The sequence below is a fragment of the Kitasatospora sp. NPDC048286 genome, from assembly GCF_043201735.1.
In the GTDB taxonomy this organism is placed as follows: domain Bacteria; phylum Actinomycetota; class Actinomycetes; order Streptomycetales; family Streptomycetaceae; genus Kitasatospora.
In genome coordinates, this window is record NZ_JBICZE010000006.1 from 177,117 (window position 1) to 234,787 (window position 57,671).

Below are 57,671 nucleotides of genomic sequence, written 5' to 3' on the forward strand. Positions count from 1 at the left end.
CCGCCCCCCACCCCCCGGGCGGGGGGGGGGGGGGGGGGGGGGGGGGGGGGGCGGGGGGGGGGGGGGGGGGGGGGGGGGGGGGGGGGGGGGGCGCCGCCCCCCCCCCCCCCCCACGGCCCCGGAGTCGGTCAACCCTTCGCCACCGTAACGGAGTTGAAGGTGACGTCGGCCATCGGGTGGCCGTCCGGCGAGCCCTCCAGGGTGCCCGCGGCGGCGATCTTCTGCACCGCGTCCAGACCGCCGGTGATCTTGCCGAAGGGGGTGTAGTTCGGCGGCAGCTTGGTGTCCTTGTAGACCAGGAAGAACTGGCTGCCGTTGGTGCCCGGGCCCGAGTTGGCCATCGCCACGGTGCCGGCCGGGTACGTCGCGCCGGCCAGGTTCTCGTCCGCGAACTTGTAGCCGGGACCGCCGGTGCCGCCCGGGACGGTCGCGCTGGCGGTCGGGTCGCCGCACTGGAGCACGAAGATGCCGTCGGTGGTGAGGCGGTGGCACTTGGTGTGGTCGAAGAACTTCTCGCCGGCGAGGAAGGCGAAGGAGTTCACGGTGTGCGGGGCCTTGGCCGCGTCCAGCGCGATCGTCACCTTGCCGCAGTTGCTGTCCAGCGTCATGGCGTACGAGCCGCTCGGGTCGATCGTCATCGGCGGCTCGGCCTGCCACTGCTTGCCGCTGGGCGCGCCCGGCGCCGGGGCGGCGCAGCCCTCGACCGGCTTGCGGGTCGGGGTGGTCGGCTCCGCGGTCGGCGCGGCCTGGGCGCTGTTCGCGGCCGAGGCCTTCTTGTCGCCCTTGTCGTCCGAACTGAACGCGCCGGTGGCGATCAGGGTGCCACCGCCGGCCAGCACCACGACCGCGAGCGAGGCGCCCAGGATCGTGTTGCGCCGCTTGCGCGCGGACTCGGCCGCGACGCGGCGCTCCAACTGGCGCTCGTACTTCTCTCGGGCGAGCTGCCGCCGCCGCTGTTCGCTGCTGACCACCGGCCGTGTCTCCTACGGATGTGCGGGAAAAGTGGATGGATTCCGGAGCGGATCATCGCATCCCTCGGCGGCCAAGTGTAGGGACCCGGCCCGTAAGAACGCGGTGAACCTGTCAGGCCGCGTGCCCCGCGACCGCCATCTGGTTCGCAACCGGACCCGGACCGCCGGTAGGCTGCGCTTACACCACTTGACTTGCATCCCGTAGCCGTCGCCGACCACATCACGAAGGACGAGCGTGTTCATCGCCGGATTCCCCGCTGGAGCCTGGGGCACCAACTGCTACCTGGTCGCTCCGGCGGCGGGCGAGGAGTGCGTCATCGTCGATCCCGGCCACCAGGCGGCCCGGGGCGTCGAGGAGATGGTCCGCGAGCACCGGCTGAAGCCCGTCGCCGTGCTGCTCACCCACGGCCACATCGACCACGTGGCCTCGGTGGTCCCGGTCTGCGGCGCCCGCGGCGTCCCGGCCTGGATCCACCCCGAGGACCGCTACATGATGTCCGACCCGGAGAAGGCGCTCGGCCGCTCCCTGGGCACCCAGCTGATGGGCGAGCTCACCGTCGGCGAGCCCGACGACGTGCGCGAGCTCACCGACGGCAGCGTGCTGGAGCTGGCCGGCCTGAAGCTCACGGTGGACCACGCCCCGGGCCATACCGGGGGGTCGGTGACCTTCCGGACGCCCGGTGCCGAGGACCTCCCCCCGGTGCTGTTCTCGGGCGACCTGCTGTTCGCCGGCTCCATAGGGCGTACCGACCTCCCGGGCGGGGACAGCGAGGCGATCATGAACTCGCTGGCCCGGGTGTGCCTGCCCCTCGACGATTCCACCGTGGTCCTCTCCGGCCACGGCGGTCAGACCACCATCGGCCGCGAGCGCGCCACCAACCCCTACCTCCGACAGGCAGCAGGGGCGGCGGGCGCCCCGGCTTTCCCGCGACGAGGAATGTGACGGAAGAGAAGTTGAGCACCTTCACCGCCCCCAAGGGCACCTACGACCTGCTGCCCCCCAGCTCCGCGACCTTCCTGGCGATCCGCGACCGGCTCTCCGGGCCCTCCCGCCGGGCCGGTTACGGCTACGTCGAGACCCCGGTCTTCGAGGACGTGAAGCTGTTCTCCCGCGGTGTCGGCGAGTCCACCGACATCGTCTCCAAGGAGATGTACACCCTCACCACCAAGGGCGGCGACGAGCTCGCGCTGCGCCCCGAGGGCACCGCCCCGGTGCTGCGCGCCGCCCTCCAGGCCAACCTGCACAAGCAGGGCAACCTGCCGGTCAAGCTCTGGTACTCCGCCTCGTACTACCGCTACGAGCGCGCCCAGAAGGGCCGCTACCGCCAGTTCTCCCAGGTCGGCGCCGAGGCGATCGGCGCGGAGGACCCGGCGCTCGACGCCGAGCTGGTCATCCTGGCCGACGACGCCTTCAGCTCGCTCGGCGTGCGGAACTACTCGCTGCTGCTCAACAGCCTCGGCGACAAGCAGTGCCGCCCGGTCTACCGCGCCGCGCTGATCGAGTTCCTCTCCGGCCTGGACCTGGACGAGGAGACCCGTCGCCGCGCCGAGATCAACCCGCTGCGCGTCCTCGACGACAAGCGCGAGTCCGTGCAGGCCCAGCTGGTCGACGCGCCGATGCTGCGCGACTACCTGTGCGAGGAGTGCAAGGCGTACCACGAGAAGGTGCGCGAGCTGCTCACCGCGGCGGGCGTGGCCTACGTGGACGACCCCAAGCTGGTGCGCGGCCTGGACTACTACACCCGCACCACCTTCGAGTTCGTGCACAACGGCCTCGGCGCCCAGTCCGCGATCGGCGGCGGCGGCCGCTACGACGGCCTGTCCGAGATGATCGGCGGCCCGGCGCTGCCGTCCGTCGGCTGGGCGCTCGGTGTGGACCGCACCTTCCTCGCGATGGAGGCCGAGGGCATCACCCTCGACCTGCCGTCCGCCACCGCCGTGTTCGCCGTCGCGCTCGGCGAGGAGGCCAAGGACGTCCTGTTCGCCAAGGTGACCGAGCTGCGCCGGGCCGGCGTGGCCACCGACCTCGCCTTCGGCGTCAAGAGCATCAAGAACGCCATGAAGTCCGCCGACCGGTCCGGCGCCCGCTTCGCCCTGATCGCCGGGGACCGGGACCTCGCCGAGGGCGTCGTCCAGCTCAAGGACCTGAGCACCGGCGAGCAGACCCCCGTCGCCCTCGACGCACTCGTCACCACCCTGAAGGAGAAGCAGCTGTGATCCGCACGCACGACGCGGGCACGCTCCGCCCGGAGCACGCAGGCACCACCGTCACCCTGGCCGGCTGGGTCGCCCGCCGCCGCGACCACGGCGGCGTCGCCTTCATCGATCTGCGCGACGCCTCCGGCACCGTGCAGATCGTGGTCCGCGACCTCGACTCGGTGCACGGCCTGCGCGCCGAGTACTGCGTCAAGGTCGTCGGCGACGTCCGGGTCCGCCCCGAGGGCAACGAGAACCCCGACATCCCGACCGGCGCCGTCGAGGTCGTCGTCAGCGAGATCGAGGTGCTCTCCGAGGCCGCCCCGCTGCCCTTCCCGGTCGCCGAGTACGAGCCGGGCACGGTCAACGAGGAGGTCCGGCTGCGCTACCGCTACCTGGACCTGCGCCGTGAGGGCCCGGCCAAGGGCCTGCGCCTGCGCTCCAAGGTCAACAACATCATCCGCCGGGTGATGGAGGAGAACGACTACCTCGACATCGAGACGCCGTACCTCACCCGCTCCACCCCCGAGGGCGCCCGCGACTTCCTCGTCCCGGTCCGCCTCCAGCCCGGCCACTGGTACGCCCTGCCGCAGTCGCCCCAGCTGTTCAAGCAGCTGCTGATGGTGGCCGGCATGGAGCGCTACTACCAGATCGCCCGCTGCTTCCGCGACGAGGACTTCCGCGCCGACCGGCAGCCGGAGTTCACCCAGCTGGACATCGAGGCCTCCTTCGTCGACCAGGAGGACATCCTGGCCCTCGGCGAGAAGATCATCGGTGCCATCTGGCGCGAGGTGCACGGCTACGAGGTCCCGAACCCGCTGCCGCGGATGACCTACGCGGACGCCATGGGCCGCTACGGCTCGGACAAGCCGGACGTCCGCTTCGGCCAGGAGCTCACCGACCTGACCGAGTACTTCAAGGGCACCGACTTCCGCGTCTTCCAGGCCCCGTACGTCGGCGCCGTGGTCATGCCCGGCGGTGCCTCGCAGCCGCGCAAGCAGCTGGACGCCTGGCAGGACTGGGCCAAGGCGCGCGGCGCCAAGGGCCTGGCGTACGTCCTCATCGACGCCGAGACCGGCGAGCTGCGCGGCCCGGTCGCCAAGAACCTCTCCGAGGAGCACCTGGCCGGCCTCGCCGCCGCCGCGGGCGCCAAGAACGGCGACGCGGTCTTCTTCGCGGCCGGCAAGGAGCGCGCCTCGCAGGAGCTGCTCGGCGCCGCCCGTCTGGAGATCGGCCGCCGCTGCGAGCTGATCGACGAGTCCAAGTGGGCCTTCCTCTGGGTCGTCGACTTCCCGATGTTCGAGCCGATCGAGGACGACAAGGGTCAGTTCCAGGGCTGGCACGCGGTGCACCACCCGTTCACCGCCCCGACCGCGGAGTCGCTGGCCACCTTCGACACCGACCCGGGCTCGGCGCTGTCCAACGCCTACGACCTGGTCCTCAACGGCTCGGAGCTGGGCGGCGGTTCGATCCGTATCCACCAGCGCGACGTGCAGAAGCGGGCGTTCGACGCGATCGGCCTCTCCGAGGAGGAGGCGGCCTCGCAGTTCGGCTTCCTGCTGGACGCCTTCAACTACGGCCCGCCGCCGCACGGTGGTGTCGCCTTCGGCCTGGACCGCATCGTCACGCTGCTGGGCGGGTACGACACCATCCGGGACGTCATCGCCTTCCCGAAGACGTCCACCGGCGGCGACCCGCTGACCGGCGCCCCGACCCCGATCACCCCGGCGCAGCGCCGCGAGGCCGGCGTGGACGCCCAGCCGAAGGTCCGCGAGGACGCCAAGGGCGAGGCTCAGCCCAAGTCCTGACACCGCGTCATCCGCTAACCTGCAACGGCCCCGGACGGTCCACCCACCGTCCGGGGCCGGTCCACAACGGTGTGTGACACAGGGAGGGTTGACTCAATGCAGGTCACAACGAGAGTCGAATGTCCGGACGATGCCCCGGCGACCAGGCGCGTCCACATGGCCGCGTTCCCCGGCCCGGACGAGGCGGACCTGGTGGACGCGCTGCGCCGCGATCCCGCCTGGCTGCCCGGCCTGTCCGTGGTGGCGGTCGACCGGACCGGGCTGGTGATCGGGCACGCGCTGCTGAGCCGGCTGCGGGTCGGCGACGGCACGGGGCTGGCGCTCGCGCCGGTCGCGGTGGCGCCCGAGTGGCAGCGCCGGGGGGTCGGCGAGCTGGTCGTCCGGGCCGCGCTGGCGGCGGCCGAGGACGCGGGCGAGAAGCTCGTGGTCGTCCTCGGCGATCCGGAGTACTACAAGCGGTTCGGCTTCGCGCCGGCCGGGCGGCACGAGGTCACCGGCCCGTTCGAGGTGCCGGAGACGTACTTCCAGGCGCTGCCGCTGACGGGGTACGACGGCGGCCCGCGCGGGCTCTGCAGCTACCCCGAGCCCTTCCTCGCCCTCTAGGGGCCCGTCTCCCTCGGGGGCCTCTCCCAGGGCCGGTCCACGAGACCGCCCCGGTCGCCACGCCCCGCCGACCTGCGGATCCGGCCAGCGGCGCCTACGGTGAGTGCTCATCAGCATTCGACCGAACGGAGGACCCGAGGGTGGGCGAGCAGCAGCGCGGCGGCAAGCCGGAGAAGCTGGCCAAGAGGCCGTACGAGAGGGAACTGCTGCGGCTCCAGCAGGAGCTGGTGAAGCTCCAGGAGTGGGTGCGGGTCGAGGGCGCCCGGCTGGTGGTGGTCTTCGAGGGGCGTGACGCGGCGGGCAAGGGCGGAGCGATCCAGCGGGTGACGGAGTACCTGAACCCGCGCATCGCCCGGGTCGCGGCGCTGCCCACGCCGACCGAGCGGCAGAAGACCCAGTGGTACTTCCAGCGCTACGTCGAGCACCTGCCGGCCGCCGGGGAGATCGTGCTGTTCGACCGCAGCTGGTACAACCGCGCGGGTGTCGAGCGCGTGATGGGCTTCTGCGACGACGACGAGTACTGGCAGTTCCTGCACCAGTGCCCGACCTTCGAACGGATGCTGATCGAGTCGGGCATCCTGCTGCGCAAGTACTGGTTCTCGGTGAGCGACACCGAGCAGGAGCGGCGGTTCCGGGACCGACTGGAGGACCCGATGAAGCGCTGGAAGCTCTCCCCGATGGACGTCGAGTCGATCACCCGCTGGGAGGACTACTCGCGGGCCAAGGACGAGATGTTCCTCCACACCGACATCCCGGACTCGCCCTGGCACGTGGTGGAGAGCGACGACAAGCGCCGGGCCAGGATCAACATGATCGCCCACCTGCTGTCCACCGTGCCGTACCAGGAGACGAAGGTCCCGCAGATCAAGCTGCCGCCCCGCCCCGCGTCGCGCGGCTACCAGCGCCCCCCGCGTGACCTGCAGAAGTACGTCCCGGACCACGCCGCCGCGCTGGAGTAGCGGCCCGGGCTGTCCGGGGCCTCGCATAGGCTTCCGGTGTGGACGAACCGGACCTCTTCACCGCCGCAGCCGAGGAACGCCAGACCAGGGAGCCCGGCCGGGCGCCCCTGGCCGTACGGATGCGTCCGCGCACCCTGGACGAGGTGGCCGGGCAGCGGCAGCTGCTGAAGCCCGGCTCGCCGCTGCGCCGGCTGGTCGCGGGCTCGCGCGGCCCGGCGGCGACCAGCTCGGTGATCCTCTGGGGGCCGCCCGGCACCGGCAAGACCACCCTGGCGCACGTGATCAGCCAGGCGGTCGAGGGCCGCTTCGTGGAACTGTCCGCGATCACCGCCGGGGTCAAGGAGGTCCGGGCGGTGATCGACGGCGCCCGGCGGGCGGTCGGGATGTCCGGCCGGGAGACCGTGCTCTTCCTGGACGAGATCCACCGCTTCTCCAAGGCCCAGCAGGACTCTCTGCTGCCGGCCGTGGAGAACCGGTGGGTCACCCTGATCGCGGCGACGACGGAGAACCCGTACTTCTCGGTGATCTCCCCGCTGCTGTCCCGCTCGCTGCTGCTCACCCTGGAGTCGCTGACCGACGAGGACATCCGGGCGCTGCTGCGCCGCGCGGTGGCCGACGAGCGCGGCCTGGAGGGCGCGCTGGAACTGTCCGCGGAGGCCGAGGACCACCTGGTGCGCCTGGCCGGCGGGGACGCCCGCAAGGCGCTCACCACCCTGGAGGCGGCGGCCGGGGCGGCGCTGGAGGAGGGTGAGCCGAGCATCACGCTGGCCCTCACCGAGACGGCGGTCAACCACGCGGCGGTGCGTTACGACAAGGACGGCGACCAGCACTACGACGTGGCCAGCGCGCTGATCAAGTCGATCCGCGGCAGCGACGTGGACGCCACCCTGCACTACCTGGCCCGGATGATCGAGGCGGGGGAGGACCCGCGGTTCATCGCCCGCCGGCTGATGATCTCGGCCAGCGAGGACGTCGGCCTGGCGGACCCGACGGCCCTGCAGACGGCGGTGGCGGCGGCCCAGGCGGTGGCCCTGATCGGCTTCCCGGAGGCCCGGATCATCCTCTCCCAGGCGGCCATCGCGCTGGCCCTCGCGCCCAAGTCCAACGCCGCCTACCTGGCGATCGACGCGGCGCTGGCGGACGTCCGGCAGGGCCTGGCCGGCGCCGTCCCGTCCCACCTGCGGGACGCCCACTACGGCGGCGCGGGCAAGCTCGGCCACGGCAAGGGCTACCGGTACCCGCACGACCTGCCGGAGGGCATCGCCGCCCAGCAGTACGCGCCGGACGCGGTGCACGGCAAGGAGTACTACCAGCCGACCAGGCGCGGCGGCGAGGCCCGGTACGCGGACGTGGTGGAGTGGACGCGCGGGCGGCTGCGGGGGGAGCGCAGGGTGGAGAAGAGGGACGGGAAGAAGCCCGAGGAGCAGCCCGGGGAAAAGGGCGAGTGATCCACCGGTATACTTCGTCGGAGTGCCATGTCCCGGGACGGCGGCGGGGGAGACCCCACCGACCGGCCGCACCAGCGGGGCATCGGCGGTAGGCCTCCTCCGGGAGGCCCGCACCAGGAGCGTCGCGCACCGTCACCGGTGTCGCGGGCGGCCCGGGTTCCCGGGTCGGTCCGTGTGACCAGCACTTCCGTGCCCGGCTCCGGAGAGCGGCTGATCCCATCGCGCAGGCGGTGGGGTTTTCTCCGGGTCGCGACATGCGACCTCCGTCAACACCTGGTGAAGCCGTATTCGTAAGCAAGGAAGGTTTGGTTCATGGCGAACCAGAAGCGTCCCAAGGTCAAGATCGCGCGCGCGCTCGGTGTGCCGCTGACCCCGAAGTCCGTCAAGTACTTCGAGGCCCGCCCGTACCCGCCCGGCCAGCACGGCCGTGGCCGCAAGCAGAACTCGGACTACAAGGTCCGTCTGCTCGAGAAGCAGCGTCTGCGCGCTCAGTACGACCTGAGCGAGAAGCAGATGGCGCGCGCGTTCGACCGCGCGAAGAAGGCCGAGGGCAAGACCGGTGAGGCGCTCGTCGCCGACCTGGAGACCCGTCTGGACTCCCTGGTCCTGCGTTCGGGCATCGCCCGCACCATCTACCAGGCCCGCCAGATGGTCGTCCACGGCCACATCGAGGTCAACGGTGGCAAGGTCAACAAGCCGTCGTTCCAGATGAAGCCCGGCTTCGTGGTGACCGTCCGCGAGCGCAGCAAGGAGAAGGTCCCCTTCCAGGTCGCCCGTGAGGGTGGCTACGCGGGTGAGGGCCAGACCCCGAAGTACCTCGAGGTCAACCTGAAGGCCCTGGCCTTCCGCCTGGACCGTGCGCCGCAGCGCAAGGAGGTCCCGGTGATCTGTGACGAGCAGCTGGTCGTCGAGTACTACTCGCGCTGACCCGGCTTCGCTCTTCGCGAACACCAGCGAGCCCCCGTCGCCTTCCGAGGCGACGGGGGCTCGTCCCTTTTCCCGCCAGTGTCAGATGCTCTCGCCGGTCATCGCGGCGGCCAGCCGCAGGTGCGGGCGGGCCTCCTCGGCGCGGCCCTGGCGCTCCAGGGTGCGGCCGAGCATCAGCCGGGCGTAGTCCTCGGCCGGGTCGGCCTCCAGGATCCGCAGCAGCTCGGCCTCGGCGCGGCGCAGCTGGGCCGAGTGGAAGTAGCTGCGGGCCAGCAGCAGCCGGACGGAGAGGTTGGTCGGCTCCTCGGCCAGTACGCCTTCGAGCGTGCGGGCCGCGTCGGTGTACGCCTTGGAGTCGAAGTAGAACTTCGCCATGCGGTACTCGTCGGCGGCGTTGTTGACGGCCATGGTGTTCCTTCCGGGCGGTTACTTGCCTCCTCAAGCAATCGGCAAGTTTCAACTATTCCGCGCCGGTGAGGGCGCCGACGCGGGCGCCGCCGAGCGGGGGCCCGGGGCCGGCCCGGGGGCCGCCGCCGAGCCCCCGCCGCCGAGCGCCCGGACGACCGCCGCGTCCAGGTCCAGCAGGGTGCCGGCCTCGTAGCAGTCCTCGTACTCCTGGGCGGTCAGCCCGGCCAGGGCCCGCTCCGCGCACTCCTGGTGCGGGCCGAAGAAGTTCCGCGAGCCCAGGAACGGGTTGCCGACCGTGCGCCAGAGCCGGTGCGCGGCTCCCTGCAGCACCCGGGCCTCGCGCAGGTCACCCGGCTCGCCCGGTCTGCCCGGCTCCGTCTCCAGCAGCGCCAGCAGGTCGACGCCCAGCGCGAGGCCGAGCAGGTCGTGGAAGAGGTGGTGCAGCCGTACGCACTCCCGGGCCAGCGTCCGGGCGGGCTGGACGGCGCCGTCCAGCCAGTGCGAGTACGCCATCGCGTAGTGCACGTACCCGTAGGCCCACTGCTCGCCGTGCTCCTCGCACAGCTCGCGGGCCTGGCGGAACCAGAGCTCGCCGCTGTCCAGGTCGCCCTGGAACAGGTAGGCCAGGCCCAGTTCCAGCATGGCCATCACCACGTTGCTGTTGAGCTCGCCGATGGTCCGGTAGTGCCAGAGCGCCTCCTCGAACAGCTCGGCGGCCCGGTCGGGGTCGTCGCCGACCAGCGCGACACAGCCCTGGCGGTGGACGGCGTAGGCCAGGGCCCGGTCGTCGCCGGTGTTCAGCGCCTGGCGGCGGCAGTCCTCCAGTGCCGGGCGGGCGAAGCCGAGGTCGCCCTGGAGGACTGCCAGGTGACCGGTGACCCAGAGCGCCTTCGCCCGGGCCTCGGTGGGCTCGCGGTCCAGGGCGAGCGCGCGGTCCAGCCAGTGCCGGCCCTCGCCGAGGTGGCCGCAGCCGACCCAGTAGAACCAGAGCGTGGCGGCCAGCAGCAGGGCGATCTGCTCCTCGCCGGGCTCGCCGAGGCAGTACTCCAGCGCCGCGCGGAGGTTGCCGTGGGCGAGCCCGGTGCGCTCGGCGGTCTCCGCCTGCCGGGGGCCGAACCACTCGACCTCGCCCCAGGTGGCGACGCCCAGGTACCAGTCGCGGTGGCGGCGCAGCAGCCGCTGCTCCTCGCCGGCGGCGCGCAGCCACTGGCCGCCGTACTCGCGCAGGGAGTCCAGCAGCCGGAAGCGCACGCCGAAGGCGCTGTCCTCGCTCAGGACGACGGACTTCGCCACCAGCTCGTCGAGGAGGTCGAGCACCTCCTCGGCCTCGATGCCCTCGCCGGCGCAGACGTACTCGGCGGCCTCCAGGTCGAAGCCGCCGGCGAAGACCGACAGGCGGGCCCAGAGTAAACGTTCCTGCACGGTGCACAGCTCATGACTCCAGCCGATCGTCGTGCGCAGCGTCCGGTGCCGGGGCAGGGCCGTCCGGGAGCCGCCGGTGAGCAGCCGGAAACGGTCGTCCAGCCGGGCGGTGACCTGCTCCACGGACAGCGCGCGCAGCCGCCCGGCGGCCAGCTCCACGGCCAGCGGCAGGCCGTCCAGCCGGCGGCAGAGCAGCGCGACCGCCTCCGCGTTGGCCTCCGTCACCTCGAAGGACGGCAGCACCGCCCGGGCCCGGTCGGCGAACAGCCGGACCGCGTCTGGCAGCGCGCCCGGCCGCACCGGGCCGGGCGGTGCGAGGTCGACCGGCAGCGGCGCGAGGGCGAGCAGGTGCTCGCCCGAGGCCCGCAGGGCGGTGCGGCTGGTGGTCAGCAGCCGCAGGCCGGGCAGCGCCCGCAGCAGCGCGTCGGCCAGGTCCGCGCAGGCCTCCACCAGGTGCTCGCAGCCGTCCAGCACCAGCAGCAGGCGCCGGCCGGCCAGCCGCTCGGTCAGGACGTCCAGCGGCGGACGGGCGGTGCCGTCGGCGAACCGCAGCGCCTCCAGGACGGCGTCGCCGAGCAGCAGCCCGTCCTGCACCGGGGCCACGTCCACCAGCCAGGTGCCGTCCGGGAACGCGCCGGCCGCCCGGGCCGCCGCGCGCAGCGCCAGCCGGCTCTTGCCCACGCCGCCGGGACCGGTGACGGTCACCAGCCGGGCCGAGGCCAGCAGGCCGGTCAGTTCGGCCAGTTCGGCCTGCCGCCCGACGAAGGCCGTCACCTCGGCCGGCAGCCGGCCGGGCTCAGGACCGTGCGGTCCCGCCCCGGGCTCCCAGGGCTGTGCTCTCCGGTCCCCGGCCAAAGGCTGCTCCCCGTGCTCCAGGCCGGACCGCCGTGGTCCGGACGTGCGTCGGGCCGTACGGGCGACGGCCTGCCAGGCAGAACGAGGTGACCGGCCGGTAGGTTACGCGCGCGGATCGCACATCCGACCGGATCGCCGGGGAAAGAACCCGGTCCGGGAATCAGGCGTGGGCGCGATAGGGTTCCGTCTGAAGAACTGCAAGGCGAGGGAGCGCGCAAGGTGTCCGTGGGAGAGCTGGCCGGATTGCTCGTCGCCGTGTTCTGGGCGGTCCTGGTCACCCTGCTCGCCGTCGTGCTGGTCCGCCTCTCCCGGGTGCTCAAGGAGGCCGCCGTCCTGGTCTCCGCGGTGACCGAGCAGGCCGTCCCGCTGCTGACCGACGCGGGCGCCGCCGTGCGCAGCGCCAACCAGCAGCTGGAGCGGGTGGACGAGATCACCGCCAACGTGCAGGACGCCGCCGCCAACGCCAACGCGCTCTCCTCCACCGTGGCCGCCACCCTGGGCGGACCGCTGGTCAAGGTCGCGGCGTTCAGCTACGGCGTGCGCAAGGCCGTCGCGCGGCAGCAGGGCGGTCTGCCGCCGGTGCCGTCGCAGGCCGGCGAGCGCGAGGAGCTGGCCCGGCTGGTCCGGGCCGAGGTGCGCGCCGCGACCGCGCCCAGGACCGGCCTGCTCTCCCGGGTCCGGCGTGCGGTGAGGGGCTGACGGCATGGGACGCGTCTTCTGGATGGCGGTCGGCGCCGGCGCCACCGTCTGGGCCATGAAGAAGGCCAACGAGGCCGCGCAGCGGCTCACCCCGGACAGTCTCTCCGGCACCGCCGCGCGCGGTGCGCTGCACCTGGGGGACCTGGCCAAGCAGTTCGCCCAGGACGTGAGGGCCGGAATGGCCGAGCGCGAGGAGCAGCTGAAGGACGACCTCGGGCTGCACGGCACCGCCGTGGCGGAGCCCCGCGGGGCCCGCGGTGCCCACCCGTCGCCCACCACCACCCTTCTTGGGAAGCGCTCCGCGCTGCCCCCCTCGCGGGAGCCGCAGTACCGAGCTATCTCGGCGGCGCCCGGTAGCCCGGCCGCCGCCCTGCCTCCGTCCCGCGCCCGTTCCGTACCCGACGGCGCCCGTACCACCCCCCAGACCACTGAAGAAACGCCCCGCCGTGCCCTGCCGCCGCGGGGCGGCACCCCGAACCGGAAGGACCAATAATGGAGTCGGCTGAGATCCGCCGCCGCTGGCTGCGCTTCTTCGAGGAGCGCGGCCACACCGTCGTTCCGTCGGCGTCCCTGGTCGCCGACGACCCCACCCTGCTGCTCGTCAACGCCGGCATGGTGCCGTTCAAGCCCTACTTCCTGGGCGAGGTCAAGCCGCAGTTCTCGCGCGCCACCAGCGTCCAGAAGTGCGTGCGCACCCTGGACATCGAGGAGGTCGGGAAGACCACCCGGCACGGCTCCTTCTTCCAGATGTGCGGCAACTTCTCCTTCGGCGACTACTTCAAGGAAGGAGCCATCAAGTTCGCGTGGGAGCTGCTCACCAGCCCCGTCGCGGACGGTGGCTACGGCCTGGAGAAGGAGAAGCTCTGGATCACCGTCTACAAGGACGACGACGAGGCCGAGCAGATCTGGCGTGACGTCATCGGCGTGCCCTCCGAGCGCATCCAGCGCCTGGGCATGAAGGACAACTTCTGGTCGATGGGCGTCCCCGGCCCGTGCGGCCCGTGTTCGGAGATCAACTACGACCGCGGCCCCGCGTACGGTGAGGAGGGCGGCCCGGCCGTCAACGGCGAGCGCTACCTGGAGATCTGGAACCTGGTCTTCATGCAGTACGAGCGCGGCCACGGCGACGGGAAGGACGGCTTCGAGATCCTCGGCGACCTGCCGAGCAGGAACATCGACACCGGCCTCGGCCTGGAGCGCCTTGCCGCCGTCCTGCAGGGCGTCGACAACCTCTTCGAGATCGACACCAGCCGGATGATCCTCGACCGCGCCGCCGAGCTCACCGGCCACAGCTACGGCGCCGACCACAAGTCGGACGTCTCGCTGCGCGTGGTCACCGACCACATCCGCACCGCGCTGATGCTGGTCGGCGACGGCGTCACCCCGGGCAACGAGGGCCGCGGCTACGTGCTGCGCCGCATCCTGCGCCGCGCCATCCGCAACATGCGCCTGCTGGGCGCCACCGAGCCGGTGGCCAAGGAGCTCATCGACGTCGCGATCAAGGCGATGGCCCCGCAGTACCCCGAGCTGGAGGCCGACCGCAAGCGCATCGAGACGGTCGTCGTCGGCGAGGAGGCGGCCTTCCTCCAGACCCTGAAGGCCGGCACCAACCTGCTGGACGTCGCGGTCACCGAGACCAAGCAGTCCGGCGGCGCGGTGCTCTCCGGCGAGCAGGCGTTCAAGCTGCACGACACCTACGGCTTCCCGATCGACCTCACCCTGGAGATGGCCGAGGAGCAGGGCCTCCAGGTGGACGAGGCCGGCTTCCGCCGCCTGATGCAGGAGCAGCGGGACCGCGCCAAGGCGGACGCCAAGGCCAAGAAGATGGGCCACGCCGACGTCGCCGCGTACCGCGAGGTCGCCGACAAGTCCGGTGCCAGCGTCTTCACCGGCTACGCCCTCACCGAGGGCGAGGCCACCGTGGTCGGCCTGCTGGTGGACGGCGTTCCCTCGCCGGCCGCCTCCGAGGGCGACGAGGTCGAGATCATCCTCGACCGCACCCCGTTCTACGCCGAGGGCGGCGGCCAGCTCGCCGACCAGGGCCGGATCCGGCTGGAGTCCGGCGCGGTGGTGGAGATCCGCGACGTGCAGCAGCCCGTCCCGGGCGTCATTGTGCACTCCGGCGGGGTGCTGTTCGGCGAGGTCGTGCTGGGCGCCTCGGCGTACGCCACGATCGACACCGAGCGCCGCCGGGCGATCGCCCGCGCCCACTCGGCCACCCACCTGACCCACCAGGCGCTGCGTGACGCGCTCGGCCCGACGGCCGCCCAGGCCGGCTCCGAGAACGCCCCCGGCCGCTTCCGCTTCGACTTCGGCTCGCCCGCCGCCGTCCCCGGCAGCGTGCTGGTCGACGTCGAGCAGAAGATCAACGACGTGCTGACCCGCGAGCTGGAGGTCACCGCCGAGGTCATGACGATGGACCAGGCCCGCAAGGCCGGCGCCATCGCGATGTTCGGCGAGAAGTACGGCGACGAGGTCCGGGTCGTCACCATCGGCGACTTCTCCAAGGAGCTGTGCGGTGGCACCCACGTCGGCAACACCGCCCAGCTGGGCCTGGTGAAGCTGCTCGGCGAGTCCTCGATCGGCTCCGGCGTGCGCCGCGTCGAGGCGCTGGTCGGCTCCGACGCGTACCGCTTCCTGGCCCGTGAGCACACCGTGGTCTCCCAGCTCACCGAGCTGGTCAAGGGCCGCCCGGAGGAGCTGCCGGAGAAGATCTCGGGCATGCTCGCCAAGCTCAAGGACGCCGAGAAGGAGATCGAGCGCTTCCGCGCCGAGAAGGTGCTGGCCGCCGCGGCGGGCCTGGCCGACTCGGCCGAGGACGTGCACGGCATCGCCGTGGTCGCCGCTCAGGTCGCCGACGGCGTGGGCGCGGACGAGCTGCGCAAGCTGGTCCTGGACGTGCGCGGCCGCCTGGGTTCGCGCCCGGCCGTGGTCGCCGCCTTCACCGTGGCGAACGACCGCCCGCTGACCGTGATCGCCACCAACGAGGACGCCCGCGGCCGCGGCATCAAGGCCGGCGAGCTGGTCCGCACCGCCGCCAAGACCCTCGGCGGCGGCGGTGGCGGCAAGGACGACGTCGCCCAGGGCGGCGGCTCCAACCCGGCCGCGGTCGGCGAGGCCATCGCCGCGGTGCGCGGTCTGGTCGCGGAGCGCGCCAGCTGATGGAGCAGGAGGAGAGGCCCTTCCGGCGTGGGCGGCGGATCGCCGTCGACGTCGGGGACGCCCGGATCGGGGTCGCGTCCTGCGACCCCGACGGGGTGCTCGCCACGCCCGTGGAGACCGTCCCGGCCGGGGTGAAGTCGCAGGCCAGGATCGCCGCCATCGTCGACGAGTACGGCGCGATGGAGGTGATCGTCGGGCTGCCGCGCTCGCTCAGCGGCAAGGAGGGCCCGGCGGCGGAGAAGGTCCGGGCGTACGCGGCCCGGCTGGCGAACCGGGTCTACCCGGTGCCGGTGCGGCTGGTGGACGAGCGGATGTCGACCGTCACCGCGACCCACGGGCTGCGCGCGTCCGGGGTCAAGGCGAAGAAGGGCCGCTCGGTGGTCGACCAGGCTGCCGCGGTGGTGATCCTCCAGACCGCCCTTGAGTCCGAACGGGTGAGCGGACGCCCGCCGGGTGAGAGCGTCGAGGCGGTCGGCTGACCGGCCTGGTCTAACGTCCCGTCGAGGGGCCCGTGCGGACGCGTCCGCACGGGCCCCTTCTCGTTCGTCTCCCTGTCCGGTCCGGATCGGTCCGTATCGATCCGGACCGGTTCGGGACCGCCGAAGGGGCGAGAGTCATGACCGACCAGGACTTCCACCCAGGGCTCACCCCCGGGCACCTGGGTGCGCCCGTGCTGGAGCCGGAGGGCCGCCCGCCGGGTGCGCCCCGTCCGCGCTTCGATGCGCCGGATCCGCACCGACGGCGCAACGGACTGGCCTGCGGGCTCACCGCGTTCGCGCTGATCGCGGTGTTCGGCGGGATCGGGCTGACCGGGTACACCTGGGTCCAGGCGCAGCGCAGGCCCCCGGCCGCCGCCGACTTCGCCGGGCAGGGCACCGGCAGCGTGCAGGTCTCGGTGCCGGAGGGTGCGGGCCTGTCCCAGATCGCGTCCGCGCTGGTCCGCAACGGGGTGGTGGCCAGCTCGCTCGCCTTCACCCGGGCCGCGAAGGGCAGCGCGGCCGCGGCCGGGCGGATCCAGCCGGGGACGTACACGCTGAAGCTGAAGATGTCGGCCGCGGCGGCGCTGGCGGTCCTGATCGACCCGGCCAACGCCAACGGCCTGACCATTCCCGAGGGTTGGCGCGGCTACCAGATCTACGCGGCCATCGACAAGAAGCTGAACCTGCCCCCGGGCACCGCCCAGCGGACCGCCCAGGAGCAGGGCGCCGAACTCGGCCTGCCGGACTTCACCAACGGCAGCCCGGAGGGCTACCTGTTCCCGGCGACGTACAGCGTCACCGAGGGCACCAGCGCCATCGACCTGCTGAAGCAGATGGTGGACCGGGCCGGCAAGGAGTTCAGCCGGGACGACGCCACCGTGGTCGCCCAGAACCTGGGGCAGAGCGTGTACGGGCTGGTCACCGTGGCCAGCATGGTCCAGGGTGAGGCCGACAACACCGAGGACATGGGCAAGGTGGCCCGGGTGATCTACAACCGGCTGGCCAGGGCTATGCCCCTGCAGCTGGACTCCACCATCAACTACGCACTCGGCCGTTCGACCCTGAACACCTCGGTGACCGACACCAGGCTGGACTCCCCGTACAACACCTACCTGCACCCCGGGCTGCCGCCGAGCCCGATCTCCAACCCCGGGCGGCAGGCGATCATGGCGGCGCTGGACCCGACGCCGGGGGACTGGCTGTACTTCGTCACCGTGAAGCCGGGGGACACCCGCTTCACCGACAGCTTCGACGTGCAGCAACGCAACGTGGCGGAGTTCAACGCCAACCGGGCGACGGCCAAGTCGAGCGCCCCGGCCTCGGGCGCGGCCGCCGGCCCGGACTCCCCGGCGGCCTCAGGACCGGGGGCCGTAGGCGGGGCCGGGGCGCCCTCCGGCGCCGGTGGGGGGACGCCGTAACGGAGTTGTGCGCCGTCGGTGAGATCGTCCACCGACGGCGCGGGCGCCCGGCCGGGGGTAAGGCTGCGGTACGGTAACGTCTCCCTCCAGGCGCTGCGCTAGCACGCCGGTTCGAGATTCAGCCGGGACGGCGTCGTCCCGGACGGCCGGTTCGATCCTCCGGTCGTCACCGTCGGTTAAGGGGATCGATGACCGATCTGGGTGGGGGCTACAACCCCCAGGGCGAGCCGTGGCACCCCGGTGATCCCGGGTACGACGGCCGACAGCCGGTCCCCGGCCAGCAGGACGGCCAGTGGCAGCAGCAGTACCCGCAGCAGGGCCAGCCGGTCCAGCAGCCGTACGGGGACGTGCAGCAGGGGTACGCCCAGCAGCAGATGACGCCGCAGATGCAGCAGCAGATGATGGCGCAGCAGGGCTACCAGCAGCAGATGCCGCAGCAGCAGATGTCGCAGCAGGGCTACCCGGGCGGTCAGCAGGGCTATCCGCAGCAGATGCCGCAGCAGGGCTACCCCCAGCAGGGGTACGCGCAGCCGCAGCAGCAGGGTTACCCGCAGCAGCAGGCCCCCCAGCCCCAGCAGCAGATGCCGCAGCAGGGCTACCCGCAGCAGGGCTTCCCCGGCGGTCAGCAGGCGCCACAGCAGCAGGTCCCCCAGCAGCAGGTCCAGCAGGAGCCGGCGCCCCAGCAACAGGTCCCGCAGCAGCAGCCGTCCCAGCAGCCGCAGGCGCCGCGCCGTCGGGCCCGGCAGCAGCCGGCCCCGGAGCCCGCGCCGGCCTCCGGCCCCGGCCCGGACGGGATCGACTGGGAGGCCGAGGCCGCCGCGCTGGAGGCCGGCGCCGATCCGGTCGGCGCCGCGCACGAGGGCGGCACGGACGAGTGGGACGGCCACGAGGACGGCCGCCACGAGGACGCCGGCTACCTCGACGAGCACGCCGAGGCCGCGGAGGCCGGCTTCCTCGGGGAGCAGGACGACTCCCGCGAGGCCCAGAAGAAGCGCAAGGAGAAGGGCAAGAAGTCGGGCCGCCGCAACGGCGGCGCCTGCCTGCTGGTCGCCCTGGTGCTGCTCGGCGCCATGGGCGGGGCCGGTTGGTGGGGCTACGGCTTCTACCAGAACCACTTCGGCCCGGCGCCGGACTTCACCGGCGAGGGCACCGGCTCCGTCCAGATCGAGGTCAAGAAGGGCGCGGTCGCCGGGCAGATCGGCCTGGTGCTGAAGAACGCCGGCGTGGTCAAGAGCGTCGACGCGTACAGCGAGGCGTGCAAGGCCGAGCCCAAGTGCAACACCGTCCAGTACGGCTACTACCAGCTGAAGAAGGAGATGCCGGCCGCCGCCGCGCTCAAGGAGCTGCTCGCCCAGGCGGGCGGCGCGGCGATCGTCGTCCCCGAGGGCAAGAACTCCACCGAGATCTACACCCTCATCGACACCAAGCTGAAGCTGCAGCCGGGCACCACGGCGGGCGTCGCCAAGGCCCAGGTCAACGACCTCGGCCTGCCGCCGTACGCGAACGGCAACATCGAGGGCTTCCTCTGGCCGACCCGCTACAACGTCTCCGAGGGCATGAAGCCCGAGGACCTGCTCAAGCAGATGGTGAAGAACGCCACCGAGAAGTACGCGGGCCTGGACGCCCAGGCCGCCTCGGTGGGCCTGAAGACCGGCTACGAGGTGCTCATCGAGGCGAGCATCCTCCAGCGCGAGGGCAACAACCCGGGGGACTTCGCCAAGATGGCCAAGACCATCCAGAACCGGCTGGCCGCCGGCGGCGAGATCAACCACCGGCTCGGCATGGACACCACGCTCCAGTACTCGTTGAACCGCAAGGACCTCGACAAGAAGGACATGGACGACGCGTCCAACAAGTACAACACCTACATCAACCCGGGCCTGCCGCCCGGGCCGATCTCCAACCCCGGCGACGAAGCGCTCAGCGCGGTGCTGCACCCGGCGGACGGAAAGTGGCTGTACTTCATCGCGATGTCCCCGACCGAGACCCGGTTCGCCGAGACGAGCAAGGAGCACTACGCCAACGTCAAGGAGTACTGCCAGGCGGCCGGGCAGAGCTTCGACGAGGCGCGCGGCCACTGCACCACCAAGAAGTAGCCACGGCCGTACGACAGTTCGCGGAGAGGCAGCGTTGACCAGCAAGCACCGGGCGGCCGTACTCGGCTCGCCGATCGCCCACTCGCTCTCGCCGGACCTGCACCGGGCGGCCTTCGCGGCGCTCGGGCTGGACGGCTGGCGCTACGACCGCTTCGAGGTCGACGAGGCCGGGCTGCCCGGGTTCGTTGCGGCGCTGGACGAGGCCGAGTGGGCCGGGCTGTCGCTGACCATGCCGCTGAAGCGGGCGATCATCCCGCTGCTCGACGAGGTCAGCGCGACGGCCCGCTCGGTGGACGCGGTGAACACCGTGGTGTTCACCGCCGACGGCCGGCGCACCGGGGACAACACCGACGTTCCCGGGCTGGTCAACGCGCTGCGCGAGCGCGGGATCACCGAGGTGCCTGAGGCGGCCGTCCTGGGTGCCGGGGCCACCGCCTCCTCGGCGCTGGCCGCGCTCGCCCAGATCTGCACCGGCGAGGTGACGGTCTACGTGCGCGGCGCCGAGCGGGCCCGGGAGATGGCGGTACTGGGCGAGCGGCTCGGCGTGGCCGTCCGCACCGCCGACTGGGAGCGCGGCGCCGAGGCGCTGGCCCGGCCGCTCACCGTCTCCACCACGCCGGTCGGCGCGACCGACGCGTTCGCCGGGGCGCTGCCCGCCGAGCCGGGCGCACTCTTCGACGTGCTGTACCACCCGTGGCCGACGGCCCTGGCGGCGGCCTGCGCCGCGCGCGGGGCGACCGTCCTGGGCGGGCTGGACCTGCTGGTGCACCAGGCCGTGCTGCAGAGCGAGGCCTTCACCGGGCGGATGCCCGGGCCGCTGGCGGCGATGCGCGCGGCGGGGGAGAAGGCGCTCGCCGGTCACTGAGCCCGGGGGCCGGCCCCGCGGATCGCCCGGACCGTCGGCGGGTTCCGGGAGGGCGTTCCGGCCGGATGGTGGCCGGTTGCTGTCCGTCACGCGGACTGTGCCGCCGGGTGCTGCTGGGGCATGAAAGGATTCAGGGACAAGGCACGCCCGGGGCGGGCCCCGGCGGTGCCGAGGTCCGGTCCGCTGATGAAGGAGCTCCGTTGGGTACGTTGCGCTGGCTGACGGCGGGGGAGTCGCACGGCCCCGCACTCGTCGCGACGCTGGAAGGCCTGCCCGCCGGTGTACCGGTCACCACCGACGTGGTGGCCGACGCGCTGGCGCGCCGCCGGCTCGGTTACGGCCGCGGGGCGCGGATGAAGTTCGAGCAGGACGAGGTGACTTTCCTCGGCGGCGTCCGGCACGGTCTGACCATGGGCAGCCCGGTCGCGATCATGGTCGGCAACACCGAGTGGCCGAAGTGGGAGCAGGTCATGTCGGCCGACCCGGTCGACCCCGAGGTGCTGGCGGGCCTGGCCCGCAACGAGGCGCTCACCCGCCCCCGGCCCGGCCACGCCGACCTGGCCGGCATGCAGAAGTACTCGATCGACGAGGCCCGGCCGATCCTGGAGCGCGCCAGCGCCCGTGAGACGGCCGCCCGGGTCGCGCTGGGCGCCGTCGCCCGCGCCTACCTGCGCGAGGTGGCCGGGATCGAGATCGTCAGCCACGTGGTCGAGCTGGCCGCCGCCAAGGCGCCGGCCGGCGTGGTGCCGCTGCCCTCGGACGAGGCCCGGCTGGACGCCGACCCGGTGCGCTGCCTGGACGAGGACGCCTCGAAGGCGATGGTCGCGGAGATCGACCAGGCCCACAAGGACGGCGACACCCTGGGCGGCGTGGTCGAGGTGCTGGCGTACGGCGTGCCGGTGGGCCTCGGCTCGCACGTGCACTGGGACCGCCGGCTGGACGCGCGGCTGGCCGCCGCGCTGATGGGCATCCAGGCGATCAAGGGCGTCGAGGTCGGCGACGGCTTCGAGCTGGCCCGGGTTCCGGGCTCCCAGGCGCACGACGAGATCGTCCCGACCGCCGAGGGCGTCAAGCGCACCTCCGGCCGCTCCGGCGGCACCGAGGGCGGCCTGAGCACCGGCGAGGTGCTGCGGGTGCGCGCCGCGATGAAGCCGATCGCGACCGTGCCGCGGGCGCTGCAGACCCTGGACGTGCGCACCGGCGAGCCGGCCAAGGCGCACCACCAGCGCTCGGACGTCTGCGCGGTGCCGGCCGCGGGCATCGTCGCCGAGGCGATGGTCGCGCTGGTGCTGGCGGACGCGGTCAGCGAGAAGTTCGGCGGCGACAACGTCTCCGAGACCCGCCGCAACGTGCAGGGCTACCTCGACCACCTGATCGTCCGATGACCACACCCCTGGTGGTGCTGGTCGGCCCGCCCGGCAGCGGCAAGTCCACCGTCGGGCGGGTGCTGGCCGAGCGCCTGGGCGTGGGCTTCCGGGACACCGACGCCGACATCGAGGCGACGGCCGGCAAGCCGATCCCGGAGATCTTCGTCGACGAGGGCGAGCCGCACTTCCGCGCGCTGGAGGCGCAGGCCGTGCGCGCGGCCGCCGAGGGACACGACGGGGTGCTGGCGCTGGGCGGCGGCGCGGTGATGGCCGAGGCCACCCGCGTGCTGCTGCACGGGCTGCCGGTGGCCTTCCTGGAGGTCCCGCTCGCCGACGCGGTCAAGCGGGTCGGCCTGGACGCCCCGCGCCCGCTGCTGGCCGTCAACCCGCGGGCCCGCTGGCGCGAGCTGATGGAGGCCCGCCGCCCCCTCTACCTGGAGGTGGCCACCGCCGTCGTCGACACCGCCGGGCGCAGCCCGGAGCAGGTCGCGGACGCCGTACTGGAAGCACTGGAGCTGAAGACCCCCCATGAGTGACACGACCGTCAGGATCAACGTCGGCGCCGGCGCCGGCCATGACGCGTACGAGGTGCTGATCGGGCACCAACTGCTGGGTGAGCTGGCGCCGCTGGTCGGTACCCGGGCGAAGCGGGTGGCGGTGATCCACCCGGAGGCGCTGGCCGCCACGGCGGACGCGATCCGTGACGACCTGGCCGGCGAGGGCTACGAGGCCATCGTGCTGCAGGTGCCGAACGCCGAGGAGGCGAAGAGCGCCGAGGTCGCCGCGTACTGCTGGTCGGTGCTGGGGCAGACCGGGTTCACCCGCAGCGATGTGATCGTCGGACTGGGCGGTGGCGCGACCACCGACCTGGCCGGGTTCGTCGCGGCGACCTGGCTGCGCGGGGTGCGCTGGATCTCGATGCCCACCACACTGCTCGGCATGGTCGACGCGGCGGTCGGCGGCAAGACCGGCATCAACATCGCCGAGGGCAAGAACATGGTCGGCGCGTTCCACCCGCCGGTGGGCGTGCTGGCCGACCTCGCCACGCTGGAGACCGTGCCCCGGCACGACTACGTCTCCGGCCTGGCCGAGGTCATCAAGTGCGGCTTCATCGCCGACCCGGTGATCCTCGACCTGATCGAGGCCGACCCGGAGGGCGCGAAGACGCCGGCCGGGCCGCACACCGTCGAGCTGATCCGCCGGGCCGTCCAGGTCAAGGCCGACGTGGTCTCCGGGGACCTCAAGGAGTCCGGGCGCCGGGAGATCCTCAACTACGGCCACACCCTGGGCCACGCCATCGAGCGCAACGAGCGCTACAAGTGGCGGCACGGCGCGGCGATCTCCATCGGCATGGTCTTCGCCGCCGAACTCGGCCGTCTGGCCGGGCGGTTGGACGACGAGACGGCGGACCGGCACCGCACCGTGCTGGCCTCGGTCGGCCTGCCGCTGAGCTACCGGGCGGACGCCTGGCCGAAGCTGCTGGACGCGATGAAGATCGACAAGAAGTCGCGCGGCGACCTGATCCGCTTCATCGTGCTGGACGGCCTGGGCAAGACCTCCGTGCTGGAGGGCCCCGACCCGTCGCTGCTGGTCGCCGCGTACGCGGAGGTCTCGGCGTGACCAGGGTGATGGTCCTCAACGGCCCCAACCTGGGCCGGCTGGGCAGCCGCGAGCCGGACGTCTACGGCGCCACCTCGTACGCCGGCCTGGTCGAGCGCTGCACCGAGCTGGGCAAGGAGTTCGGCTTCGAGGTCGAGGTCCACGAGACCAACTCCGAGCAGCAGATGGTGCAGTGGCTGCACGAGGCCGCCGACGGGCAGGTGCCGGTGGTGATCAACCCCGGCGCGTTCACCCACTACTCGTACGCGATGCGGGACGCCGCGGCCCAGCGCACCGCGCCGCTGATCGAGGTGCACATCTCCAACCCGTACGCCCGGGAGACCTTCCGGCACACCTCGGTGATCGCCGCGGTGGCCTCCGGCACCATCGCCGGATTCGGCCTCGGCTCGTACGAGCTCGCGCTGCGCGCACTGGCCGAACGGCTCACCACCCGCTGAGGGCAAGGGCGGTGGCCCGGCGGCGGACTGTGCCCGCCGCCGGGCCGCCGTGTAGTGTCCACGCTGAGAGGTGTGGGGAGGTGCCGTGACGCAGTACACCGGAGGCGGGCAGGTCCCGCCGCGTCCCGTCGCTCCGCCGGTGCCGCCGGGGGGCGGTGCACGGGGGACGTCGTCGGGGGCGCCGCTCTCCCCGCCGTCCGCGCCGCCGGTCCACCCGGCGCCCACGGCCCCCGCCGCTCCCGGGCCCGCCGCCCACCCGGCTCCGGCCCCCGTGGCCGCACCGGCGCCGACCGCGCCGGTGCCCGCCGGCGGCACCGGGCACTTCGTGCTGCCGTCCGGCGCACCCGTCCAACTGCCCGCCCACCCGCCGCAGCAGCACGCGCCCACCGGTCCGATCGCCGTCCTGCTGATCGGACCGGCCGGAGCCGGCAAGACCACCGTCGCCCGCCACTGGGCCGAGCGGCGGCCGGGACCGACCGCGCACATCAGCCTGGACGACGTCCGCGAGTGGGTGCAGTCCGGCTTCGCCAACCCGCAGTCCGGCTGGAACAACGCCTCCGAGGCGCAGTACCGGCTGGCCCGCCGCACCTGCGGCTTCGCCTGCCGCAACTACCTGGCCAACGGCATCTCCTGCATCATCGACGACGCCGTCTTCCCGGACCGCCCGGCGATCGGCCTCGGCGGCTGGAAGCGGCACATCGGCCCCGGCATGATCCCGGTCGTGCTGCTGCCCAGCCTGGACTCGGTGCTGCACCGCAACGCCCGGCGCAGCGGCAACCGCCGGCTCGGGGACGAGGAGGTGGCCCGCATCCACGGGCGGATGGCCGGCTGGTACAACTCCGGGCTGCCGATCATCGACAACTCCTACCTGGACGTCGCCGGGACGGCCGCCGAGCTGGACCGCGTCATCCTGGCCCGGCTGATGGGCATCCCGGTCCGCTGACCTGCGGCGCGGCGGGGCCTGTCGGAGCCGGCTGCGATGATGGACGGGTCCAGTCGCAGCACCCGGAGGAGCTGACGCCCGTGCCCGAAGGCCACATCATCCACCGCCTGGCCACCGAGAACCGGAAGGCCTTCGGCGGCCGCTCGGTGCGGGTCTCCAGCCCTCAGGGCCGGTTCGCCGACGAGGCCAAGGTGATCGACGGGCAGCTGCTCACCGCGACGGAGGCCACCGGCAAGCACCTCTTCCTCGGCTTCGAGGAGGGCGCCTGGGTGCACGTCCACCTCGGCCTCTACGGCGGCTTCACCTTCGGCGCCGGCCCGGCGCCCGAGCCCGTCGGGCTGGTCCGGCTGCGGCTGGAGAACGAGGACGGCTACGCCGACCTGCGCGGTCCCAACACCTGCGCGCTCGTCACCGAGGAGCAGAAGGCCGCCGTCGCCGCCCGGCTGGGCCCCGACCCGCTGCGCGCCGACGCCGACCCGGAGGCCGCCTGGCGCCGGATATCGGGCAGCCGCACGACCGTCGCCGCGCTGCTGATGGACCAGAAGGTGCTGGCCGGAGTGGGCAACGTCTACCGGGCCGAGGTGCTGTTCCGTCACGGCATCGCCCCGCACCGGGCCGGGCGCGAGCTCACCCGCCGGGAGTGGGACGCGGTCTGGGCCGACCTGGTCGCCCTGATGCGGGAGGGCGCCACCGCCGGGCGGATCGACACCGTCCGTCCCGAGCACACCCCCGAGGCGATGGGCCGCGCGCCCCGGGTGGACGACCACGGTGGCGAGGTGTACGTCTACCGGCGGGCCGCCATGCCCTGCCTGGTCTGCGGCACCGACGTGCGGACGGAGGAGCACGCCGCCCGCAACCTGTTCTGGTGCCCGACCTGCCAGGCGGCGTGAGCGGAACCGGCCGGGACGCGTGCCGCACCGGGACGCGTGCCGCACCGGGACGCGTGCTGCCTCGTGAAGCGTGCCGCCCCGTGTCGTAGGCGGCCCCGCTGACCTGCGACGATGGGTGTCGCGCGCGCCGAGCCGCGTGCCCCTGTCCGTACGGCCACGTGTGAACGTGGAACGAAAGGAAGCTCCATGATCTTCATTACGGTCAAGTTCCCGGTCCGCCCGGAGCGCGCCGACGACTGGCTGAGCCTGGTCGACGAGTTCACCCAGGCCACCCGCCAGGAGCCCGGCAACCTCTTCTTCGAGTGGTCCCGCAGCGTCGACGACCCCAACGAGTTCGTCCTGGTCGAGGCGTTCCGCGACGGCGACGCGGGCAAGGCACACGTGGAGTCGGCGCACTTCACCAAGGCCATGGAGGAGCTGTCGTACGCGGTGGCCGCCAAGCCGCGGATCGTCTCGACCGAGATCCCCGGCATGGACGGCTGGGCGGAGATGGGCGAGATCACCCCCCGGTGACCTGAAGCTCCCTCCGGTCGGGTGCCCAGCCCGTAGGCTGGGGCCCGGCCGGTCGGAGGGAGCAGGCGGATGGAGCGGCGCGAGGTGTCCAACACCGTGTCGGATGCCACGGTGGGCGGCCACGTGGTGCAGGCCGAGACCATCGGATCGGTGCACTTCCACGATCGGGAGCCGCTGCCGAGGCCACGTCAGATCCGCCCGCCGCGCGGTCCCTTCGTCAACCGGGAGCCGGAACTCGCCGCGCTGACCCGGGCTTTGGGCCGGGTCGAGGAGGACGGGCTCGGGGTCGTGGTGTTCACCGGCCTCGGCGGGGTCGGCAAGACCGAGCTGATCGCCAAGTTTGCCAGGGACCACCGGGAGCACTTCCCGGGCGGGGACCTTTACGCCGACCTGAAGGCCTACCGGCACCATGGCGGGGTGGACCTGCCCGAGTTGCTGGCCGGCTTCCTGCGCGCCCTCGGTGCCGAGCCCCCGGTCGTGGAGGCCGAGCGGTTCACGGCGTTCCGCACCGCCACCGCCGAGCGCCGGTGCCTGTTCTTCCTGGACAACGTCGAGCACGCCGCGGAGGTCCGCGCGCTGCTCCCGTCCAGTGGACTGGTGGTGGTCGCGAGCCGGCGGCGGTTGCCCGCGCTGCGGACGGACGGTGCCGAGGTGCGCCGGCTCGGGCCGCTGAGCGCGACGGCGGGCGCCGAACTGGTGCGAGGCTGGGTGGGCTCCGGGCGGGGCACCGACGGGGAACTGGCGGAGCTGGTCGAGCTGTGCGGCGGGCTGCCGCTCGCGCTGAACGCGGTCGGGAGCCAACTGCTGGACCGGGACAGCCTGCCGGTCGGCCGGGTGGTGGCCGAACTGCAGGACCGGGAAGGCGGGCTGGCGATGCTGGAGGACGAGGGGAGCGATCTCGGCGCGACCTACGACCTGGTCTACGAGCGGCTTTCGGCGCGGGGCCGGGCGCTCTATCACCTGATCGGCGTCCACCCCGGCCCCTTCGTGTCCGCCGAACTGGCGCGCGCGGTCGGCGTCGAGCGGGCCGAGCGGGCGATCGCGGAACTGCGTGACGTCCACCTGCTGGACGAGGTGGTGGACGACGACGAGGGTGAGAACCGCTACCGGGCCCACGACGTGGTGCGGCTGCACGCCTACGGCCGGACCCAGGAGCTGCCCGACCGCGGGGTCCTCCTCGCCGCTGTCGTGGCGTACTACCGGGGCCGGGCATCGGTCGCCGACCGTGCGATGGCCGCGAAACGGCTCCGCCTCCAGGACCCGAGCGGTGACGAGCTGCCCCGCTTCCCCTCCGACACCGCCGCGTTGGAGTGGCTGTACGCCGAGCGCGCCAACTTCCGCGCGGTGGTGGAGTCGGCGGCCGAGCAGGGGTGGCACGGCGAGGTGTGGCGGCTCTGCGAGTCGCTCTGGTTGCTGTACCACGACCGCAAGCTCTACCAGGACTGGATCGCCACCCACCGGATCGGCATCGAGTCGGCGCAGTGGGACAACCAGCCCGCCGCCGTGGTCCGGATGCGCAACCAGCTGGCCCGGGCCCACCACGAGCGGAAGGAATTCCGGCTCGCCGCCGAGCAGTTGGCGCTCGCCACGGAGCAGGTGCCGCTGGTGGCCGACCGGCAGGTGCTGGGGGTGCTCTACGAGACGGACGGTCTGCTCTGCCTGGCCGACGGCCGTCCCGGCGACGCGGTGGAGCGGTTCACCCTGGCCCTCGCGGAGAACCGGGGCGACGAGCACGGCGAGATCGTCCAGAGCTACAACCTGGCGCAGGCGCTGATCGCGGACGGGCGCGCGGAGGAGGCGCTGACCGTGCTGGCCGGGGCCACTGATCAGGCCGAGCGGACGCAGGACGTCGACATGTTGATGAAGCTGCCGCTGGTCCGGGCCCGGGCCCACCGGGCGCTGGGGCAACTGGACCTCGCCCTCGCCCAGGCCCAGGACTGCGCCCGGCGGGCCAGGCACCGGAGCCAGTACGCGAAGGAGGCGCAGGCCCACACCCTGCTCGCCTCCCTCGCCGAGGAGCAGGGCGACGAGGAACTGGCCGAGCGCAGCCGTGCGCGGCTGCGGGAGCTGCAGGGGTAGACGCGCCTCAGGGACCGGTACGGAACGACACCCGGGTGCGCTGCTCGCCGGTGCGGACGGTGAGCCCGTGGTCGGGGAGGGCGGCCGGGGCGCCGCCCTCGGCGAGCCAGCAGGCCACGGCGGAGCCGAGCAGCAGCGGGTCGATCGCCGGGTCGGGGCGGTTCCAGTCCGGTTCGGCGCGGGCCTCCAGCAGCAGGCCGGTGCGCAGCCGGAGCAGGTGGCGGGCCGGGCCGAGGGCGGCCACCACGACGGCGAGGCCGGGGAGTTCGGCGGCGGTGTCGGCGAGCCAGCGGGCGGCGGGGAGTTCGGCGTGCACCTCGGTGCGGGCGAGGACCTCGGCGGTGTAGCGCAGGGCGTCGCCGGGGTGGTCGTCGGTGAGGGCGTGGAAGCCGCGCGGGGTGTGGTCGTCCGGATCGAAGGGGTAGCGCCGGAGGCTGACGTCGGTGCCCTCGCTCCGGCCCTCGACGTCGTACGCGGTGGGCCCCTCGGTGGTGGCGGGGTGCGGGACGGGCTTGGGGTAGGGCGGCAGGGCCGGTTCGTCCCGGGGTTCGTCCAGCTCCTTCAGGAAGGAGTAGAGCAGCGGGCGCAGCAGGCGGGCGGACTCGCCGCGGTGGGCGAGCGACCGGTCGGTGATGTCGCTCAGGTCGGCCGGGTCCCGGGCCAGGGCCAGTTCGAGCTGGGCGGTGAGGTCCCCGTCGGGGTCGAGGACGGGCGCGGCCTGGCCGAAGGCGTAGCTGGGGGAGCGCGGGTCGAGTTCGGCGGCGCCGGTGGTGACGAGCAGGGTGCGGTGGTCCAGGGCGGCGCCGTAGAAGGTGACCGAGCCGTGGTCGCCGATCACGCAGTCGGCGGCGACGAGCGCGGCCTGCCAGCCCTGGTGGGGCGGGATCAGGCGCAGGCCCATCCGGCAGGCGGCGGCGAGCAGCGCCTCGGGGTCGTGCCGGCTCCACACGTTGGGGTGCAGGACGACGGCCACCGTGTACTCGTCGGCGGGCAGTCGGCGGACCAGCCGCTGGGGCAGGTCGGGGTGGCGGCCGAATAACGAGTGCTCGCTCCAGGTGGAGCTGACGACGACGAGCCGTCGGCCGCCGACGGCGCCGAGCGCGGCGCGGTAGCCGTCGCGGGAGCGCCGGCTGCCGAGCATCCGGTCGAAGCACGGGTCGCCGACGACCTGGGCGACGTCCAGCGCCTCGGGGCAGGAGTCCCGCAGCCGGTCCAGCTGCTCGGGGTGGGAGAGGCCCAGGACGTCGACGAACACCCGTCCGTGGTGGGTGAGTTCGTTGCGGGACAGGCCGGCGGCGCTGACCGTGTCGCCGGTGGACTCGGTGACCAGGCGGTTGTAGCCGGCGCCGTGCGGGAGGACGACGAGGCGGGCGTCCAGGCGGTGCATGGAGGAGTGGACGGCGCAGGCGACGGCGAGGTCGAAGCGGCGGCGGACGGCGTCCTCCCAGTCCAGCACGGTGAAGCCGGACAGGCCGTGCAGGTACTCGTCCAGGGCGCGGTCGGCGAAGGCGGAGCCGGGGTTGACGGTGAAGTAGCGCTCGATGCCGTCCGGGCTCAGCAGGGTGAGGACGTCCAGGACCCGGGTGGCCGAGGTGAGGGTGCGGGCGACCGCCAGCACGCGGGCCCTGACCGGTCGGGTGTTCCAGCGGTCGGCGGGCCAGGCGTGGGGGTGGGACGGCACACCATGATCGTACTCATCCGGTTGGGCCGCGGCGCGGTTCCGAGTGCGGGTCAGCCCGCGGCCGCGCTGGGCTCGTGGTGCTCGGCGGCGGCGCACTCGTTGAGCAGGGGGCGCATGGCCTCGTCCACGAGCCGGTAGCGCACCACTCGTCCGTCCCGGTCGCCGGTGACCACGCCGGCCGTGCGGAGCAGCCGCAGGGCCTGGGAGACGGCCGGGTCGCGCATGCCGGTGGCGACCGCGAGATCGCTGACGGCGAGCGGGCCTGCCCGGTGGAGGGCGAGCAGCAGGGCGAGCCGGCCGGGGTCCGCGAGCAGGGAGAACCGCTCGGCCCAGGACCGGACGTGCGCGGGCTCGCCGATCGCGGCGATGGCCTCGCAGACCCGGTGTCCGTCGATGGTGCGGTGGCCCGCGCGGTCCTCCGGTACGAGATGCATGCGGACATTCTCGCAGGCGGGGGCCTGTGATCCTGGACACCTGCGCAGGTGCGCAGCCTTGCACGGGTCGGGGCGGGGCCCTACGGTGTTCCCCGCCGTGGTGCTCGGGAAGACCGGTGACGGACCCTCAGGGGTCCCAGCCCGGAGCGGCCCTCGCCACTGTGATCGGGCCGCTCCTCCGTCCACGGAGGAGCGTCGTCCGCACCCATGAAGCCACTGGGCGCCTCGTGCGCCTGGGAAGGCGGGTGCGGGTGTTCCCGTCAGCCAGGAGACCGGCCACGGCATCTCACGAGGTTTTCCACGAGGTGCTGGAGCGTGATCCGCATGACCCTGCCCGAAACCGTTTCCGCCGGGACCGAACCCGGCCCCGCCGCGCTGCCCACCTTCAGATGGCGGCGCGAGGACACCGTCCGTACGGCCGCGCTGATGGCGGTGATCGTGGCCATGCACGTGGTGGCCTTCGGCACGCTGATCTTCCTGGTCGCACCCGAGCGGTACACGGTCGGCACCCAGGTCTTCGGGGTGGGCCTGGGTATCACCGCGTACACCCTCGGCATGCGGCACGCCTTCGACGCCGACCACATCGCGGTGATCGACAACACCACCCGCAAGCTGATGGCGGACGGCAAGCGGCCGGTCTCGGTGGGCTTCTGGTTCGCCCTCGGGCACTCCTCGATGGTGGTGCTGATGGCCGCCCTGGTGGCGGGCGGCGCGCAGCTGGCGAACACGCTGATGGACGACGAGTCGGCCACCCACAAGTGGCTGGGCATGGTCGGCACGACGGCCTCCGGCGCCTTCCTCTACCTGATCGGCGCGCTCAACCTGGCGGCGCTGCTCGGCATCCTCAAGGTGTTCCGCTCGATGCGGGCCGGGCAGTTCGACGAGAAGGAGCTGGAGGCGCACCTCGACTCGCGCGGCTTCATGGCCCGGGTGCTGAACCGGGCGACCCGCTCGATCACCCGGCCGGGGCAGATGTTCCCGGTGGGCATGGTGCTGGGCCTGGGCTTCGACACCGCGACCGAGGTCACCCTGATGGTGATGGCCGGCTCGGGTGCGGCCTCCGGGCTGCCGTGGTACGCGATCGTCTGCCTGCCGCTGCTGTTCGCGGCCGGGATGAGCCTGTTCGACACCCTGGACGGGACGTTCATGAACTTCGCGTACCAGTGGGCCTTCGCCAACCCGGTGCGGAAGGTGTACTACAACCTGACCATCACCGGTCTGTCGATCGCGGTGGCCTTCATCATCGGCACCATCGAGCTGGTCGGGGTGCTGCACGAGAAGCTCGACCTGACCGACCCGGTCACCGGGTTCATCGCGGACATCTCACTGGACAACGTCGGCTACGCCATCGCCGGGCTGTTCGTGGTCGTCTGGGCGATCGCGATCGGGTACTGGAAGCTCGCCCGGGTCGAGAAGCGCTGGACGCCCGACAGTCCGTGACCGGGCGGCCGCCGGCCTCCGAGTACGTGGAACGGCGCCACCCCGAACCCGGGGAGGCGCCGTTCGGCGTGTGCGGGGTCAGCGCTCCTCGCGGAAGTCGACGTGCCGGCCGGCGGCCGGGTCGTACTTGCGCAGGACCATCCGGTCCGGGTCGTTGCGGCGGTTCTTGCGGGTCACGTACGTGAAGCCGGTGCCGGCGGTGGAGCGGAGCTTGATCACCGGGCGCAGTTCGCTGCGGGCCATCGGGGCCTCCTGGGGCCTGAGGGGTCCGGCCCCGGGTGTCGGACCGGGACCGGGCGCCGAAATGGAAGTCGTTTCCAGTGGATGGGAACGTGGGCCGCGCCCTGCCCATTCCCGGACGCCGGGTCGCCGCCGAAGGACGCGGCGGGTGGGGGGAGCCGGGAGCGCGGCGCGGTCGCGCGGGGGCGCGCAAGGGGCACCGGGGGTTCTGTCGGGGGCGCTCGGCGGGCGGTTCGGGCCGGGGGTTCGTAGGCTCGACGCATGGCGGATGCGTACGCGGGGCGGCGGGAGCGGGTGAGGGAGCACTGCAGTGCGGCCGGGGCCGACGCGGCGCTGATCACCCGTGCGGCGAACGTGCGGTACCTGACGGGCTGCGCGCCCTGCGGGGCGAGTCTGCTGCTGACCAGAGAGCGGGCCCTGCTCGCACTGCCGGACGACCTGCCGCCGGACGACACCGGCGAGCACCTGATCGCCCCGGACGTCACCCGGCTGCCGGTGGCGGCCGGGTCGGACACCGCGCTGGCCGCCGCGTCGGTCGCCATGCGCTCGGGGGTGGCGGGTCTGGCGGTGGAGGAGCACGACCTGACCGTCAGCCGGCACCGGGCGGTCGGCGGCCTGACCGAGGGGGCACGGCTGGTGGACCTCGGCCAGACCGTGGAGCGGCTGCGGGTGGTCAAGGACGAGCACGAGATCGCCGACCTGCGGATCGCCGCCGAGATCGCCGACCAGGCGCTCGGCGAGCTGCTGGAGTCGATCCTGGTCGGCCGCACCGAGCGGCACCTGGCGATGGAGCTGGAGCGCCGGATGATCGACCACGGCGCCGACCGGGCGGCCTTCCCGGTCTCGGTCGGCACCGGCAGCCACTCCGGCCAGGCCGCCCACCAGCCGACCGACCGCCGGGTGGAGGAGGGCGACTTCCTGACCGTGGTGATGGGCGCCCAGTACCGCGGCTACGGCGTCTCCACCGCCCGTACCTTCGTGATCGGCGCCGCTCCCGCGCCCTGGCAGGTGGAGCTGCACCGGCTGGTCTTCCGGGCCCAGCGGGCCGGGCGGGAGGCTCTCGGACCAGGGGTGGAGCAGTGCGTACCCGACCGGGCGGCCCGGCAGGTCCTGGAGGCGGCCGGCCACACCGAGGCCTCCCCGCACCCGGTGGGCCACGGCATCGGGCTGGAGATCCGGGAGGCCCCGCGACTCGGTCCGGCGGACATGGGTAAACTGGACAGCCGCGTACCGGTCACCGTCGGCCCAGGGGTCCACCTCCCGGGCAAGGGCGGGGTCCGGATCGAGGACACGCTCGTCGTGCGCCCCCTCGAAGAGGGCGGGCCCGAGCTGCTCACCATCACCACCAAGGAGCTCCTCGCCCTGTGACCGCGGCCCCCGGGCCGTGGGCGGCAGGACGCACCCCTTGGTTCCTTGACAGCTATATCCAGGAGTAAGTGCGCCCGTGGCTTCCACGAACGATCTCAAGAACGGCATGGTCCTCAAGCTGGAGGGCGGCAAGCTCTGGTCCGTCGTCGAGTTCCAGCACGTCAAGCCCGGCAAGGGCCCGGCCTTCGTGCGTACCAAGCTCAAGGAGGTCCTGACGGGCAAGGTCGTCGACAAGACCTTCAACGCGGGCACCAAGGTCGAGACCGCCAACGTCGACAAGCGTGGCATGCAGTTCTCGTACAAGGACGGCGAGAACTTCGTGTTCATGGACATGGACACCTACGACCAGCTGACCATCGAGCCGTCGGTCGTCGGCGACGCCGCCAAGTACCTGCTGGAGGGCTTCGAGGCCCTCGTCGCGCAGAACGAGGGCTCGGTCCTGTACATCGAGCTCCCGGCCGCCGTCGAGCTGACCATCGCCGAGACCGAGCCGGGCGTCCAGGGCGACCGCTCCACCGGTGGCACCAAGCCGGCCACCCTGGAGACCGGTGCCCAGATCCAGGTGCCGCTCTTCGTCACCACCGGCGAGAAGATCAAGGTCGACACCCGCGACGGCAGCTACCTCGGCCGGGTGAAGTAAGTCCGTGTCGGCCGCACGCAGCAAGGCCCGCACCAGGGCCTTCCAGATCCTCTTCGAGGCCGACCACCGCGGGGTCGACCCGCAGCAGGTCCTCGCCGACTGGGTGGCCCGCGCCCGCGAGCCCAGGCCCGACGAGGGCACCCCGCAGGTGGGTGAGTACACCATGGAGCTCATCGAGGGGTACGTCCAGCACGCCCGCCGTATCGACGACCTGATCGAGCAGTACGCCGTGGGCTGGACCCTCGACCGGATGCCGATCGTGGACCGCAACGTCCTGCGGCTCGGTGCGTACGAGCTGATCTGGGAGGACGGCGTCCCGGACGCGGTCGTCCTGGACGAGTCCGTCGAGATCGCCAAGGAGTTCTCCACGGACGACTCCCCGGCCTTCGTCAACGGCATGCTCGCCCGCTTCCTGGAGCTGAAGCCGGGCATCCGCCGGTAACAGGCGTCCCGTGAACGGCCGCCGGACCCGAACAGGTGTCCGGCGGCCGTTCCGCGTTTCACCCGGTCGGCGTAGGCTGTGGACCTACTTGTCAGTAACTTGACGTCCGGAACCACGCGTGAAGGGCAGGTCCCGCCACATGACCACGGCGACCCGCAGCGAGTTCGACCAGGGCATCGCCCTGACCAGGCACCCCGAGGAGGCCGGCCGCTACGACGCCGAGCTCGGCGCCGGCTGGCAGATCGGCGGTGGGGTGAACGGCGGACTGCTGCTCGCCGTGGCCGGACACGCGCTGTCGCTGGAGCACGAGGCGCATCCGGACCCGGTGTCGATCAGCGGTTACTACCTGTCCGCCTCCACCCCCGGCCCGGCCACCGTCCGCACCGAGGTGCTGCGCACCGGCCGCGGCCTGTCCACCGGCACCGCCTCGCTCAGCCAGGACGGCGTCGAGCGGCTGCGCGTGGTGGCCAGCCACGGCGACCTCGCCGCCGCCGACGGCGAGGTGCGCACCAGCGCGCAGCCGCCGCAGCTGCCGCCGCCGGACCAGTGCATCGGCCTCGAACACGCGCCCAAGGAGCTGATCGCCCAGGCCGCCCTGCTGGAGCGGTTCGACCTGCGGCTGGACCCGGCCACCGTCGGCTGGGCGCTCGGGCAGCCCTCCGGCAACGGGCGGATCCAGGGCTGGTTCCGGCTCGCCGACGGGCGCGAGCCCGACCCGCTGCTGCTCCTGCTGGTCGCCGACGCGCTGCCGCCGGTCACCTTCGACCTCGGCATGCCGGGCTGGGCCCCCACCATCGAGCTGACCGTCCACCTGCGCGCCAAGCCCGTGCCCGGCTGGCTTCGGGTCACCCACGCGACCCGCAACCTGGCCGGCGGCTACTTCGAGGAGGACGCGGAGGTCTGGGACGAGTCCGGCCGGCTGGTCGCCCAGTCCCGCCAGCTGGCCCGGGCGCCCCGGCCGGCCTGACCCGAGGCCCCGGAGGGTCCGTATTACCGGTGGTTACATTCCTGTGACACGCCGTACGTGTGCGGCGCGCGCGGATGGGGAGGAAGACGGTCAGCGGCGAGCTCGTCGCCGACCGTCAACTTCACCCGACCGCCGAAGCCAGGAGCCATCGATGAGCCAAAAGGGGCGCGCCCGCCGTAACTCCGACTGCACCTCCGGCGGCTCGCGGCCCGTGGTGCGGGCTCCGCACCGGCCGCGGCCGGCCGAGGGAGCCGAGCAGGCGTTCGTCATCGGGGTGCTCACCAACGCCGCGGACTTCGCCCGGGCCCGCGCCTGGGGGATCTCGGACGCCCCCGACCACGAGCGCTACCTGGCCGACACCGCCGACCTGCTGGCCGAGGCGCTGGAGCGGTTCGACACCGTCCGGGCCCGGATGTTCCACCCGCAGGACTTCGAGGAGTTCTGCGTGCTGCACGGGCTGGACCCGGCCGAGCCCGCCGCCCGTGACCGCTACCTGGTCAACCCGGCCCTGCAGACCCAACTGCTGTCCTACCAGGGCGAGGAGCTGGCCGGGGACTTCGTGCCGCGCCTGGTGCGGGCCCGGGAGAACGGGCTGACGCTCTGCCACGCCGACCTGCTGCTCGACGGGGGCCTGTACGGGGGCGCGGGCGCGCCCGACGAGGAGCACGCCGCCTGGGTGCGCGCCGCCTACCAGCGCGGGGGCGAGGTGTTCCGGCGGATGCTGGTCGGCGCGGGCGCCGGCGTGTACGAGCTGCGCCTGCGGGTGGACGCGCCCGGCGGGACGCTGACCGCCGCGGCGCGGGTGCTCCAGTGGGAGGACGGCGTGGTCCGGATCAACGACGAGGACCTGGAGCTGGTCTGCGCGGTGCTCTGCACCGGGCTGGCCCTGGAGCTGCCGGGCGTCGCGGTGCTGCACGGCTCACAGGGCTCGGCGGCCACCTGCGGGGAGTACCTGCCGGCCTCCTGGGCCTGGTCGAGCGGCGGCCAGGAGTGGGCGCCGGCCGACCGGCCGGTCCGGCTGGACGGCGTGGCCGCGCAGCCCGGTTACAGCCTGGGCACGGTCTGCTGACGCCCGCGCCGCGCCGCCGCGGTGTGACCACACCGCGGCGCGGCCCCCGAACCGGGGAGCCGCGCCGTGACGTTTCTGCTTGCCAGCACTACGGAAGCGAGTGCTGGGTTGTCCCTGGATCCGCTGGCGGGAGCCGGTGCGGTGAGCCTCAGCTCGCGTCCTCCTCGCGCACCGCACGGCGCGCGTCGGGGTTCAGCACGCCCCAGGAGATCAGCTGCTCGGTGAGGATCGACGGGGACTGGTCGTAGATGACGGCCAGGGTGCGCAGGTCGTCCTGGCGGATCGACAGCACCTTGCCGTTGTAGTCGCCGCGCTGGCTCTGGATGGTCGCCGCGTAGCGCTGCAGCGGGCCGGCCTTCTCGGAGGGGACCTGGGTCAGTCTCTCCAGGTCCAGGACCAGCCGCGGCGGCGGCTCGGCCGCGCCGCCGGGGGTGCCGCCGGGCAGCAGCTCCTGCACCGGGACGCCGTAGAACTCCGCCAGTTCGGCCAGTCGCTGCACGGTGACCGCACGGTCACCACGCTCGTACGAGCCGACGACGACTGCCTTCCATCGCCCCTGGGACTTCTCCTCGACACCGTGCAGGGAGAGCCCCTGCTGGGTGCGGATCGCTCGGAGCTTGCCTCCGAGTTGCTTCGCGTAGTCGCTGGACATTGATCTCCCCGGACGAGATTGCTTCGCGTTCAGTGGTGGGTCACGGGCGATTGCCGACGTCGTTACCGGTGGGTCCGACGTCCGTCTCGTAACTCACTGTGAGGTTACGTAGAGTAAGGTAGATGCGTCAAGCCGAATGGGGCAGTCGTGCGAATGGCCCGCATCGTCGGCGCGTCCGGAGTGTTAACCCCGGGAAGCGGAATGATGGACTTCTGTTTGCGATCCGGCGCGCTGGTAGGATGACCCGAAGCCCACGCCCGGTCGGCGGGGGCCATCCCAGACATCCTTTAAGACCCGTCCCGTGAGGCGGGGAAGGAGGTCCGCTTCGGCATGACCACACACAATGAACCGACGTCCCGGCCGCCGCACCAGGTGCTGGACGGCGCGGACATCGCCCGGGTCGTCACCCGGATAGCGCACGAGATCGTCGAGCGCGCCAAGGGCGCGGAGGACGTCGTGCTGCTCGGCATCCACACCAGGGGCGTCCACCTCGCCCGCCGCCTGCACGGCCGGCTGGCCCAGATCACCGGGCGCGACATCCCGCTGGGCACCCTGGACATCACCATGTACCGGGACGACCTGCGGCTGAAGCCCGCCCGCGCCCTGGAGCACACCGAGATCCCGCCCGGTGGCATCGACGGCAAGCTCGTCATCCTCGTCGACGACGTGCTCTTCTCCGGCCGCACCATCCGCGCCGCGCTCGACGCGCTGAACGACATCGGCCGCCCGCGCGCCGTCCAGCTCGCCGTCCTGGTCGACCGGGGCCACCGCGAGCTGCCGATCCGCGCCGACTACGTGGGCAAGAACCTCCCCACCTCGCTGCGCGAGGCCGTGCAGGTGCGCCTGTCCGACAGCGACGGCGTGGACGCCGTCCTGGTCGGCGACCGCGACTTCGCCGTCCGCTCCTCGCAGGCCCTGGCCTCCCAGCCTTCCGAACCGCACCTCCCGGAGTGACCCGCGTGAAGCGCCACCTCGTCTCCGCCGCCGATCTCAGCCGCGACGACGCGCTGCTGATCCTGGACACCGCCGAGGAGCTGGCCCAGCTCTCCGGCCGGGCCGTCAAGAAGCTGCCCACGCTGCGCGGCCGCACCGTCGTCAACCTCTTCTTCGAGGACTCCACCCGGACGAAGACCTCCTTCGAGGTCGCCGAGAAGCGCCTGTCGGCCGACGTCATCAACTTCTCCGCCAAGGGCTCCTCGGTCTCCAAGGGCGAGAGCCTCAAGGACACCGCGCTGACCCTCCAGGCGATGGGCGCCGACGCGGTGGTCATCCGCCACCACGCCTCCGGCGCGCCGGCCCGCCTGGCCCAGTCCGACTGGCTGCACGGCAGCGTGATCAACGCCGGTGACGGCACCCACGAGCACCCCACCCAGGCGCTGCTCGACGCCTTCACCATGCGCCGCCACCTCAACCCCGGCAGCGGAAACGACCTCGCGGGGCGCCGGGTGACCATCGTCGGCGACGTCCTGCACAGCCGGGTCGCCCGCTCCAACGTCCACCTGCTGAACACGCTGGGCGCGCAGGTCACCTTCGTCGCCCCGCCGACGCTGCTGCCGATCGGGGTCGAGAACTGGCCCTGCGAGATCAGCTACGACCTGGACGCCGTGCTGCCCAAGACGGACGCGCTGATGATGCTGCGGGTGCAGCGCGAGCGGATGAACGCCGCGTTCTTCCCGACCGAGCGCGAGTACAGCCGCCGCTACGGCATGAACGGCCGCCGGATGGCCCAGCTGCCGGACCGGGCGATCGTGATGCACCCCGGCCCGATGGTCCGCGGCATGGAGATCACCGCCGAGGTCGCCGACTCGCCGCGCTGCACCGCCATCGAGCAGGTCGCCAACGGCGTCTCCGTCCGGATGGCCGTCCTCTACCTGCTCCTCGGCGGCGCCGTCTTCGCCGACACCCCCACCCCCACCGACTCCTCCCGCACCGACTCCGTGGAGACCTCCCAGTGACGAGCTACCTGATCCGCAACGCCAAGATCCTGGGCGGCGACCCGCAGGACCTCCACCTCGCCGACGGCGTGATCAAGGCGATCGGCACCGGCCTGACGGTCGAGGCCGACATCGAGATCGACGCCACCGGCCTGATCGCCCTGCCCGGCCTGGTCGACCTGCACACCCACCTGCGCGAGCCCGGCCGCGAGGACGCCGAGACCGTGCTCACCGGCACCCAGGCCGCCGCGATGGGCGGCTTCACCGCCGTCCACGCGATGGCCAACACCACCCCGGTGGCCGACACCGCCGGCGTGGTCGAGCAGGTCTGGCGGCTCGGCCAGGAGGCCGGCTACTGCGACGTCCAGCCGGTCGGCGCCGTCACCGTCGGCCTGGAGGGCAAGAAGCTCGCCGAGCTCGGCGCGATGCACGAGTCCGCCGCCAACGTCCGGGTCTTCTCCGACGACGGCAAGTGCGTGGACGACGCGGTGCTGATGCGCCGCGCCCTGGAGTACGTCAAGGCCTTCGACGGCGTCGTCGCCCAGCACGCCCAGGAGCCCCGGCTCACCGAGGGCGCCCAGATGAACGAGGGCCAGGTCTCCGGCGAGCTCGGGCTCGGCGGCTGGCCGGCCGTCGCCGAGGAGTCGATCATCGCCCGCGACGTGCTGCTCGCCGCACACGTCGGCTCCCGGCTGCACGTCTGCCACCTCTCCACGGCCGGCTCGGTCGAGATCGTCCGCTGGGCCAAGTCCAAGGGCTGGGACGTCACCGCCGAGGTGACCCCGCACCACCTGCTGCTCACCGACGAGCTGGTCCGCACCTACGACCCGGTGTACAAGGTGAACCCGCCGCTGCGCACCGCCGAGGACGTCCGGGCGCTGCGCGCGGCGCTGGCCGACGGCACCATCGACGCCGTCGCCACCGACCACGCGCCGCACCCGGACGAGGACAAGGACTGCGAGTGGGCCGTGGCCGCGATGGGCATGGTCGGCCTGGAGACCGCGCTGTCGGTCGTGCAGCAGACCATGGTCGACACCGGCCTGCTGAACTGGGAGGGCGTCGCGGACCGGATGTCGCACCGCCCGGCCCGGATCGGCCGTCTCACCGGCCAGGGCCGGCCGGTCTCGGTGGGTGAGCCTGCCAACCTGGTCCTGTTCGATCCCGCGTACCGTGGAGCCGTGAACCCGGACAGCTTCGCCACCCGTAGCCGTAACACCCCCTACAAGGGCCTTGACCTGCCCGGACGGGTGCACGCCACCTTCCTGCGGGGCCGCGCCACGGTGCTGGCCGGGGAGCTCGCCGAGCAGGACGGCACCCGGTGATGGACCACGCCGCGCTCGCCCAGGAGCAGGCGAAGGTCACCGACTGGCCCGGCTACATCGGCTGGTCCGTCGGGCTGCTGATCGTGATCGGCCTCGTCTACTGGCTGATGCGCCAGGGCTGGAACTGGCGGCGCACCCTGCAGTCCGGCATGCCGCCGCTGCCGGCCGTGCCTTCCCGCGCCGGGCGCACCATCCTGGAGACCAGCGGCCGGTACCACGGCACGACCACCGCCGGGAACTGGCTCGACCGGGTCGTCGCCCACGGCCTGGGCACCCGCAGCCGCGCCGACCTCACCCTCGGCGAGGACGGCCTGCTGGTGCAGCGCCCCGGTGACGTCGACTTCTGGATCCCGGCCGAGCACCTGACCGGTGCCCGCACGGACTCCGGCATCGCCGGCAAGGTCGTCCCCTCCGGGCTGCTCGTCGTCACCTGGGCGCTCCCCCAGCCTTCGGCCGGGGGGACCCCCATGGGCACCATTGAGCTGGACTCCGGCTTCCGGGCCGACCACCCCGATGAGCACGCCGCCTGGGTCGAGGCGATCGCTCAGCTCGCAACACGTACGAAGACGAAGACGGAAGAGGCCGCGCAATGACCGCACCTGCCCCCACCACGCAGCGCCAACGGCGGGAACGAGTGCCTGCCGTGCTCGTCCTGGAGGACGGCCGGACCTTCCGCGGCCAGGCCTACGGCGCCATCGGCGAGACCTTCGGCGAGGCGGTCTTCAACACCGGCATGTCCGGTTACCAGGAGACCCTCACCGACCCGTCGTACCACCGCCAGGTGGTCGTGATGACCGCCCCGCAGATCGGCAACACCGGCTGGAACGACGAGGACGACGAGTCCAAGCAGATCTGGGTCGCCGGTTACGTCGTGCGCGATCCCGCCCGGGTCGCCTCCAACTGGCGCTCCCGCCGCTCGCTCGACGAGGAACTGGTCGCCCAGGGCGTCGTCGGCATCAGCGGCATCGACACCCGCGCGCTGACCCGCCACCTGCGCGAGCGCGGCGCGATGCGCTGCGGCATCTTCTCCGGCGAGGCGCTGGCCGACCCGGCCGCCCTGCTCACCCGGGTGCAGGAGTCGCCCGAGATGAAGGGCGCCGACCTGTGCGCCGAGGTGGCCACCACCGAGGCGTACGTCGTCCCCGCGATCGGCGAGAAGCGCTTCACCGTCGCCGCGCTGGACCTCGGCATCAAGGGGATGACCCCGCACCGGATGGCCGAGCGCGGCATCGAGGTGCACGTGCTGCCGGCCAACTCCACCCTGGAGGACCTCTACGCGGTCCAGCCGGACGGCGTGTTCTTCTCCAACGGCCCGGGCGACCCGGCCACCGCCGACCACCAGGTCGCCGTCGCGCAGGGCGTGCTGGAGCGCCGGACGCCGTTCTTCGGCATCTGCTTCGGCAACCAGATCCTCGGCCGCGCCCTGGGCTTCGGCACCTACAAGCTCAAGTACGGCCACCGCGGCATCAACCAGCCGGTGCAGGACCGCACCACCGGCAAGGTCGAGGTGACCGCCCACAACCACGGCTTCGCCGTGAACGCCCCGCTGGACACGGTGAGCGACACGCCCTACGGGCGGGTCGAGGTCTCCCACGTCTGCCTCAACGACGACGTGGTCGAGGGCCTCCAGGCGCTCGACGTCCCCGCCTTCAGCGTGCAGTACCACCCCGAAGCTGCTGCCGGCCCGCACGACGCGGCCTACCTCTTCGACCGTTTCGTGAAGCTCATGGAGGCCCAGCGTGCCTAAGCGCACCGACATCAAGTCCGTCCTGGTGATCGGCTCCGGCCCGATCGTGATCGGCCAGGCCGCCGAGTTCGACTACTCGGGTACGCAGGCCTGCCGGGTCCTCAAGGCCGAGGGCCTGCGGGTCATCCTGGTCAACTCCAACCCGGCCACGATCATGACCGACCCGGAGATCGCCGACGCCACCTACGTCGAGCCGATCACCCCGGAGTTCGTCGAGAAGATCATCGCCAAGGAGCGCCCCGACGCGCTGCTGCCGACCCTGGGCGGCCAGACCGCGCTCAACACCGCGATCTCGCTGCACGGCGCCGGCACGCTGGAGAAGTACGGCGTCGAGCTGATCGGCGCCGACGTCGAGGCGATCAACAAGGGCGAGGACCGCGACCTCTTCAAGGGCGTCGTCGAGGCCGTCAACGCCAAGATCGGCCACGGCGAGTCCGCCCGCTCGGTCATCTGCCACACCATGGACGAGGTGCTGGCCGGCGTCGACACGCTCGGCGGCTACCCGGTCGTCGTGCGGCCCTCCTTCACCATGGGCGGCGCCGGCTCCGGCTTCGCCCACAACGAGGAGGACCTGCGCCGCATCGCCGGCCAGGGCCTGACCCTCTCGCCGACCACCGAGGTGCTCCTGGAGGAGTCCATCCTCGGCTGGAAGGAGTACGAGCTGGAGCTGATGCGCGACAAGAACGACAACGTCGTGGTCGTCTGCTCCATCGAGAACTTCGACCCGATGGGCGTGCACACCGGTGACTCGATCACCGTCGCCCCGGCGATGACGCTCACCGACCGCGAGTACCAGATCCTGCGCGACATCGGCATCGCCGTCATCCGCGAGGTCGGCGTCGACACCGGCGGCTGCAACATCCAGTTCGCGGTCAACCCCGAGGACGGCCGGGTCATCGTCATCGAGATGAACCCGCGCGTCTCCCGCTCCTCGGCGCTCGCCTCCAAGGCCACCGGCTTCCCGATCGCCAAGATCGCCGCCAAGCTGGCCGTCGGCTACACCCTGGACGAGATCCCGAACGACATCACCGAGGAGACCCCGGCCTCCTTCGAGCCGAGCCTCGACTACGTCGTCGTCAAGGTGCCGCGGTTCGCGTTCGAGAAGTTCCCGAGCGCCGACGCCACGCTGACCACCACCATGAAGTCCGTCGGCGAGGCCATGGCCCTCGGCCGCAACTTCCCCGAGGCGCTCCAGAAGGCGCTGCGCTCGCTGGAGAAGAAGGGCTCCCAGTTCTCCTGGACCGGCCCCCTCGGCGACAAGGCGGAGCTGCTGGCCAAGGCGGTCGTGCCGACCGACGGCCGGATCAACACCGTCATGGAGGCCATCCGGGCCGGCGCCACCCCGGAGGAGGTGTTCGAGGCCACCAAGATCGACCCGTGGTTCGTCGACCAGCTCTTCCTGCTCGACGAGATCGCCGGCGAGCTCGCCGAGGCCGCCGAGCTCACCCCCGAGCTGCTGCGCCACGCCAAGCGGCACGGCTTCTCCGACCAGCAGATCGGCGAGATCCGCGGCCTGAAGCCGGACGTCGTCCGCGAGGTGCGCCACGCCCTCGGCATCCGCCCGGTGTTCAAGACCGTCGACACCTGCGCCGCCGAGTTCGCCGCCAGGACCCCGTACTTCTACTCGTCCTACGACGAGGAGAACGAGGTCGCCCCGCGCACCAAGCCCGCCGTGATCATCCTGGGCTCCGGCCCGAACCGCATCGGCCAGGGCATCGAGTTCGACTACTCCTGCGTGCACGCCTCCTTCGCGCTCGCCGACGCCGGGTACGAGACCGTCATGGTCAACTGCAACCCGGAGACCGTCTCCACCGACTACGACACCTCCGACCGGCTCTACTTCGAGCCGCTCACCCTGGAGGACGTGCTGGAGATCGTCCACGCCGAGCAGCAGGCCGGCCCGCTCGCCGGTGTGATCGTCCAGCTCGGCGGCCAGACCCCGCTGGGCCTGGCCCAGGCGCTCAAGGACAACGGCGTGCCGATCGTCGGCACCCAGCCCGAGGCGATCGACCTCGCCGAGGAGCGCGGCGCCTTCGGCCGCGTCCTGAGCGACGCCGGCCTGCCGGCCCCCAAGCACGGCACCGCCTTCTCCTTCCAGGAGGCCAAGGCGATCGCCGACGAGATCGGCTACCCCGTGCTCGCCCGCCCGTCCTACGTGCTCGGCGGCCGCGGCATGGAGATCGTCTACGACGAGGCCTCGCTGGCCTCGTACCTGGAGCGGCACGCCGGTCTGATCTCCGAGCACCCGGTGCTCATCGACCGCTTCCTGGACGACGCGGTGGAGATCGACGTCGACGCGCTCTACGACGGCACCGAGCTCTACCTCGGCGGCGTCATGGAGCACATCGAGGAGGCCGGCATCCACTCCGGCGACTCCGCCTGCGCGCTGCCCCCGATCACCCTCGGCGGCTTCGACATCAAGCGCCTGCGCACCTCCACCGAGGCCATCGCCCGCGGTGTCGGCGTCCGCGGCCTGATCAACATCCAGTTCGCCATGGCCGGGGACATCCTCTACGTCCTGGAGGCCAACCCGCGCGCCTCCCGGACCGTCCCGTTCACCTCCAAGGCGACCGCCGTACCGCTGGCCAAGGCCGCCGCCCGAATCTCGCTCGGCGCCACCATCGCCGAGCTGCGCGCCGAGGGCCTGCTCCCGGCCGAGGGCGACGGCGGCACCCTGCCCGCCGACGCGCCGATCGCGGTCAAGGAGGCCGTGATGCCGTGGAGCCGCTTCCGCGACGTCCACGGCCGCGGCGTGGACACCGTGCTCGGCCCGGAGATGCGCTCGACCGGTGAGGTCATGGGCATCGACAAGGTCTTCGGCACGGCCTACGCCAAGTCGCAGACCGGCGCCTACGGCGCGCTGCCGACCAAGGGCAAGGTCTTCGTCTCCGTCGCCAACCGGGACAAGCGCAACCTGGTCTTCCCGGCCCGCGCGCTGGTCGGCCTCGGCTTCGAGCTGCTCGCCACCGCCGGCACCGCCGAGGTGCTCCAGCGCGGCGGCATCCCCGCCACCGTGGTGCGCAAGCACAGCGAGGGCGAGGGCCCGAACGGCGAGCGGACCATCGTCCAGCTGATCCACGCCGGCGAGGTCGACCTCATCATCAACACGCCGTACGGCACCGGCGGGCGCCTCGACGGCTACGAGATCCGCACCGCGGCCGTGGCCCGCGCGGTGCCCTGCCTGACCACCGTCCAGGCGATGGGCGCGGCCGTCCAGGGCATCGACCGGCTGCTGCGCGACGAGGTCGGGGTGATGTCGCTCCAGGAGCACGCCGAGCTGATCAACGCCGGCCGCAAGTAGCACCACCGCAGTGGGGGGCACCGGAGCCTTTGGGTGCCCCCCACTTCCATGCCCGAGTACGGCTTCTGGTCCGGGAGTTGAACCACCCTTGTACAAGCTTCTGTTCGATCTGGTCTTCAAGAAGATGGACCCCGAGAAGGCCCACCACCTGGCCTTCTTCTGGATCCGCCTGGCCTCCTCGGTGCCCGGCCTGCGCACCCTGGTGCGGCTGGTGCTCGCCCCGCGGGACCGCGCCCTGCGCACCCGCGCCCTCGGCCTGGACCTGCCCGGCCCGTTCGGCCTGGCGGCCGGCTTCGACAAGAACGGCGTCGGCATCGACGGCCTGTCGATGCTCGGCTTCGACTACGTCGAGATCGGCACCATCACCGGCGAGCCCCAGCCCGGCAACCCGGCGCCCCGGCTGTTCCGCCTGGTCGAGGACCGCGCGCTGATCAACCGGATGGGCTTCAACAACCAGGGCTCGGCCCGGGTCGCCGCCCGGCTGGCCGCCCGCCCGCACACCAGCTCCACCCCGGTGATCGGCGTCAACATCGGCAAGACCAAGGTGGTCGAGGAGGCCGACGCCGTCGCCGACTACGTGAAGTCCACCGAGCGGCTCGCCAAGTACGCCGACTACCTGGTGGTCAACGTCAGCTCGCCGAACACCCCCGGGCTGCGCAACCTCCAGGCCGTGGACCACCTGCGGCCGCTGCTCGCCGCCGTCCGCGAGGCCGCCGACCGCACCACCCCGCACCACGTGCCGCTGCTGGTCAAGATCGCCCCCGACCTGGCCGACGAGGACGTCGACGCGGTCGCCGACCTCGCCCTGGAGCTGGGCCTGGACGGCATCATCGCCACCAACACCACGATCGGCCGCGAGGGCCTGCGCACCGACGCCCGGCGGGTCGAGGAGATCGGCATGGGCGGCCTGTCCGGCGCCCCGCTCAAGGCCCGTGCCCTGGAGGTGCTCCAGCGGCTGCGCGCCCGCACCGGGGGCCGGCTGACCCTGGTCTCGGTCGGCGGCATCGAGACCGCCGAGGACGCCTGGCAGCGGATCGTCCACGGCGCCGACCTGGTCCAGGGCTACAGCGCCTTCATCTACGAGGGCCCGTTCTGGTGCCGGAAGATCCACAAGGGCCTGTCCGCCAAGGTCCGCGCGGGCGGCTTCCGCAACCTGGCCGAGGCCGTCGGCAGCGCCGTCCGCGGCGCGTGAACACCCCCATCGGTTCTGGAAAGGACGACATGACCCTCGCCCCGTTCGGCGCCCGGCTGCGCCAGGCCCTCGACACCCGCGGCCAGCTCTGCGTCGGCATCGACCCGCACGCCTCCCTGCTCGCCGCGTGGGGGCTCGGCGACGACCTCGCCGGGCTGGAGACCTTCAGCCGCACCGTGGTCGAGGCGCTGGCGGACCGGGTGGCCGTGCTCAAGCCGCAGGCCGCCTTCTTCGAGCGCTTCGGCAGCAAGGGCGTCGCGGTGCTGGAGAAGACCGTCGAGGAGGCCAGGGCGGCCGGCGCGCTGGTCCTGATGGACGCCAAGCGCGGCGACATCGGCTCCACCATGGCCGCGTACGCCGAGGCCTTCCTGTCGCCGGCCAGCCCGCTGTTCTCGGACGCGGTGACGGTCAGCCCGTACCTGGGCTTCGGCTCGCTGCGCCCGGCCCTGGACCTGGCCCGGGAGCAGGGCTGCGGCGTGTTCGCGCTGGCGCTCACCTCCAACCCGGAGGGCGCCGAGGTGCAGCGCGCGGTGGGCGCGGACGGCGAGCCGGTCGCGGCCTCGGTGCTGCGCCAGCTGGCGGCCGAGAACGAGGGCGCCGCGCCGCTCGGCTCCTTCGGCGCGGTGGTCGGCGCGACGCTGGCCGACGCGGGCGTGGAACTGGCCATCAACGGCCCGCTGCTGGCGCCCGGGATCGGCGCCCAGGGCGCGACCATGGCGGACCTGCCGCGGGTGTTCGGCGGTTCGGTGATCAACGTGGTGCCGAGCGTCAGCCGGGACGTGCTCAAGCACGGGCCCTCGGTGCCGGCGCTGCGGGAGGCGGCGGAGCGCTTCGTCGGGGAGTTCGCGGACGCCGTCAGGTAGGGCGCCGAGTGGGCCGCCGCGTAGGCGGTCGGGTCGGCCGCCAACTCGGCCGCCAACTCGGTCGCCAAGTCGGCCGTCAAGTAGCGGAACCCGTCGTTCAGGTAGCCGCGCGGTGACCCTGCGGAGTGTCCGCAGGACCGCGCGGTGGCCGCGGAGTCGACGTGAGCGCCGTCACATCGGCACCGCCAAAGCCTCGCAATCGCGGTCATTTTGCCCTGGAAAGTCCTGGTCGGCCTTGGCTGACCAGGACTTTTCGTGTTCTTTTCCTGACGTGGCGCCGCAATCCGGGTAGTGTCCGGCGATAGGTCATCGGCGAGCCGCGATTTCCGTGGCTCCCGCAGGTCAGGGCCTTGTGGTTCCTCTTGCGGACGGTGTCCTCGGTACCGAACCAGTCCTAGCTCAATCCATCCATCCACACCCTGAGGTGAACGGCGTGGCCCTTCCGCCCCTTACCCCTGAACAGCGCACCGCCGCGCTCGCCAAGGCCGCCGAGGCTCGCCGGGAGCGCGCCGAGGTCAAGAACCGGCTCAAGCACTCCGGCGCCTCCCTGCACGAGGTCATCAAGGCCGGCAAGGCCGACAACGACGTCATCGGCAAGATGAAGGTCTCGGCCCTGCTGGAGTCCCTTCCGGGCGTCGGCAAGGTCCGTGCCAAGCAGATCATGGAGCGCCTCGGCATCAGTGAGAGCCGCCGCGTCCGCGGCCTCGGTACGAACCAGATCGCTTCCCTGGAGCGGGAGTTCGGCGGTGGCGCCGCCTGACCGTGCCCCCGTGGTCCCAGGATCCCCCGCGATCCGGGATAATCGGTGCATGAGTGAGCGTCCGCGGCTGACCGTGCTCTCCGGCCCCTCGGGGGTCGGCAAGAGCACGGTCGTCGCTCATATGAGGAAGATGTACCCCGAGGTCTGGCTCTCGGTGTCGGCGACGACCCGCCACCCGAGGCCCGGCGAGAAGAACGGGGTCCAGTACCACTTCGTCGACAACGACGAGTTCGACAAGCTGGTCGCCAACGGCGAGTTGCTGGAGTGGGCCGAGTTCGCCGGGAACCGTTACGGGACCCCGCGCGCGGCCGTGCTGGAGAAGTTGGAGCGTGGCGAGCCGGTGCTGCTGGAGATCGATCTCCAGGGCGCCCGCCAGGTGCGCGAGTCGATGCCCGAGGCGCAGCTGGTCTTCCTGGCTCCGCCGAGCTGGGACGAGCTGGTCCGCCGGTTGACCGGCCGGGGCACCGAGTCGCAGGACGTGATCGAGCGGCGGCTGGAGGCGGCCAAGGTCGAGCTCGCGGCCGAGACCGAGTTCGACACGACCCTTGTCAACACCTCCGTCGAGCAGGTAGCGGCCGAACTGCTAGCCTTGCTCGGTGTAGCCTGACCTGTCTGTCTTTTCCACCTTTTCGGAAGGTTTTAGCGTGTCCTCTTCCATGACCGCGCCCGAGGGCATCATCAACCCGCCGATCGACGAGCTGCTCGAGGCCACCGACTCCAAGTACAGCCTCGTGATCTACGCCGCCAAGCGCGCGCGCCAGATCAACGCGTACTACTCCCAGCTCGGCGAGGGCCTGCTGGAGTACGTCGGCCCGCTGGTCGACACCCACGTGCACGAGAAGCCGCTGTCGATCGCGCTGCGCGAGATCAACGCGGGCATGCTGACCGCCGAGGCGATCGAGGCTGCCTGAGGCGGTCGCTGAATTTCCGGGAGGGCCCGGCGGAATCGTTTCCGCCGGGCCCTTCGGCGTTGTGGGCGGCACCACGGTGCGGGTGATCGTCGAGGGGCCGTAGGGTGGGCGCGTTCCTGTTCGGACGAAGGGTTGGAAGGTGACTGTGGACGCCCCCCGTGTGGTCCTCGGCGTGAGCGGCGGGATCGCCGCCTACAAGGCGTGCGAACTGCTGCGCCGCTTCACCGAGTCCGGCCACCAGGTCACCGTGGTGCCGACCGCGGCCGCGCTGCACTTCGTCGGCGAGGCGACCTGGGCGGCGCTGTCCGGGCGCCCGGCCGCCACCGAGACCTGGGAGCGCGTCCACGAGGTGCCGCACGTGCGGATCGGGCAGCAGGCCGACCTGGTGGTGGTCGCCCCGGCCACCGCCGACCTGATCGCCAAGGCCGCCCACGGCCTCGCCGACGACCTGCTGACCAACACCCTGCTCACCGCCCGCTGCCCGGTCGTGGTGGCGCCCGCCATGCACACCGAGATGTGGGAGCACCCGGCCACCCGGGAGAACGTGGCCACGCTGCGCCGCCGGGGCGTGATCGTGCTGGAGCCGGCCGTCGGACGGCTGACCGGCAAGGACACCGGCAAGGGCCGGCTGCCCGAGCCGTCCGCGATCTTCGACGCCTGCCGGGCCGTGCTGCGCCGCGGCGGGCCGGTGCCGACCGACCTGGCCGGCCGGCACGTGGTGGTCTCGGCCGGCGGCACCCGGGAGCCGCTGGACCCGGTGCGCTACCTGGGCAACCGTTCCTCCGGCAAGCAGGGCTACGCGCTCGCCGCGACGGCCGCGGCGCGTGGCGCCAGGGTGACGTTGCTCTCGGCCAATGCCGAGCTGCCGGACCCGGCCGGGGTGGACGTGGTGCACGTCTCGACCGCGCTGGAGCTTCGGGAGGCGGCGCTGGAGGCGGTCCGGGACGCGGACGCCGTGGTCATGGCCGCGGCGGTGGCGGACTTCCGGCCCGCCGAGTACGCGACCGGCAAGATCAAGAAGGTCGAGGGGGTCGAACAGCCGCCCGTCGTCCTGGTCCGCAACCCCGACATCCTGGCCGAGCTGTCGGCCCACCGGGCCCGTTCGGGTCAACTGGTCGTGGGTTTCGCGGCGGAGACCGACGACGTGCTCGCCAACGGCCGCGCCAAGCTCGCCCGCAAGGGCTGTGACCTGCTCGTCGTGAACGAGGTGGGCAACGGCAAGGCCTTCGGTACGGACGTCAACGAGGCCGTGGTCCTGGGTTCGGACGGCAGTGAGACGGCCGTTCCGGTGGGCCCGAAGGAGGCCCTCGCGGACGTGATCTGGGACCTGGTGGCAAAGCGGCTGGAAACGGGCGGCAACTGATCGGAACCGTTCGCGCGCCGCTCGAGAAATTCTGAAGCGGGTGACGTTCGGCGGAAGCAGACGGTTAGACTCCAGGAATCAAGTCTTTCCGGAGTTCCCCGGGTCGCCCCGGGGAACTTCAGTCAGCAGCCGCTGCAACCCCAGGGAGCGCTGTGTCTCGCCGCCTGTTCACCTCGGAGTCCGTGACCGAGGGACACCCCGACAAGATCGCTGACCAGATCAGCGACACCATCCTTGACGCTCTCCTGCGGGAGGACCCGACGTCCCGGGTCGCCGTGGAGACGCTCATCACCACCGGCCAGGTGCACGTGGCCGGCGAGGTGACCACCAAGGCGTACGCGCCGATCGCCCAGCTCGTCCGGGACAAGATCCTGGAGATCGGCTACGACAGCTCCAAGAAGGGCTTCGACGGCGCCTCCTGCGGTGTCTCGGTGTCCATCGGTGCCCAGTCGCCCGACATCGCGCAGGGCGTCGACACCGCGTACGAGGCGCGCGTCGAGGGTGCCTCCCAGGGGGACGACACGGACGACCTGGACAAGCAGGGCGCCGGCGACCAGGGCCTGATGTTCGGCTACGCGTCCGACGAGACGCCCGAGCTCATGCCGCTGCCGATCACCCTGGCGCACCGCCTCTCCCGCCGCCTGACCGAGGTGCGCAAGAACGGGACCATCCCGTACCTGCGCCCCGACGGCAAGACCCAGGTCACCATCGAGTACGACGGCGACAAGGCCGTCCGCCTCGACACCGTGGTCGTCTCCACCCAGCACGCCAGCGACATCGACCTGGAGTCGCTGCTCACCCCGGACATCCGCGAGTTCGTGGTCGAGCCGGAGCTGAAGGCGCTGGCCGAGCAGGGCATCAAGCTGACCACCGAGGGCTACCGCCTGCTGGTCAACCCGACCGGCCGCTTCGAGATCGGCGGCCCGATGGGCGACGCCGGCCTCACCGGCCGCAAGATCATCATCGACACCTACGGCGGCATGGCCCGCCACGGCGGCGGTGCCTTCTCCGGCAAGGACCCGTCCAAGGTGGACCGCTCGGCCGCGTACGCGATGCGCTGGGTGGCGAAGAACATCGTCGCCGCCGGCCTCGCCCGCCGCGCCGAGGTGCAGGTCGCGTACGCGATCGGCAAGGCCGAGCCGGTCGGCCTGTTCGTGGAGACCTTCGGCACCGAGACCGTCCCGGTCCTCGCCATCCAGAAGGCCGTCTCCGAGGTCTTCGACCTGCGTCCGGCCGCGATCATCCGCGACCTGGACCTGCTGCGCCCGATCTACGCCCAGACCGCGGCGTACGGCCACTTCGGCCGTGAGCTGCCGGACTTCACCTGGGAGCGCACCGACCGGGTGGAGCAGCTGAAGGCGGCCGTGCAGGACTGACGCACAGCTTGAGTGAGGCGGCGCCCGCCCCCGTCCGGGGGTGGGCGCCGCCTCGTGCGTTGTCGGTGTGACCTGGTAGTACTGGGAAGTGATGAGCAGCACAGGGGAGCCAGAGCAGCTGGCGTTCATCCGCGAGACGGTCAAGCGGGCCAAGCCCAGGACGTGGCGCGGTGCCAAGCGGGCGGAACACAATCCGATCGCCCGGGTCGTGGTCGACAAGGGCGTCCTGAGTATCGACCAGTTCTTCGACTACGAGGTTCCGGCGATCATGGACGAGGCCGCGCAACCCGGAGTCCGGGTCCGGGTCCGCTTCGGGGCCCGACTGGTCAACGGGGAACGGCAGGGCGGGACGCTCCACGACGGGTTCATCGTCGAGCGGCTCGCGAAGACCGACTACCCGTACGCCCTGGCGCCGATCGCGCAGGTCATCTCGCCCGAGCCGGTGCTCTCACCCGAGCTGCTGAACCTGTGCCGTACGGTCGCCGACCGGTACGCGGGCACCCTGGCCGACGTCCTCCAGCTCGCCGTACCGCCCCGGCACGGCGAGGCGGAGGCGGAGCCCTCGCCGCCGTCCCGTCCCAGGCCGGACCCGCCGGCCCCGGGCGGCTGGTCCCGGTACCCCGCGGGGCCGGACTTCCTGGCCGCACTCGCGAACGGGGGCTCGCCGCGGGCCGTCTGGGCGGCGCTGCCCGGGCGCGGATGGCCCTACGAGATCGCCCGGGCCGTGGCGGCCGCCCTGGCGAGCGGCCGGGGCGCACTGGTCGTGCTGCCCGACGGGCGGGCCACCGCTCGGGTGGACCGGGCGCTCACCGAACTGCTGGGTGAGGGGCGGCACGCCGTTCTCGCCGCCGATCTCGGCCCCCGCGAGCGGTACACGCGATGGCTGGCCGTGAGCCGCGGGTCCGTACACGCCGCGATCGGGACCCGGGCGACGATGTTCGCACCGGTCCGCGACCTCGGCCTGGTGGTGGTCTGGTCGGACGGTGACAGCAGCCACAGCGACGGGCACGCGCCCTATCCGCACGCCCGGGACGTCGCGCTGCTCCGGGCGACGGAGGCGGGCGCGGCGGTGCTCCTCGGCGGCCACTCGGTGACGGTGGAGGGTGCCCAACTGGTCAGCAGCGGCTGGGCCAGGTCGATCGTGGCGGATCGCGAGACGGTGCGGGAGACGGCGCCCGCGGTGCGTACGGTCACCGACCGCGACGAGGCCAGGGACGCGGCGGCGCAGGCCGCGCGACTGCCGTCCGTGGCGTGGCAGGCCGCGCGGGACGGGCTCGCCGCCGGCGGTCCGGTCCTGATCCAGGTGCCCCGGCGCGGTTACGTGCCCCGGCTGGCCTGCAACCGCTGCCGTGAACCCGCCCGCTGCCGGCAGTGCGAGGGGCCGCTGGAAGCGGTCTCGGCGGACGCTCCGCTGCACTGCGGCTGGTGCGGGAAGGACGAGACGGACTGGCACTGCCCCGAGTGCGGCTCGTTCCGGCTCCGGGCGCAGGTGGTGGGGGCGCGCCGGACGGCCGAGGAACTGGGCAGGGCCTTCCCCGGGGTGCCGGTACGGGTCTCCGGACGGGACACGCTGCTCGCCACCGTGCCGAACGAACCGTCCCTGATCATCTCGACTCCGGGGGCCGAGCCCGTGGTGGAGGAGGGTCCCGGGTACGCGGCGGCCCTGCTGCTGGACGGGTGGTCGCTCCTCACGTTCCCCGATCTGCGGGCGGGGGAGTACGCGCTGCACCGCTGGCTGACGGCGGCCGCGCTGGTGCGGTCCGGTGCGGAGGGCGGCACGGTGGTGGTCGTCGCCGAACCGACCGTCCGTCCGGTACAGGCACTGGTGCGCTGGGACCCGTTCGGGCACGCGGGCATGGAACTGGACGAACGTGCCCAACTGCACTTCCCGCCGGTGTCCCGGATGGCCTCGGTGGTGGGGAGTCCGAAGGTCGTGGCGGACCTGCTGGACATCGTCAAGCTGCCGGAGGGCGCCGATGTGCTCGGGCCGGTGCCGCTGCCGCAGGTGCGGGGGGAGGACCGGGAGAGAGCGCTGCTGCGGGTCTCGCCCGGGCAGGGCGCCGCGCTGGCCGCGGCCCTCAAGGCCGCGCAGATCACCCGGACCGCCGTGCGGGGGCCCGCGAGTCTGGACGTGCGGATCGATCCGACCGAGATCGGATAGCGCCGGGTGGGGCGGGGTGAGTGGGCCACCCCGCCCCGGTTCGGCCCCGGTTCGGCCTCCGGCCCCGGTGTGGCGGTTCGGTCGGGTTGGTCGGTCCGGTCGGTTCGGTCAGCCGCGCAGCGGGATGCCGGGGCGGTCCGGCTGGGGGCGGTCGACGGGGGTGCCGCGGTCGGTCGTGCCGCGGTCGACGGGGGTGCGGTCCAGGGGGCCGCGGTCCATCGCGGTGCGGTCGATCGGCGCGCGGTCGATTGCGGTGCGGTCGATCGGCGCGCGGTCGATTGCGGTGCGGTCGATCGCCGTGCGCTCCAGGGCTCCGCGGTCGAGGCTGCCGCGCTCCAGGCTGCCGCGGTCCAGGCCGCCCTGGCGGGCCGCCGGGACGGTCGCGGCCAGCCCGGTGCGCTCGGCGCCGGCGGGCAGTTCCTCGGAGCGGTCCGGGCGGCTCTGGCCCGGGACGGCGCCGCTCGCGGCCAGGAGTTCGCTGGTCGGGCGGCGCATCCCGTAGCGCCGGTGCACCGCCTGCTTGGTGACCCCGAGGGCGGAGCCCACCGAGTCCCAGGAGAAGCCCAGCGCCCGGTCGAACTCGACCGCCGCCGCCACCAGCGTCTCCACGCTCTCCCGCAGCTCCTGCGCCAGGCGCACGGTCGGCGCCGGCGCCCGCCCGTACACCACGAAGCCGGCCGAGGTGCTCGGTCGGCGCGGACGGTAGACGTTGCCCAACTGGGCGGTGAGCGTCCGCAGCGCGTCGACCTGCCGCCTCACCCGCTCGATGTCCCGCACCAGCAGGTGCAGGCTCGCCCGCGCCCGGGCGTCGTGGTTGATCTGCTCGGCCATGGCCTACGTGCCACCTTCCGTACGGTTCGCTCGGCCGGGACGCGGTGTCCCGTGTGCCCGGCCACGGTCAATCTCTCTTGACCAACGCCGAAGCGGGGGCCGGGGTAACGCGGCTCGGCACAGTCGGCCGTGCCGGCCGCCGATCCGGGCCCGGGGAAGCCCCCGGCGGGCGGCCGCGAGGGTTGCATAGACTGGCGGGTGAACCAGCGGCCGACCGCAGCCCGCGCCCCTACGGACAGGAGCCCGTACCCCGTGGCGATCCAGCCGATCCGTCTCTTCGGAGACCCCGTCCTGCGGTCCACCGCCCAGCCGGTGACCACCTTCGACAAGGAACTGCGCAAGCTGGTCCGCGACCTCACCGACACCATGCTGGACGCCCCCGGCGCCGGTCTCGCCGCTCCCCAACTCGGCGTCTCCCTGCGGGTGTTCACGTACCACGTGGACGGTGTCACCGGGCACCTGATCAACCCGGACCTGTCGCTGAGCGAGGAGGAGCAGGACGGCCCCGAGGGTTGCCTGTCGCTGCCCGGGCTGCGCTACGACACCAAGCGCGCCTACGGCGTGGTGGCCAAGGGCTTCAACATGTACGGCGATCCGGTGACGGTGGAGGGCACCCGGCTGCTCGCCCGGTGCATACAGCACGAGACCGACCACCTGGACGGCATCGTCTTCATCGACCGGCTCGACCGCGAACAGCGCAAGGCCGCGCTGAAGGCGATCCGGGAGACGGACTGGGGCGGCGGGCCGGCCCCGGTGGTCAAGGTCTCGCCGCACAGCACCTTCGGCTCCGCCCGCTGAGGCCGTTCGGCATCTCTGTTCGTCCGCTCCTCCGTTTCGACTTCCGTTTGCAGAAAGGCACTTGATGCGTCTCGTTTTCGCCGGCACCCCCGAGGTCGCCGTTCCCGCCCTGGACGCCCTGCTCGCCTCGGACCGGCACGAGGTCGTCGCGGTGGTCACCCGCCCCGACGCACCGGCCGGGCGTGGGCGCAAGCTGGTCGCCAGCCCCGTCGCCCAGCGCGCGGAGGAGGCCGGGATCGAGGTCCTCAAGCCGGCGAAGCCCAGCGACCCCGACTTCGTCGCCCGGCTCACCGAGCTCGCCCCCGACTGCTGCCCGGTGGTCGCCTACGGCGCGCTGCTGCGCCCCGGCACCCTGGAGATCCCCAAGCACGGCTGGGTCAACCTGCACTTCTCGCTGCTGCCCGCCTGGCGCGGCGCGGCCCCGGTCCAGCACGCCGTGCTGGCCGGCGACGAGGTCACCGGCGCGTCCACCTTCCTGATCGAGCAGGGCCTGGACTCCGGCCCGGTCTACGGCGTGATCACCGAGGAGATCCGCCCCGCCGACACCAGCGGCGAGCTGCTCACCCGGCTCTCGCTCTCCGGCGCGCGGCTGCTCGCGGCCACCATGGACGGCATCGAGGACGGCTCCCTGCACGCCGTGCCGCAGCCGGCCGAGGGTGTCACGCTCGCGCCGAAGATCACCGTCGAGGACGCGCGGATCGACTGGAACCACCCCGCGCTGCGGGTCGACCGGGTGGTGCGCGGCTGCGCGCCGGCGCCGGGCGCCTGGACGGAGTTCCGGGGCGAGCGGCTGAAGGTCACCGGCCCGGTCAGGCTGCTGCCGGACTCCACCGAGCTGGCGCCGGGCGAGGTCGCGATGGTGGGCAAGAACAGCGTCCGGGTCGGCACCGGCAGCCACGACGTCGAGCTCGGGGAGGTGCGGCCGCAGGGGAAGAAGGAGATGCGGGCCGCCGACTGGGCCCGGGGCGCGCGGCTGGAGGCGGGGGAGCGCTTCGGGGGCTGACGCTCCGGTTTGGCGTTACTGTTCGTTTGATCCGTACTGTTCGTTTGATCGTTCGTGTACCTGATCCGTTCGTGTACCTGATTCATTTGAGTACCGCAGCACCTTGAGGCACCTGTGACCACCCCCAGCGCCAAGCGCGCCCCCCGCCCGCACCGCCGTCCGAAGAAGGACCCGGCCCGGATCGTCGCGTTCCGCGCGCTGCGCGCCGTCGACGAGCGCGACGCGTACGCCAACCTGATCCTGCCCTCGCTGCTCCGCGAGGCCGAGCAGAAGGGCATGGACCGGCGCGACGCCGCCCTCGCCACCGAACTGGTCTACGGCACCCTGCGCCTGCAGGGCACCTACGACGCGATCATCGCCGCCTGCATCGACCGGCCGCTCGGCAAGGTCGACCCGCCGGTGCTGGACGTGCTCTCGCTCGGCGCGCACCAGCTGCTCACCACCCGCATCCCCAGCCACGCGGCCGTCTCGGCGACCGTCGAGCTGGCCCGGGTGGTGCTCGGCGACGGCAAGGCCAAGTTCGTCAACGCCGTGCTGCGCCGGATCAGCGCCCACGACCTGGACACCTGGATCGAGCAGGTCGCCCCGCCGTACGACAAGGACGCCGAGGACCACCTGGCGGTCGTGCACTCGCACCCGCGCTGGGTGGTCTCCGCGCTCTGGGACTCGCTCGGCCGCTGGCAGCCGGACGCCTCCGGGCGCACCGCGATGGAGGACCTGCTGCGGGCCGACAACGAGCGGCCCGAGGTCACCCTGGTGGCCCGCCCCGGCCGGGCCACCGTCGGCGAGCTGGCCGACGTGCTGCCGGAGGCCCAGCCGGGCCGCTGGTCCCCGTTCGCGCTGCGGCTCGCCGAGGGCGGCGACCCGGGCTCGGTCACGGCGGTGCAGGAGAACCGGGCGGGCGTGCAGGACGAGGGCAGCCAGCTGGTCGCGCTGGCGCTGGCCACCGCGCCGCTGGAGGGGCCGGACCGGCTCTGGCTGGACGGCTGCGCGGGCCCCGGCGGCAAGGCC

Annotated in this window: 52 protein-coding genes, 1 pseudogene and 1 riboswitch (1 of these 54 only partly in view); of the genes and pseudogenes, 45 read left to right on the top strand and 8 right to left on the bottom strand. The window is 72.6% G+C overall.

What is annotated here, in order from left to right:
• Positions 1-128 precede the first annotated feature (128 nt).
• On the bottom strand, positions 129-971 hold the full coding sequence (locus tag ACGF13_RS16290) for a peptidylprolyl isomerase (RefSeq protein ID WP_392874698.1): 843 nt from the start codon (positions 969-971) through the stop codon (positions 129-131).
• A 235-nt stretch (positions 972-1,206) separates the two neighbouring features.
• Between ACGF13_RS16290 and ACGF13_RS16295 the strand changes: the two genes are divergently transcribed.
• The 7 genes from ACGF13_RS16295 to rpsD all read left to right on the top strand — a co-directional run bounded on the left by ACGF13_RS16295 (position 1,207) and on the right by rpsD (position 8,912).
• Positions 1,207-1,914 (top strand): MBL fold metallo-hydrolase, encoded by a 708-nt coding sequence (locus tag ACGF13_RS16295; RefSeq protein WP_074002379.1) that lies wholly within the window; start codon positions 1,207-1,209, stop codon positions 1,912-1,914.
• 11 nt (positions 1,915-1,925) lie between these two features.
• The gene (hisS, locus tag ACGF13_RS16300) at positions 1,926-3,188 is read left to right on the top strand and encodes a histidine--tRNA ligase (protein WP_392874701.1); all 1,263 of its coding nucleotides are present in this window, start codon (positions 1,926-1,928) and stop codon (positions 3,186-3,188) included.
• Entirely contained in the window at positions 3,185-4,975 is a 1,791-nt protein-coding gene (gene aspS / locus ACGF13_RS16305) for an aspartate--tRNA ligase (RefSeq protein WP_392874704.1), read from the top strand. Before hisS ends, aspS begins: the two co-directional genes overlap by 4 nt.
• A gap of 156 nt (positions 4,976-5,131) precedes the next feature.
• Positions 5,132-5,578 (top strand): GNAT family N-acetyltransferase, encoded by a 447-nt coding sequence (locus tag ACGF13_RS16310; protein WP_392874707.1) that lies wholly within the window; start codon positions 5,132-5,134, stop codon positions 5,576-5,578.
• Between the two features lie 140 nt (positions 5,579-5,718).
• Positions 5,719-6,537 carry a polyphosphate kinase 2 gene (ppk2, locus tag ACGF13_RS16315; protein ID WP_392874710.1) on the top strand — a complete coding sequence of 273 codons (819 nt, stop codon included), beginning with the start codon at positions 5,719-5,721 and terminating at the stop codon, positions 6,535-6,537.
• Between the two features lie 38 nt (positions 6,538-6,575).
• Complete coding sequence (locus tag ACGF13_RS16320) at positions 6,576-7,985, top strand: replication-associated recombination protein A (protein ID WP_392874713.1); 1,410 nt, start codon at positions 6,576-6,578, stop codon at positions 7,983-7,985.
• Between the two features lie 312 nt (positions 7,986-8,297).
• On the top strand, positions 8,298-8,912 hold the full coding sequence (rpsD, locus tag ACGF13_RS16325) for a 30S ribosomal protein S4 (RefSeq protein WP_030240707.1): 615 nt from the start codon (positions 8,298-8,300) through the stop codon (positions 8,910-8,912).
• Positions 8,913-8,993: 81 nt separating this feature from the next.
• Here the strand turns inward: rpsD and ACGF13_RS16330 are convergent, their stop codons facing one another.
• Positions 8,994-9,320 (bottom strand): tetratricopeptide repeat protein, encoded by a 327-nt coding sequence (locus ACGF13_RS16330; RefSeq protein WP_392874716.1) that lies wholly within the window; start codon positions 9,318-9,320, stop codon positions 8,994-8,996.
• Between the two features lie 48 nt (positions 9,321-9,368).
• On the bottom strand, positions 9,369-11,597 hold the full coding sequence (locus ACGF13_RS16335) for an ATP-binding protein (RefSeq protein ID WP_392874718.1): 2,229 nt from the start codon (positions 11,595-11,597) through the stop codon (positions 9,369-9,371).
• 219 nt (positions 11,598-11,816) lie between these two features.
• Between ACGF13_RS16335 and ACGF13_RS16340 the strand changes: the two genes are divergently transcribed.
• From ACGF13_RS16340 to ACGF13_RS16410, 15 genes are all read left to right on the top strand, one after another.
• Positions 11,817-12,296, top strand: a complete 480-nt coding sequence (locus tag ACGF13_RS16340) for a DUF948 domain-containing protein (RefSeq protein WP_392874721.1) — start codon at positions 11,817-11,819, stop codon at positions 12,294-12,296.
• 4 nt (positions 12,297-12,300) lie between these two features.
• Positions 12,301-12,789, top strand: a complete 489-nt coding sequence (locus tag ACGF13_RS16345; RefSeq protein WP_392874724.1) for a DUF6167 family protein — start codon at positions 12,301-12,303, stop codon at positions 12,787-12,789.
• Positions 12,789-15,458 (top strand): alanine--tRNA ligase, encoded by a 2,670-nt coding sequence (gene alaS, locus ACGF13_RS16350; protein WP_392874727.1) that lies wholly within the window; start codon positions 12,789-12,791, stop codon positions 15,456-15,458. The genes ACGF13_RS16345 and alaS overlap by 1 nt, the downstream gene beginning before the upstream one ends.
• A complete protein-coding gene (gene ruvX / locus ACGF13_RS16355; RefSeq protein ID WP_392874730.1) occupies positions 15,458-15,937 on the top strand; it encodes a Holliday junction resolvase RuvX in 480 nt (159 codons plus the stop codon). The genes alaS and ruvX overlap by 1 nt, the downstream gene beginning before the upstream one ends.
• A 137-nt stretch (positions 15,938-16,074) precedes the next feature.
• Complete coding sequence (gene mltG / locus ACGF13_RS16360; protein WP_392874733.1) at positions 16,075-17,355, top strand: endolytic transglycosylase MltG; 1,281 nt, start codon at positions 16,075-16,077, stop codon at positions 17,353-17,355.
• Between the two features lie 188 nt (positions 17,356-17,543).
• Positions 17,544-19,451: an endolytic transglycosylase MltG gene (mltG, locus tag ACGF13_RS16365; RefSeq protein ID WP_392874736.1), complete on the top strand. Its 1,908-nt coding sequence runs from the start codon at positions 17,544-17,546 to the stop codon at positions 19,449-19,451.
• A gap of 34 nt (positions 19,452-19,485) precedes the next feature.
• Positions 19,486-20,316 carry a shikimate dehydrogenase gene (locus ACGF13_RS16370; RefSeq protein WP_392874739.1) on the top strand — a complete coding sequence of 277 codons (831 nt, stop codon included), beginning with the start codon at positions 19,486-19,488 and terminating at the stop codon, positions 20,314-20,316.
• Positions 20,317-20,516: 200 nt separating this feature from the next.
• Positions 20,517-21,701: a chorismate synthase gene (gene aroC / locus ACGF13_RS16375; protein ID WP_392874742.1), complete on the top strand. Its 1,185-nt coding sequence runs from the start codon at positions 20,517-20,519 to the stop codon at positions 21,699-21,701.
• Complete coding sequence (locus ACGF13_RS16380) at positions 21,698-22,219, top strand: shikimate kinase (protein WP_392874745.1); 522 nt, start codon at positions 21,698-21,700, stop codon at positions 22,217-22,219. Before aroC ends, ACGF13_RS16380 begins: the two co-directional genes overlap by 4 nt.
• A complete protein-coding gene (gene aroB / locus ACGF13_RS16385; RefSeq protein ID WP_392874748.1) occupies positions 22,212-23,303 on the top strand; it encodes a 3-dehydroquinate synthase in 1,092 nt (363 codons plus the stop codon). Before ACGF13_RS16380 ends, aroB begins: the two co-directional genes overlap by 8 nt.
• A gap of 8 nt (positions 23,304-23,311) precedes the next feature.
• A complete protein-coding gene (gene aroQ, locus ACGF13_RS16390; protein WP_392875774.1) occupies positions 23,312-23,740 on the top strand; it encodes a type II 3-dehydroquinate dehydratase in 429 nt (142 codons plus the stop codon).
• Between the two features lie 70 nt (positions 23,741-23,810).
• A complete protein-coding gene (locus ACGF13_RS16395) occupies positions 23,811-24,683 on the top strand; it encodes an AAA family ATPase (protein ID WP_392874751.1) in 873 nt (290 codons plus the stop codon).
• A gap of 80 nt (positions 24,684-24,763) precedes the next feature.
• Complete coding sequence (locus tag ACGF13_RS16400) at positions 24,764-25,573, top strand: Fpg/Nei family DNA glycosylase (RefSeq protein WP_392874754.1); 810 nt, start codon at positions 24,764-24,766, stop codon at positions 25,571-25,573.
• 186 nt (positions 25,574-25,759) lie between these two features.
• On the top strand, positions 25,760-26,086 hold the full coding sequence (locus ACGF13_RS16405; protein WP_392874757.1) for a putative quinol monooxygenase: 327 nt from the start codon (positions 25,760-25,762) through the stop codon (positions 26,084-26,086).
• A 69-nt stretch (positions 26,087-26,155) separates the two neighbouring features.
• Positions 26,156-28,165 carry an AAA family ATPase gene (locus ACGF13_RS16410; RefSeq protein WP_392874760.1) on the top strand — a complete coding sequence of 670 codons (2,010 nt, stop codon included), beginning with the start codon at positions 26,156-26,158 and terminating at the stop codon, positions 28,163-28,165.
• Positions 28,166-28,172: 7 nt separating this feature from the next.
• Here the strand turns inward: ACGF13_RS16410 and ACGF13_RS16415 are convergent, their stop codons facing one another.
• Both ACGF13_RS16415 and ACGF13_RS16420 read right to left on the bottom strand, forming a co-directional pair.
• Positions 28,173-29,846, bottom strand: a complete 1,674-nt coding sequence (locus tag ACGF13_RS16415; protein ID WP_392874763.1) for a hypothetical protein — start codon at positions 29,844-29,846, stop codon at positions 28,173-28,175.
• Between the two features lie 50 nt (positions 29,847-29,896).
• Positions 29,897-30,280, bottom strand: a complete 384-nt coding sequence (locus ACGF13_RS16420; protein ID WP_392874766.1) for an ArsR/SmtB family transcription factor — start codon at positions 30,278-30,280, stop codon at positions 29,897-29,899.
• 81 nt (positions 30,281-30,361) lie between these two features.
• Positions 30,362-30,576: riboswitch (cobalamin riboswitch) on the top strand.
• A gap of 28 nt (positions 30,577-30,604) precedes the next feature.
• Between ACGF13_RS16420 and ACGF13_RS16425 the strand changes: the two genes are divergently transcribed.
• Positions 30,605-31,720 carry a HoxN/HupN/NixA family nickel/cobalt transporter gene (locus ACGF13_RS16425; protein ID WP_392874769.1) on the top strand — a complete coding sequence of 372 codons (1,116 nt, stop codon included), beginning with the start codon at positions 30,605-30,607 and terminating at the stop codon, positions 31,718-31,720.
• A 78-nt stretch (positions 31,721-31,798) separates the two neighbouring features.
• On the opposite strand, the gene rpmG is transcribed toward ACGF13_RS16425, so the two are convergent.
• The gene (gene rpmG, locus ACGF13_RS16430; RefSeq protein ID WP_030056206.1) at positions 31,799-31,963 is read right to left on the bottom strand and encodes a 50S ribosomal protein L33; all 165 of its coding nucleotides are present in this window, start codon (positions 31,961-31,963) and stop codon (positions 31,799-31,801) included.
• A 258-nt stretch (positions 31,964-32,221) separates the two neighbouring features.
• On the opposite strand from rpmG, the gene ACGF13_RS16435 reads away from it, so the two are divergent.
• From ACGF13_RS16435 to ACGF13_RS16455, 5 genes are all read left to right on the top strand, one after another.
• Positions 32,222-33,328: a M24 family metallopeptidase gene (locus tag ACGF13_RS16435; RefSeq protein ID WP_392874773.1), complete on the top strand. Its 1,107-nt coding sequence runs from the start codon at positions 32,222-32,224 to the stop codon at positions 33,326-33,328.
• Positions 33,329-33,404: 76 nt separating this feature from the next.
• Positions 33,405-33,968, top strand: a complete 564-nt coding sequence (efp, locus tag ACGF13_RS16440; protein WP_392874776.1) for an elongation factor P — start codon at positions 33,405-33,407, stop codon at positions 33,966-33,968.
• A gap of 4 nt (positions 33,969-33,972) precedes the next feature.
• Positions 33,973-34,410, top strand: coding sequence for a transcription antitermination factor NusB (gene nusB / locus ACGF13_RS16445; RefSeq protein WP_392874779.1), 438 nt, complete (start codon positions 33,973-33,975; stop codon positions 34,408-34,410).
• Between the two features lie 139 nt (positions 34,411-34,549).
• Complete coding sequence (locus ACGF13_RS16450) at positions 34,550-35,377, top strand: thioesterase family protein (protein WP_392874781.1); 828 nt, start codon at positions 34,550-34,552, stop codon at positions 35,375-35,377.
• 151 nt (positions 35,378-35,528) lie between these two features.
• Positions 35,529-36,446, top strand: a complete 918-nt coding sequence (locus tag ACGF13_RS16455; protein ID WP_392874783.1) for a hypothetical protein — start codon at positions 35,529-35,531, stop codon at positions 36,444-36,446.
• A gap of 148 nt (positions 36,447-36,594) precedes the next feature.
• Here the strand turns inward: ACGF13_RS16455 and ACGF13_RS16460 are convergent, their stop codons facing one another.
• The gene (locus ACGF13_RS16460) at positions 36,595-37,098 is read right to left on the bottom strand and encodes a transcriptional regulator (protein ID WP_030056198.1); all 504 of its coding nucleotides are present in this window, start codon (positions 37,096-37,098) and stop codon (positions 36,595-36,597) included.
• A 330-nt stretch (positions 37,099-37,428) separates the two neighbouring features.
• Between ACGF13_RS16460 and pyrR the strand changes: the two genes are divergently transcribed.
• From pyrR to ACGF13_RS16530, 14 genes are all read left to right on the top strand, one after another.
• The gene (gene pyrR / locus ACGF13_RS16465) at positions 37,429-38,052 is read left to right on the top strand and encodes a bifunctional pyr operon transcriptional regulator/uracil phosphoribosyltransferase PyrR (RefSeq protein WP_392874786.1); all 624 of its coding nucleotides are present in this window, start codon (positions 37,429-37,431) and stop codon (positions 38,050-38,052) included.
• A gap of 5 nt (positions 38,053-38,057) precedes the next feature.
• A complete protein-coding gene (locus ACGF13_RS16470; RefSeq protein ID WP_392874788.1) occupies positions 38,058-39,053 on the top strand; it encodes an aspartate carbamoyltransferase catalytic subunit in 996 nt (331 codons plus the stop codon).
• Entirely contained in the window at positions 39,050-40,354 is a 1,305-nt protein-coding gene (locus ACGF13_RS16475) for a dihydroorotase (protein WP_392874791.1), read from the top strand. Before ACGF13_RS16470 ends, ACGF13_RS16475 begins: the two co-directional genes overlap by 4 nt.
• Complete coding sequence (locus ACGF13_RS16480; RefSeq protein ID WP_392875777.1) at positions 40,354-40,947, top strand: hypothetical protein; 594 nt, start codon at positions 40,354-40,356, stop codon at positions 40,945-40,947. Before ACGF13_RS16475 ends, ACGF13_RS16480 begins: the two co-directional genes overlap by 1 nt.
• Positions 40,944-42,101 carry a glutamine-hydrolyzing carbamoyl-phosphate synthase small subunit gene (carA, locus tag ACGF13_RS16485; RefSeq protein WP_392874794.1) on the top strand — a complete coding sequence of 386 codons (1,158 nt, stop codon included), beginning with the start codon at positions 40,944-40,946 and terminating at the stop codon, positions 42,099-42,101. Before ACGF13_RS16480 ends, carA begins: the two co-directional genes overlap by 4 nt.
• Complete coding sequence (carB, locus tag ACGF13_RS16490; RefSeq protein WP_392874798.1) at positions 42,094-45,402, top strand: carbamoyl-phosphate synthase large subunit; 3,309 nt, start codon at positions 42,094-42,096, stop codon at positions 45,400-45,402. The genes carA and carB overlap by 8 nt, the downstream gene beginning before the upstream one ends.
• 88 nt (positions 45,403-45,490) lie before the next feature.
• Positions 45,491-46,594 carry a quinone-dependent dihydroorotate dehydrogenase gene (locus ACGF13_RS16495; protein WP_392874801.1) on the top strand — a complete coding sequence of 368 codons (1,104 nt, stop codon included), beginning with the start codon at positions 45,491-45,493 and terminating at the stop codon, positions 46,592-46,594.
• A 29-nt stretch (positions 46,595-46,623) separates the two neighbouring features.
• Complete coding sequence (gene pyrF, locus ACGF13_RS16500; RefSeq protein ID WP_392874803.1) at positions 46,624-47,457, top strand: orotidine-5'-phosphate decarboxylase; 834 nt, start codon at positions 46,624-46,626, stop codon at positions 47,455-47,457.
• A 433-nt stretch (positions 47,458-47,890) separates the two neighbouring features.
• Positions 47,891-48,217 (top strand): integration host factor, actinobacterial type, encoded by a 327-nt coding sequence (gene mihF / locus ACGF13_RS16505; protein WP_030056187.1) that lies wholly within the window; start codon positions 47,891-47,893, stop codon positions 48,215-48,217.
• Positions 48,218-48,266: 49 nt separating this feature from the next.
• Positions 48,267-48,824 (top strand): guanylate kinase, encoded by a 558-nt coding sequence (gene gmk, locus ACGF13_RS16510; RefSeq protein ID WP_392874805.1) that lies wholly within the window; start codon positions 48,267-48,269, stop codon positions 48,822-48,824.
• Between the two features lie 37 nt (positions 48,825-48,861).
• Positions 48,862-49,128 carry a DNA-directed RNA polymerase subunit omega gene (rpoZ, locus tag ACGF13_RS16515; protein ID WP_030240625.1) on the top strand — a complete coding sequence of 89 codons (267 nt, stop codon included), beginning with the start codon at positions 48,862-48,864 and terminating at the stop codon, positions 49,126-49,128.
• Between the two features lie 145 nt (positions 49,129-49,273).
• The gene (gene coaBC / locus ACGF13_RS16520) at positions 49,274-50,491 is read left to right on the top strand and encodes a bifunctional phosphopantothenoylcysteine decarboxylase/phosphopantothenate--cysteine ligase CoaBC (RefSeq protein ID WP_392874808.1); all 1,218 of its coding nucleotides are present in this window, start codon (positions 49,274-49,276) and stop codon (positions 50,489-50,491) included.
• A 152-nt stretch (positions 50,492-50,643) separates the two neighbouring features.
• Positions 50,644-51,867 (top strand): methionine adenosyltransferase, encoded by a 1,224-nt coding sequence (gene metK / locus ACGF13_RS16525; protein WP_392874811.1) that lies wholly within the window; start codon positions 50,644-50,646, stop codon positions 51,865-51,867.
• A gap of 91 nt (positions 51,868-51,958) precedes the next feature.
• Positions 51,959-54,028, top strand: coding sequence for a primosomal protein N' (locus tag ACGF13_RS16530; RefSeq protein WP_392874814.1), 2,070 nt, complete (start codon positions 51,959-51,961; stop codon positions 54,026-54,028).
• 479 nt (positions 54,029-54,507) lie between these two features.
• On the opposite strand, the pseudogene ACGF13_RS16535 reads toward ACGF13_RS16530, so the two are convergent.
• Positions 54,508-54,859: pseudogene (locus ACGF13_RS16535) on the bottom strand (hypothetical protein); the annotation flags it as partial.
• A 252-nt stretch (positions 54,860-55,111) separates the two neighbouring features.
• Between ACGF13_RS16535 and def the strand changes: the two are divergent.
• From def to ACGF13_RS16550, 3 genes are all read left to right on the top strand, one after another.
• Entirely contained in the window at positions 55,112-55,657 is a 546-nt protein-coding gene (def, locus tag ACGF13_RS16540; RefSeq protein WP_392874817.1) for a peptide deformylase, read from the top strand.
• A 64-nt stretch (positions 55,658-55,721) separates the two neighbouring features.
• Positions 55,722-56,660, top strand: coding sequence for a methionyl-tRNA formyltransferase (fmt, locus tag ACGF13_RS16545; protein ID WP_392874820.1), 939 nt, complete (start codon positions 55,722-55,724; stop codon positions 56,658-56,660).
• A gap of 114 nt (positions 56,661-56,774) precedes the next feature.
• A protein-coding gene (locus ACGF13_RS16550; RefSeq protein ID WP_392874823.1) for an RsmB/NOP family class I SAM-dependent RNA methyltransferase crosses the window boundary here: on the top strand, positions 56,775-57,671 show its 5' portion. 537 nt of this gene lie beyond the right edge of the window; 897 of the gene's 1,434 nt are visible here — the first part of the coding sequence; its start codon is at positions 56,775-56,777; its stop codon lies off the right edge, out of view.

Bases quoted from the DNA above. Each gene is read 5' to 3' on its own strand.
- aroQ (WP_392875774.1), top strand. From the start codon at position 23,312: ATGGTCCTCAACGGCCCCAACCTGGGCCGGCTGGGCAGCCGCGAGCCG.
- pyrR (WP_392874786.1), top strand. From the start codon at position 37,429: ATGACCACACACAATGAACCGACGTCCCGGCCGCCGCACCAGGTGCTG.
- mltG (WP_392874733.1), top strand. From the start codon at position 16,075: ATGACCGACCAGGACTTCCACCCAGGGCTCACCCCCGGGCACCTGGGT.
- rpmG (WP_030056206.1), bottom strand. From the start codon at position 31,963: ATGGCCCGCAGCGAACTGCGCCCGGTGATCAAGCTCCGCTCCACCGCC.
- ACGF13_RS16310 (WP_392874707.1), top strand. From the start codon at position 5,132: ATGGCCGCGTTCCCCGGCCCGGACGAGGCGGACCTGGTGGACGCGCTG.
- ACGF13_RS16480 (WP_392875777.1), top strand. From the start codon at position 40,354: ATGGACCACGCCGCGCTCGCCCAGGAGCAGGCGAAGGTCACCGACTGG.
- ACGF13_RS16405 (WP_392874757.1), top strand. From the start codon at position 25,760: ATGATCTTCATTACGGTCAAGTTCCCGGTCCGCCCGGAGCGCGCCGAC.
- pyrF (WP_392874803.1), top strand. From the start codon at position 46,624: ATGACCCTCGCCCCGTTCGGCGCCCGGCTGCGCCAGGCCCTCGACACC.
- ACGF13_RS16435 (WP_392874773.1), top strand. From the start codon at position 32,222: ATGGCGGATGCGTACGCGGGGCGGCGGGAGCGGGTGAGGGAGCACTGC.
- ACGF13_RS16460 (WP_030056198.1), bottom strand. From the start codon at position 37,098: ATGTCCAGCGACTACGCGAAGCAACTCGGAGGCAAGCTCCGAGCGATC.
- ACGF13_RS16425 (WP_392874769.1), top strand. From the start codon at position 30,605: ATGACCCTGCCCGAAACCGTTTCCGCCGGGACCGAACCCGGCCCCGCC.
- ACGF13_RS16530 (WP_392874814.1), top strand. From the start codon at position 51,959: ATGAGCAGCACAGGGGAGCCAGAGCAGCTGGCGTTCATCCGCGAGACG.
- fmt (WP_392874820.1), top strand. From the start codon at position 55,722: ATGCGTCTCGTTTTCGCCGGCACCCCCGAGGTCGCCGTTCCCGCCCTG.
- ACGF13_RS16345 (WP_392874724.1), top strand. From the start codon at position 12,301: ATGGGACGCGTCTTCTGGATGGCGGTCGGCGCCGGCGCCACCGTCTGG.
- mltG (WP_392874736.1), top strand. From the start codon at position 17,544: ATGACCGATCTGGGTGGGGGCTACAACCCCCAGGGCGAGCCGTGGCAC.
- ACGF13_RS16330 (WP_392874716.1), bottom strand. From the start codon at position 9,320: ATGGCCGTCAACAACGCCGCCGACGAGTACCGCATGGCGAAGTTCTAC.
- alaS (WP_392874727.1), top strand. From the start codon at position 12,789: ATGGAGTCGGCTGAGATCCGCCGCCGCTGGCTGCGCTTCTTCGAGGAG.
- ACGF13_RS16410 (WP_392874760.1), top strand. From the start codon at position 26,156: ATGGAGCGGCGCGAGGTGTCCAACACCGTGTCGGATGCCACGGTGGGC.
- ACGF13_RS16420 (WP_392874766.1), bottom strand. From the start codon at position 30,280: ATGCATCTCGTACCGGAGGACCGCGCGGGCCACCGCACCATCGACGGA.
- gmk (WP_392874805.1), top strand. From the start codon at position 48,267: ATGAGTGAGCGTCCGCGGCTGACCGTGCTCTCCGGCCCCTCGGGGGTC.
- ruvX (WP_392874730.1), top strand. From the start codon at position 15,458: ATGGAGCAGGAGGAGAGGCCCTTCCGGCGTGGGCGGCGGATCGCCGTC.
- ACGF13_RS16380 (WP_392874745.1), top strand. From the start codon at position 21,698: ATGACCACACCCCTGGTGGTGCTGGTCGGCCCGCCCGGCAGCGGCAAG.
- ACGF13_RS16455 (WP_392874783.1), top strand. From the start codon at position 35,529: ATGAGCCAAAAGGGGCGCGCCCGCCGTAACTCCGACTGCACCTCCGGC.
- carA (WP_392874794.1), top strand. From the start codon at position 40,944: ATGACCGCACCTGCCCCCACCACGCAGCGCCAACGGCGGGAACGAGTG.
- rpsD (WP_030240707.1), top strand. From the start codon at position 8,298: ATGGCGAACCAGAAGCGTCCCAAGGTCAAGATCGCGCGCGCGCTCGGT.
- aroB (WP_392874748.1), top strand. From the start codon at position 22,212: ATGAGTGACACGACCGTCAGGATCAACGTCGGCGCCGGCGCCGGCCAT.
- ACGF13_RS16450 (WP_392874781.1), top strand. From the start codon at position 34,550: ATGACCACGGCGACCCGCAGCGAGTTCGACCAGGGCATCGCCCTGACC.